Consider the following 41782-nt stretch of genomic DNA (forward strand, 5'->3'; position numbering starts at 1 on the left):
ATCCCGCCCAAGCGCAATCGAAAGCATCAGCGTCCCTACGACGCTGATCTCTACAAGGAGCGCAACATCATCGAGCGCTTCTTCAACAAACTCAAACAGTTCCGCCGCGTCGCAACTCGATATGACAAGCTGCTCGCCAACTTCATGGGCTTTGTCAAACTTGCCGCTATCGCTATCTGGCTCAGGTAGTTAAATCGTCACTACGCCCTAGCCGTGAGCCTGCATTGCGGGGGCTGGCGGATGAGCATACTGGCGACGATCAAGGACCACAGCGGCCGGATCTATCGCGGTATCCAGTCACTGCTTGTGATCAGCATCGGCGCAGCAGTGCTTGGGGCTTTCGACGTCTCGCGAAACCTGTCCGCCGGCAGTGCCTTCGCCATCTTGATCCTGGCCACGAGCCTCGCCTTGCTGGCATTGATGTACATGCGCAGCAGCGTCGTCCATCGCCTCCAGTCGGCCGCCGCCGCCGAGGCCGAGAAACATCATTTCCTCACCAGGGATGCGATGACCGGCGCGATGACGAGACGCTATTTCCTCGAGGCGCTGCACGAAAGCCTGGGCACCATGCGCGACAGGCGCGAGGCGGCCTTGCTCTTGATCGACCTCGACCATTTCAAGCAGTTGAACGACACGTTCGGACACCAATTCGGCGACCTCACGCTGACGCATCTGGTCAAGACCTCGGAACGCATCTTTGCCGGCGCCATGGTCGGACGCCTCGGCGGCGACGAATTCGGTATCATCATTCCGCATGGCGACCTGGCCGCCATCAACAAGGATGTCAGGCAACTGCTGGATGCCATGCGCGCCGGCAAATCGCATGAAGGCAAGACCATTCCGCTCTCCATCTCGGTCGGCGTGGCACTGGCGCCGGCCCATGCCTCGAACACGACGGAACTGATGCTGGTTGCCGATCTGGCGCTTTATGAAAGCAAGGCGGCGGGCCGAGGCCGCGTCACCGTCTTCGACGAGGAGATGCTGTCCGACAAGCGCTACCGTCGTCTGGTCGAACGGGAATTGCGCGCCGCGGTCTATCTGGGCGAACTCGAATTGCATTATCAGCCGATCGTCAGCCCGGATGGTTCCCGCCACGCGCTCGAGGGGCTGATCCGCTGGCGCCATCCGGTTCGCGGACTGATCGCACCGTCCGAGTTCATTGCGATCGCCGAACGCTCGACGCTGATCGACATGCTCGGCGAATGGGCGTTCAAGCGGGCCTGTGCCGATATCGGTCATTTCCCGGGCCACCGTATCTCGATCAACGTCTCCAGCGAGCAACTCAAGCGCGACGAGATCGTCACCATGTGCGACCGCGTGCTTAGGGAAGCCGGCCGGTCGGCGTCACAGTTCATCATCGAGATCACCGAGACCGTGGCGACCGCCGCCACGCCCGAGATTCTGCGGCGTCTCGAAGCGTTGCGCGGCCTCGGCTTTCACATCGCCCTCGATGATTTCGGCACCGGCCATTGCGGCTTCAACTATCTCAAGACCTTGCCCATCGACATCATCAAGATCGATCGCTCCTACATCCGCGCCCTCGCCCATGACCAGGTGGCACAGATCTTCGTCTCGGCGCTGGCGCAGATCGCGCGCATCCAGCACGTCACCATCGTGGCGGAGGGCGTGGAGACGGCGGAGGAATTCGCTCTCGCCAAGGCGGCCGGCTGCAACCGTTTCCAGGGCTATTTCTTCGGCAGGCCGGCGCCGCGCGACAAGCTCGCACTGCTTGCCGGCCGCTCGGTCGAACCGCTCGTGCTCAGCGCCTGAGCCGGCCAGCCGCGCGGCTTCCTATTTTTCTTGCCCTCCAGGCAAACAAGTGGGACGATAATCGGGGCAGGTCGAAACAGACCCGCCCGCGACGGTCGAACAGGCCGGCCGCCGCTCAGGACCGATTGACCTTGGCCTGAACCATGAATGCCAGTCGGTCCCCAGGAAAAACGCCTGAGTGGAGGTCAGTCATGGGTAATCGCGCCGGAGGACGACGCACGGGACCGAAATGCATTGCCATAGTCGGTCCCTTCGCAAGCGGTAAGACGACACTTCTCGAAGCCATTTTGGCCCGTACGGGCGCCATCCCCCGCCAGAACCCGGTTTCCTCCGGCAATACCGTTTCAGATCATTCGCCCGAGGCCCGCGCCCACGCCATGAGTGTCGAGGCGTCGATCGCCACCACCGAATTCATGGGCGAGCAGTTCACCTTCATCGACTGCCCCGGGTCGATCGAATTCTCCTTCGAGGCCGAACCGGTGCTGGCCGCCTGCGATGTCGCTGTGGTCGTGGCCGAGGCGGACGAAAAGAAGATCCCTGCCCTCCAGCTCATCATGCGCAAGCTCGACGATCTCGGCGTGCCGCGTATCCTGTTTCTCAACAAGGTCGACAAGGCGATCACTGGCGTGCGCGACACGCTGAAGATGCTGCAGCCGACAAGCGCGGCGCCGCTGCTTCTGCGTCAGATCCCGCTGCGCAAGGACGGCGTCGTCATCGGCTCGATCGATCTGGCGCTGGAGCGCGCCTACATCTACCGCGAATATGCCGAGAGCGAGGTGGCCGAGATACCGGGCGACGACAAGGCGCGCGAACTGGAGGCGCGCTTCTCCATGCTGGAGACGCTGGCCGATCATGACGACCAACTGATGGAGCAGTTGCTCGAGGAGATCGAACCGCCCAAGGACGCGATCTTCGACGATCTCGCCGCCGATCTGCGCGACGGCGCTGTGACGCCGGTGCTGATCGGCACCGCCGAGAAAGGCAATGGCGTGCTGCGCCTCTTGAAGACGATCCGCCACGACGCGCCCGACATCGAGGCCACCCGCAAGCGGCTCGGCGGCCCCCCGGACGGCAACGCGACGGTGGTCCAGGTGATGAAGACCATCCACACGCCGCATGGCGGCAAGCTGTCGGTGTCGCGCATCCTGTCGGGCCAGGTCGCCGACGGGTCGGAGCTGTGGCTGCCCGGCGGCGACACCGCCAAGGTTTCCGGCATCTACAGGATGCTGGGCAAGGACCAGGTCAAGCTGACCGGCGCCAGGATCGGCGACACCGTGGCGCTCGGCAAGCTGGACGCGGTCAAGACCGGCCAGACGCTCACTTCGGCCAAGGGCGGGACCAAACAGCTCTTCGATGTCGAGCCGCCGCAGCCGGTCTTCGCCTTCGCGCTGCGCCCCAAGGAGCGCAAGGACGAGGTCAAGATGTCGGCCGCCATCCAGCGCCTGGCCGAGGAAGACCCCTCGCTCAGCCTGCGCCACAACCAGGACTCGGCCGAGACCGTGCTGTCGGGTCATGGCGAGATGCATCTGCGCGTCGTGCGCGAGCGGCTTGAGGGCAAGAATCAGATCCCGGTCGAAGGTCATGCACCGGCGGTGCCCTATCGCGAGACGATCCGCAAACCGGTGCAGCAGCGTGGCCGTCACAAGAAACAGTCGGGCGGCCACGGCCAGTTCGGCGATGTGGTGATCGAGATCAAGCCGCTGCCGCGCGGCTCCGGCTTCCAGTTCACCGACACCATCACCGGTGGCGTCGTGCCCAAGACCTACATCCAGTCGGTCGAGACAGGCATACGCGATTACCTCAAGTCAGGCCCGCTCGGCTTCCCCGTTGTCGACGTCGCGGTCAACCTGTCGGACGGCTCCTACCATGCGGTCGATTCCTCCGACATGGCCTTCCAGATGGCGGCCAAGCTCGCCATGAAGGAAGGCATGGCCGCCTGCTCGCCGGTGCTTCTGGAGCCGGTGATGAAGGTCGAGATCGTCACTCCGTCGGACACGACGTCGAAGATCATCGCGCTGATCCCGCAGCGGCGCGGCCAGATCCTGGGCTATGACGCGCGGCCTGGCTGGCCTGGATGGGATGTCGTCGAGGCGACCATGCCGCAGGCCGAGATCGGTGATCTGATCATCGAGCTGCGGTCGGCCACGTCAGGCGTTGCCAGCTATCGCGCCGCTTTCGACCATATGGCCGAGCTGACTGGCCGTCTCGCCGACGAGGCGATGAACGCCAACGGCAAGGCCGCCTGATTTCGCCCGGTGGCCGATTTGGAATGCGTGTGAAGCGCCCCTCGAACGATCGAGGGGGCAAAAACCAAAAAACGACGCCCGGGGGGCCGGACGCCGTTTGTTTTGCGGACCGTTTTCTTGGGAGGAAAAACGGCAGGTCCGCCACATGTAAGGTCGCCGCGCTTCGACGGGAAAAGGTTCGGACGCGGTAGCCGCCTGAGCCCGGGTCGTCCGAGTGATGCCCCCATCTCCCGTCCGAACCACACCGCGTCCTATGATCCATTTAGCAGATGGAGGGTGTCCTTGTCATGTTACCAGAGGTTACATGACACGGTTACGCGGCAGTTCTGGTGAATTTTCCAGCCATCCCCGTGGCACGCAGGCAACAAAAAAGCCGGATCAACGAAGATCCGGCTGAGTTTGATTGGAAGTGCCTGTTAAGGCTAACCTCCAGAGGGGAACACTCGAGGACGCTAATGGGAGGAGAACGCGTCCAGGAGATGATCTATATATGTGCTCATCATGCCCAAGAAACAAGCATCTATTTTGCAACACACGCATGCAAAAAGGCACAGGCTGTGGTCCAACCCGCTCCAGGAGCCAATAGGACCAGCAGAATCGTGAAAATGAAGCGCGCTTTCGCGTCATTGTCGCCCCGAAAACGCCAATCCCGGCCGATTCTGCTCCCAAAATTCCGAAAACATTGATGATGTGTAATGAGGCAGCAGCGGTTTAATTCAAAGGCAGTCACGCGGGGATCAACCGATGCGTAGGTTTTCGGCGATTGCCGGCAGCGGCATTTTCCTGGTTGCGGCTCCCGGAGTGGTCGCCGGGCTGGTTCCCTGGCTGCTCAGCGATCGCTGGGGCCTGCCATGGTCGATGGTACCCGGCCTTGTCCTCGCCGGCGGCGTGCTCATCGTCGCCGCTGCCGCCGTGCTGCTGCATGCCTTCGCCCGCTTCGCGCTGGAAGGGCTGGGCACGCCCGCCCCCGTCGCACCGACCGAAAGGCTGGTGATCGGCGGCATTTACCGCCATGTCCGCAATCCCATGTATGTCGCCGTGCTGTCGATCATTCTCGGCCAGGCGCTGTTGTTCTCGAGCTGGTCGATCGCCGCCTATGCGGCAATCGCGGCGGCTGCCATGATCACCTTCGTCAAGCTCTATGAGGAGCCGACGCTCGCCGGCCGCTATGGCGCCGAATACGAAGCCTACCGCCGCAACGTGCCGGGCTGGCTGCCGCGGATTACGCCCTGGAAAGGATAGGCTCGCGGAGCTGACCTTGGATCAGAAGGACCAGCTTCTGGCCTTGGCGATGATGAAGTCGCGGAACACGTGCAGCTTGGCCTGGTTCTTCATCGCGTCGGGATAGGCGAAATAGGTGTCGAAGGACGGCACCTCGGTTTCCGGCAGCAGCTGTACCAGGCCGGAATCCTTGCTGATCACATAGTCCGGTAGCATGGCGATGCCGGCGCCGCCCTGCACGGCGCGCTTGATCGACAGGATGTCGTTGATCTGCAGTGTCGGCACGCGCCGGCCGCTCTCGAAATCACCGACCGTCTCCAGCCAGTTCAACTCCGACAAATGCGACGGCACAGGCAGGCCGAAGGTGACGATGCGATGGCTTCTCAACTCTGCGATCGAGCCGGGCTTGCCGTACTTGGCGACATAGGACGGGGCGGCGTAGAGGTGGAAATGCACGGTGAACAGGCGGCGCTGGATCAGGTCCGGCTGCTGCGGCTGGCGCAGCCGGATGGCGCAATCGGCCTGGCGCATGGTGAGGTCGAGCTCCTCATTGGCGAGGATCAGTTGCAGGCTGATTTCGGGATAGAGTTCGATGAACTCCTGCACCCGCTCGGTCAGCCAGCCGGCGCCGAGGCCGACGGTCGTCGTTACCCTGAGCACGCCGGACGGCCGGTCCTTGGTCTCGGTCAGCCGCGACTTGATGGTTTCCAGCTTCATCAGCACGTCATGGGCCGTGCGGAACAGCATCTCGCCCTGTTCGGTCAGCACCAGGCCGCGTGCATGGCGGTTGAACAGCGGCACGCCGACATCATGTTCAAGCGCGCTGACCTGCCTCGATATCGCCGATTGCGACAGATGCAGGGTCTCGGCCGCATGCGTAAACGATCCCGCTTCCGCCGCAGCGTGAAACACGCGTAGCTTGTCCCAGTCCAACGCCATGATTTCCCCTCGTTACGGTTGGCGTCTGAATGAAAAATCGGGCTTTTACACGGCGTTTCCAAGCCGTTTTTTCAACAGTCTTGCGAGCCGCCTATTCCGCTGCCTCGCGATGCACCTCGATGCCGGCCAGATACTTTTCCGCCTCGAGCGCGGCCATGCAGCCCAGCCCCGCCGCCGTCACCGCCTGGCGGTAGATATCGTCGGTAACGTCGCCGGCGGCGAACACGCCAGGCACGTCGGTGCGCGTCGAATCCGGCGCTGTCCACAGATAGCCGTTCGGCTTCTGCTTCAGCTTGCCGGCGAACAGCTCGACCGCGGGCGCATGGCCGATGGCCACGAAGACGCCGTCGATCTTGAGATGGCTCTCGGCGCCGGTCACGGCATGCCTGAGCTTCAGCCCTTCGACCGAAGGCGGCAGCGGTGCCTTGCCCGGACGCCCGGTGATCTCGTCGACGATCGTGTCCCAGATAACGCGGACATTGTCCTTCTTCAACAGCCGCTCGCGCAGGATGCGCTCGGCACGGAAGTCCGAGCGCCTGTGGATGACGGTGACACTCTTGGCGAGGTTGGACAGATAGAGCGCCTCCTCCACCGCCGAATTGCCGCCACCGACCACCGCGACATCCTTGCCGCGATAGAAGAAGCCGTCGCAGGTGGCGCAGGCGGAAACGCCGAAGCCCATGAAGTCCTGCTCGGTCGGAATGCCCAGCCACTTGGCCTGCGCGCCGGTGGCGATGATTAGCGCATCGGCCGTGTAGGTCGTGCCGGAATCGCCCTTGGCGCGGAATGGCCGCACATTGAGGTCGACTTCGGTAATGATGTCGTTGATGATGTCGGTGCCGACATGCTCGGCCTGCTTGAGCATCTGCTCCATCAGCCACGGCCCCTGGATCGGATCGGCGAAGCCGGGATAGTTTTCGACATCCGTGGTGATCATCAGCTGGCCGCCCTGCTGCAGGCCGGCGACGAGCATCGGCTTCAGCATCGCACGCGCGGCATAGACCGCCGCCGTATAGCCGGCCGGACCGGAACCGATGATGAGAACGGGCGCATGCTTGGTGATCATTTGGAGCCTCTGCGGGGCGGACAACGGTGTGCCATGGAGAAAGACGTGGAATTCCCGGTTAATGTAAGGGTTGCCAACCACGCCAGCAAGACGGACGGGCCGTCGTCCCCGGAAAGCTTCGGCCCATGCGGATATTCGCGCGGCGAGCGCTTTCGTTACCTCCCCTAAAATCGCGTCGACGAGGGCTGGCTTCGACACAAAAGTCGTTTAATTACAAAATCGCGAAAGATTCTTGCGCCACACTGATCATCGAGAACCCAATGCCCCTCAAGGCCGACCTCGACGCCATCGACTGGAAGATCCTGCGCGAGCTTCAGTCGGACGGGCGCATGACCAATGTCGAACTCTCGAACCGCGTCGGCATTTCGGCACCGCCCTGCCTGCGCCGGGTCAAGCGGCTGGAGGAGGCCGGCATCATCCGTGGCTATCGCGCGCTGCTCAACGCGCCGGCGCTCGGCCTCGATGTCGTCGCCTTTTGCCTGGTCGGGCTGCATCACCAGGCAGATGCCGAACTGCGCATCTTCGCCGAGCGCACGCGCGGCTGGCCGATCGTACGCGATGCCTGGATGGTGTCGGGCGAGTCCGACTTCCTGCTGCATTGCGTGGCAAGCGACCTCGGCGCCTTCCAGACCTTCGTCGTCGAGGAACTGACCTCGACGCCGAACGTCGATACCGTGCGCACCGCGCTCACCATTCGCCGGGTCAAGGACGAAGGGCTGGTCTCGTTCGAGCGCTCCTGAGTCTGGGTGAGCGCCCGTGCGCCGACGAATTCCCGACGTTCGCCACACCGGTGCCGCGTTGGTGTTCGAAAGACGCTGATATACAAGGCTGAACAGCTCTGCCGGATTTCACTGCTTGACTGGGCGCTTGACTGGTTTCTCAAGCAATTCCAGGAAAAATGTGTAACGGTTTTCCGCCCGGAATTGCTTGAGAACAGATGGCACGAGCAACATGAATTCCGGGAGAATCCGCCATGGGAAGGGGACCATGACCCGTTTTGCAAGCCCGGTCTCGGCGCTCATCATCTGCGTGAACGAAGCCGACATGATCGGCCCGTGCCTGGAAAGCATCGATTTCTGTGCCGAGATCATCGTCGTCGATTCCGGTTCGACGGATGGTACCGTCGAATGCGTTGAAAGCTATATCGCCAAGGGCTATCCGATAACGCTGCTGCACAATGACTGGCCGGGGTTCCCCCGCCAGCGGCAATTCGCGCTCGACCGTGCCAACCAGCCCTGGTGCCTCTCGATCGACCCGGACGAGCGTGTCGACGACCGGTTGCGGCAGTCGATCGTGGCCATCACCCAGGCGGCCGGCGGCAAGGCCAGCGGATGGTACATGCGCCGCCGCGACTGGCTGAAGGGCTACGGTTATGCCCATCGCTGGGTGCTGCACAACAGGCTGCTCAGGCTTTTCCGCCGCGAAGGCGCCGCCATGGATCTCACCGCGCGGGTCCATGAATCCGTTCGCGTGCCGGGCGAGACCGACACGATCGAAGAGGGTGTCTTGCTGCATCGCCGTGAAATATCGGTTGAGGAGGATCTTGCCCGGGCCAACGCCTATTCCAGCCTCAAGGCGGTGACGCTGGTCGAGAAAGGCAAGAAGCCCGGCCTGGTGCGGCTGGTGCTGTCGCCGTTCGGCAACTTCCTCAAATTCTACCTGGCCAAGCGCTACTTCCTGTGCGGCCGCCATGGCTTCGTCTACTCGATGTCGGTGATGATCTATTCCTTCGCCACCGAGGCCAAGCTCTACGAAGCCTCGGAGCGCAACGACCAGGCGTAAGCCCTACGATCCGAGTGCGTCGATGGCAGCGAGCAGGCCGCCGAGATCGTGGTCGTCATGCAAGCGCCTGATGGCGAAGCCGGGCTGACTTGCCGCCTCACCGTCGACCAGCCAGCCCTGTGCCAGGCCCGCGCGTTGGCCCGCCTGCATGTCGGCCAGCTTGTCGCCGACCATCAGGGAGCGCCGGAGATCGAGATCAAGACGCCTGCCCGCCTCGATCAGCATGCCCGGATTGGGCTTGCGCATCGGATGGTCCGCCATGGCGAGCGGCCCGACGCCCGCCTCGTGATAGGCGCAGGCCAGCACCATGTCGACGGACACCCCCTGCTCGCCCAGCAGCTCCAGCACGCGGGCGTTCACCTTGGCGAAAACATCCCAGCCGAAATAGCCGCGCGCGATGCCGGACTGATTGGTGATCACGACGACCGGAATTCCGGCCCGGTTGGCGGCGGCGATCGCCGGCAGCATCTGAGGCCTCAACTCGATCTCGGCCGGATCGCTGGGATAGTCGGTATCGACATTGATGGTGCCGTCGCGGTCCAGGAACAGCGCCGGTGAGCGCGCCGGGAAAACGCTGTCGCCGACCTCCTCCACCCACAGGCCCGGTTCGATCAGTGGGTGCGGCGTCCCGATCCTGTCAGCCATTCGACAGGCGCGCTTCGACCACTTCGCACAGATGGTGATAGAGGCACAGATGCCCCTGCTGGATGATCGGCGTCGAGGTCGAAGGCACGTTGAGCAGGATGTCGCAGAGCGGCTTGAGCTTGCCGCCAGTGTCGCCGGTCAGGCCGATCACGGTCATGTCCATCATGCGCGCATGTTCCGCGGCGGCCAGAATGCTCGGCGAATTGCCGCTGGTCGAGATCGCCAGCAGCACGCCGCCGGCCGAGCCATGCGCTTCGACCTGGCGCGAAAACACCGTGTCGAAACCATAATCATTGCCCCAGGCGGTCAGCACCGCAGCATTGGCCGGCAGCGCGATGACATTGTAGGCCTTGCGCTCCTTGAGGAAGCGGCCGACCAGTTCGCCGGCGATGTGAATGGCGTCGCTGGCCGAGCCGCCATTGCCGGCGATCAGGAAGGCCTTGCCCGACGAAAGCGCCGTCACGACAGCGCGCGCCGCCCGCTCCATCTCGCGGGTCAGGTCGCGCTCGACCATAGCTGATATGGCGGCCGCCGAGCGGACCAGATAATCGTTCAGTTCAGACATGAAACCCTCAATTGGTGCTGCCGCCCGCGCGCATTTTGCCGATGGTGCTGGTGGTGCTCTTGCCGGCGACGAGATCGACCAGCACGACGCGCCCGCCCGCCTTCTGCACCACATCGGCACCGACCACGGTGTCGATCGTGTAGTCGGCGCCCTTGACCAGTATGTCGGGCAGAAGCGCTTCGATCAGCGCCAGCGGCGTGTCCTCCTCGAACACCACCACGGCATCGACCGAGGCGAGCGCGGCGAGCACGCAGGCGCGGTCATGCTGGTCGTTGACCGGGCGGCCCGGCCCTTTCAGTCGGCGCACGGAAGCATCGCTGTTGAGGCCGAGCACCAGCCGGTCGCACTGGCTGCGCGCCGCGTGCAGCAGGCTGACATGGCCGGCATGCAGGATATCGAAGCAGCCATTGGTGAAGCCGACGCTCAGGCCTTCCGCCTTCCATGCCGACACCATGCGCGCGGCCGAGGCGGCGTCGAGGATGGCGTCCTTGTGCGCGGTCGGACCATGCGAGCGAAACAGCGCGCCGGTGAGTTCCTCGACGCTCAGCCGCGCGGTGCCGCGCTTGCCCACCACGACGCCGCCGGCGGCGTTGGCGATGGAGGCCGCGGCGACAGGATCGGCGCTGGCGGCAAGCGCCAGCGCGAAGGTCGCGATCACCGTGTCGCCGGCGCCCGAAACGTCGAACACCTCGCGCGCCTGGGTGGCGATATGGCGTGCCTCGTCGGGGCCGACCACGCTCATGCCCTTTTCGCTGCGTGTGGCGACGACGAAGTCGAAGCCGTGCGCCGAAATCAGTTCCCGCGCCGCCGCAACGATTTCGTCATCGGCGAACACCGCATGGCCGACGGCCTCGCCAAGCTCCTTGCGGTTGGGCGTGACGGCGGTCGCACCCGCATAGCGCGCGTAGTCGCGGCCCTTCGGGTCGACCAGCACCGACTTTCCCGCCTCGCGGCAGATGGCGATCAGTTCGGCGGCGACGCCGTCCAGCAATATGCCCTTGCCGTAATCGGACAAGATGACGATGTCCGCCTGGTTCAATGCGTCCCGGAAACGGCGGATCAGCTCCGCCCGTTCCGCCTCGCCGAGCGGCTTGATCTCTTCTTCGTCGAAACGCAGCACCTGCTGGTTGAGCGCGCTGAAGCGGCTCTTCGACGAGGTCATGCGGCCGCGCTGCTGCACAAGCCCAGCCGTGTCGGCGCCGAACTCGCCCAGCATCCGCGCCAGGCTGTCGCCGGCGGTATCGGCGCCGATCACCGAGACCGGAATGGCGCGCGCGCCAAGCGAGACGATGTTGGCCACGACATTGCCGGCGCCGCCCATCGCCGAAGTCTCGCCGCGCCCGTGCAGCACCGGGATCGGCGCTTCCGGCGAAATCCGCTCGATGACGCCATTGATGAAGCGGTCGAGGATGATGTCGCCGACCACCAGCACGGCAACGTCGCCGAAGCGCGCGATGGCGCGGTGCAGGGGCTCGGGAGAAGGCGGATTGTGATTGATCATGTCATCTGCCACGCGCGGGAAACGCCGATCTCAGATAGGTCGAAACACCAGATTTGCGAGGCCGGCCGGTCATGCCTGCCGATATACCGCAATTTGGCACAGCGCAACGCCGGGGTGGAGGCAAACCCTGACAGGTCAGGTTTTCTGCAGGGCGACGTGGACGCCGAGCCCGACCAGTACCGCGCCGCCGGCCCGCTGCATCAGGCGCTGCGCCCGGCTCGAACGCCGCAGCCGGCCGATCACCAGGCCGGCCAGGAACACGCAGACGATGTCGGCCGAGGAGAACATCAGGTTGACTGTCGTGCCCAACACCACGAACTGCAGCCAGACCGGCAAGGTCGCCGAGGCATCGATGAACTGCGGTAGGAACGCCATGAAGAAGATCGCGGTCTTGGGATTGAGCACCTCGACGGTGATGCTCTCGAAAAACGCCCGGCGGGCCGATTTGCGCTCGATCGCCGGCAGCGCCACGTCGCCCTCGACGCGCTTGCGAAACAGCGAAATGCCGAGCCAGATGAGGTAAAGCGCGCCGACCAGCTTGACCGCCATGTAGAGAGGCGGCACGGCATGGAACAGCACGGACAGGCCGGCGGCGGCGGCAAAGACATGCACATAGCCGCCGAGATGAATGCCGAGTGCCGCCGTCAGCCCCGACCAGCGCCCCCGCGCCATGGTCTGCGCGGCGGCGTAAAGCATGGCCGGACCTGGAATATAGGCGAAGATCGCCGTGGTGGCGAAGAACGCGATCAGCAGTTCGGTCGACGGCATTTTTTGTCCCCTTGTGATCCCGTCGGCGGCGAACCGACAAAAGCGGCAGCTTTGCGGCGCCACTGTGACGCCTGTCTCCCCGCCAGGCAATCGCTGAGATTTCGCTCCATCACCTTCTTACAGGCATTGGCGCTGCCCCTCATCGCCCTGCTGGGCGCTTCTCCCGTATAGTGACGGGCAGAGGATGCCGGCAGGCAGGTGAGGGGCGGCGCCAAGTTCGGTGCTCTACATCACGGCTATGCCACCTGCTTTGTCGACAGCCCGATCAGCCTCCCTTATAAGGACCGGAATCGCACGCAACCAGAGGCCTTCATGATCATCGTCACGGGCGGCGCCGGCATGATCGGCTCCAACATCGTCGCCGCGCTCAACGCCGAAGGCCATGACGACATCCTGGTCGTCGACGACCTCACCGACGGTCACAAGATCGCCAACTTGGCCGATTTGACGATAGCCGACTATCTCGACAAGGACGATTTCCTGGCCCGCATGGAAGCCGGCTCGCTCGGCCGCATCGAGGCGGTCTTCCACCAGGGCGCCTGCTCGACCACCACCGAGTGGAACGGCAGGTTCATGATGGAGGTGAATTACGCCTATTCGAAACGGCTGCTGCACGCCTGCCAGGCGCTGCGCGTGCCCTTCCTCTACGCCTCCTCCGCTTCGGTCTATGGCGGCGGCGCCGAATTTCGCGAGGAGCCGGCGCTGGAACGGCCGCTCAACGTCTACGCCTATTCCAAGAAACTCTTCGACGATTATGTCAGGCGCACGATCTTCGACAGCGATCATTCGCAGGTCGCGGGGCTGCGCTACTTCAATGTCTATGGCCCGCGCGAGGCGCATAAGGGGGCCATGGCCTCGGTCGCCTTCCATCTGTTCAACCAGGTCGAGCGCGGCGAAAATCCGAAACTGTTCGGCGCTTATGATGGTTTCGGGCCGGGCGAACAGAGCCGCGACTTCATCCATGTCGGCGACGTCGCCGACGTCAATCTATGGCTATGGAAGCGTGGCGCGAGCGGCATCTTCAACTGCGGCACCGGCCGCGCCCAGCCGTTCCGGGCCATCGCCGAAACGGTTATCGACACGCTAGGCAAGGGCGAGATCGAGTTCATACCCTTCCCCGACCATCTCAAGGGCAGCTACCAGAGTTTTACCCAGGCTGATATGTCCCGCTTGCGCGCGGCCGGCTATAACGGGCAATTCCGCACAGTAGAAACCGGCGTCAGAGACTATGTCGAATGGCTGAAAGCCCAACGATCCTCGTGATCGGCCCACGCTGGGTGGGCGATATGGTGATGGCGCAGTGCCTGTTCTCGGCGCTGAAGGAACTCCATCCAAACGCCGCGATCGATGTGCTGGCGCCGGCCTGGGCGGCACCGCTGGTCAAGCGCATGCCCGAAATCCGCCAGCAGATCGATTTTCCGCTGCAGCCCGGCGCGCTCGAATTCAGCCATCGCCGCCGCTTCGGCCGCCTGCTGCGCGGCCGCTACGACATGGCTTACATCCTGCCGGGCAGCTGGAAGTCGGCGCTGATCCCGTTCTTTGCCCGCATTCCGCGCCGTTTCGGCAATCTGCGCGAATTGCGCTATGGCCTTTTGACCGACATCGTGCCGCTGCCCGATGCCGTGAAACGGCGCACCGCTCAGGCCTATTTCGGGCTCGCCCAGGGCGGCAGTTTCCGCGCGCCCCGGCTGACCGTGGAGCAGAAAAACCAGGCCGCCCTGCTCGACCGCTTCGGTCTGGCGCCGCGGGAATTCGTGGCCCTCATGCCCGGCGCCGAGTTCGGCCCTGCCAAGCGCTGGCCAAGTGAAAGCTATGCCGGCCTTGCCCGCGAATTCATGGGCAAAGGCTTGAAGGTCGCCCTGTTCGGTTCGAAGAACGACCGCGATGTGACGGCGGAGATCGCAGCCCTTGCCCCGGGCGTCGTCGACCTCGCCGGCCAGACGCGGCTGGAGGATGCCATCGACCTGATCGCGGCGGCCAGGCTCGCGGTCTCCAACGACAGCGGCCTGATGCATGTCGCGGCCTCCGTCGGCACGCCGATCGTTGCCGTCTATGGCTCGACCTCGCCTGAAAACACGCCGCCGCTGGCGGAGCGGCGCGAACTGGTCTGGCTCGGCCTGTCCTGTTCGCCCTGCCACCGGAAAATCTGTCCGCTCGGCCACCTCAACTGCCTGAAGACATTGGAAGTCCGGCAGGTCGCCGCAGCGGCCAATCGGCTGCTGGAACTTCCGGCCGCTGCATGAAGGTGCTGATCGTCAAGACCTCGTCGATGGGCGATGTCATCCACACCTTTCCGGCACTCGAGGATGCCTGCCGCGCACGGCCCGATATCGCTTTCGACTGGTGCGTGGAGGAGGCGTTTGCCGGCATTGTCGCCCTGCATCCGGCGATCGGCACCATCCACACGGTGGCGATAAGGCGCTGGCGCAAGAACCTTTTCGACACATACACCTGGCGCGAGGCGGCGGCCTTGCGCCGAACCTTGCGCGAATGCCGCTACGATCTCGTCATCGATGCGCAAGGCCTGCTGAAGTCGGCCCTGGTGGCACGGCAGGCGCGTGCGCCGATCGCCGGATTCGACCGGCCGAGCGCGCGCGAACCCTCGGCCACGCTGTTCTACGACATCGCCTACGCCGTGCCGCGCAAGCTGCACGCCATCGAGCGGACAAGGCGGCTGTTCGGGCTGGCGCTCGGCTATCGGCCCGATCTTTCGACGCTCGACTCCGGCATCGTTGCGCCGGCGGGCACGATCGCGGCCATCGACGGCAAAACCGCCTTCCTGCTGCACGGCACCAGCCGTGAGGACAAGAAATGGCCGGTCGAGGACTGGATCGAAACCGCCCGCCTGCTGGTCGAGCGCGGCCTGACGCCGGTCACCACCTGGTCGAACGAACGGGAGAAGGCGGTGGCCGAAGCGATCGCCGGGGCCGTGCCGTCCACGGTCGTGCTGCCGAAATCGCCGCTGGCCGACGTCGCCGCCATCCTCGGCCACTCGACGCTGGTCATCGGCGCCGATACGGGATTGACCCACCTCGCCAGCGCCTTCGGCCTGCCGACGGTGGCGGTATTTTTAGCGACGGAGCCGGGTTTGACCGGGCCACGTGGGCAATATGCGTCGACGCTGCTGGCAGCGCCCGGCGCGCGCGTGACGCCGGCGGAGGCAATGGCGGAAGCGGAGAGGCTGATGGCTCTCAAAACCCAGGCTAAGATGTAGGATCTTCGCGGGGGCCAGATTGCGAGCGACGCGTCAGGAGGGTTTATGCCGAGGTTTCAGATGCAAATCGAGACTGCACATCCGATCCTCTTCCTCTCCGACTCCGCGCCGAATGTGTCGATTCCAGACAATGCGCGCCGGGCATTCGTCTCGGCAACGAGCGACTGCCTTTGCTTCGGCGTGTTATCCTTCGTCGATGGAGCGACCGTCGTAACCGTCACAGATCAGAACTGTGAGAGTGGCGGGACGAAACTGTTTAGCGGCTCGATCAATATCCCAAGCGGAGTGGCCACCTTGAGCGACAGCAGCTCATTTCGCTATGTGAACATACCGGTCCCGTCGGGACCGGTATCAATCGAAATTTGGGCTGACGACGACAAAAATCCGGATTGGGTCTGGGTCAAGCTTGGGGCAATCCGGAACTGTTGAGCAGCTTTCCTCTCGGAAGCTTACTGATCTACGTCCTAGATAAACTGCACCCGAACGATCTCGTACCCGCGTGCGCCGCCAGGCGCGTTGACCTCGATGGCGTCGCCGACTTCCTTGCCGATCAGCGCACGCGCGATCGGCGAAGAAATCGAGATGCGGCCGGATTTCACGTCGGCTTCCTGGTCGCCGACGATCTGGTAGGTCTTCTTTTCCTCGGTGTCCTCGTCGACCAGCACCACGGTGGCGCCGAACTTGACCTTGTCGCCGCTGAGCTTGGTGACGTCGATCACCTCGGCGCGCGCGATATAATCTTCGAGTTCGTTGACGCGGCCCTCATTGAGGCTCTGCGCCTCTTTCGCTGCATGATATTCGGCATTCTCGGACAGGTCGCCATGCGAGCGCGCCTCGGAGATCGCCTCGATGATGCGCGGCCGCTCTTCCTGCTGGCGCCAGCGCAGTTCTTCCTTCAATGACGCGAACCCCTCGCCTGTCATCGGGACCTTGTTCATAGTGCCTGACCTTTCCTGCCGCCGCCCCCGCGTTTCGGGGGAAGCCTTGTCGTTGGGTACAAAAAGAAAACGGTCCGGCAGCCTCGGGCTAACGGAACCGTTTCACCGCAATTTCCCTGAATATAGCAATCTTTGCGGGCTTTTCACGCTCAAAAATCGGTTTTGTTAAAATCATCCCTTCTTTTGTCAGCCAAGTGGCTGGCGAACAAAAAACGGCCACGATCGCTCGCGGCCGCTTCGAGAAACCATGGAGGCCCGATCAGCTTCTCATGAAATGTTCGATCTGCTCGGACAGCATGCCGTATTCGCGCGAACCCTTGCCGGCGCGCTTTTCGATCTCGGTCAGCTGCTGCTGGGCGCCGGCCAGGTCGCCGATCTGCAGATGTGCCTCGCCGAGATATTCGCGCACCAGCGTGTAATTCGGGTCGATGCGCAGCGCTTCCTCGTAATAGCCGAGGCCGACGGTGACGCGGCCGGAATGGCGGTGCGAGTAGCCGAGATAGTTGAGGATGCGCGGATCCTGCTTGTTGGCGGCAAGAACGAGAACCGAGATCGCCTCGTCATAGCGACCGGCCATCGCCAGCGCATGGCCCGCATCATAGATGCTGTCGTCGTCCAGCATGCCTTCCTTGGGCGGCACGCATTTCTGCTTCTTCTTGTCCCAGACCTCGCCCTTTTTGCACTGGGTGACAGTCTGGTCGCTGCCACCGCTGCTGCCGGCGGCAAACGCCGGCACGGCGAGGAACTGCAGGACGACAAGCGCGCTCGCCGCCTGGATCAGCACTCTTTTATGCATGGAAAACCTCCTGAGGGTGTGACAACGCAACACTAACGCCGAGCGGTCCGCGTTTCATCCCGGAAAAAGCAGGCGTGGAGAACATGAGGTGACGGATGCCGCAAATCCGGTATCATCGCCCTCGAATGAGACTGAGCCACGGAGAGGGCCCGTGCAGCGGCGGCTTGAAAAGGACTGGGATCTCACGATCGGCCCCGACACCGTGCGGCTGTTCATTCTCAAGGCCAAGGCGCTGAGTGCGGCCGTCAACGAGGACTATGCCGACGGCGCCGAACACGAGGTCGAGTTCGACGGCGACGGGCATGACAACCACCACCATGACGGCCTTGCCGAGGAAAGCTCGGAAAACCTCACCGAGGAAGAGCTGCGCGAGCTGATCAACGACCTCAATGTCGACGAGGCCGCGGAGCTGATCGCGCTGGCCTGGGTCGGCCGCGGCGACTACGACGCTTCGGAATGGGCCGAGGCGGTGACCGCGGCGCGCGAGCGCGCCAACAAGCGCACGGCTAAATACCTGCTCGGCATGCCGCTGCTCGCCGACCTGCTGGAAGAGGGACTGGAAGCGATCGGCGCGTAACGCAGAGGTAACCGATTGTGATCGGGTCGAAGCGCCGGTCCAGGCAACTTCAGCCGACCAGCGCCGTTTTGTGGCTGATGGCAAAGCTGAGCTTTTCCCGTATGTCCAGGATCGCATTGGCCGTGGCCGTCACTGCTCTGCTGGTCATGCCGGCCGACGCCAAACATCGTTACAAACACCACAAGCCGCTAAGCCCGCGCGTGGAGCAGCCGCTGACACAGCGGGCCGATCAGCCGCTGAAACCGCGAGGCAAGCGGCAGTTGAGAGCGCGGGCCGGGCAGCATCTGCCAAATCCGGCACCGCGGAAAACGCAGGATGCCCGGCCATCCGCCGATGTTCCGGTGCCCGAGCCGCGTCCGGCCGCCACTCCAAAGGTAGACGCTCCAAAGCCGCAAGATCAGAACACTGAAGGCCCAAAGAGCGGCGGAGCGCCCAATCTGCCCAAGGACGAAGAGGCCCATCGGAAAAGCCTGACACCACCCGAACCACCAGCCGAAACGGAAAGCGAGCCGGAGCCGCCAGCCGTGGTGCCAATACCGACGCCAAAGCCCGGCACCACGACGCCCGAGCCTCAGCCGCCGGCCGTCGCCCCGCAGCCGACGCCAAAGCCGGCGGACGCGGGCGACGAGGAGAAGATGCTGCCCGATCCACGCTCGGCCGATGTTCCCGCCGACAAGATGCCGGCCGAGGAAGTCGCCTGCCGCGAGCGCCTGAAGACGCTCGGGGTCGAATTCGAGGAGCACAAAGCCGAAAGCAACCCCGAAATCGGCTGCTCGATCCCCTATCCCATCGTGCTGAAGTCGCTTGGCAAGTCGATCGCCATTTCCCCCGGTGCCGAGCTCAACTGCCCGATGGCCGAGGCGGTGGCGCGTTTTGCCACCGACGTCGTCCAGCCGGCGGCGAAAGCCGAATTCGGCACCAACCTGAAATCGATCGGCCAGGCATCGGCCTTCGTCTGCCGGCCGCGCAACGGCACGCGCAAACTGTCCGAACATGCTTTCGGCAACGCGCTCGACATTGCCAGCTTCACGCTGTCCGACGGCAAGACAATCGAGGTCGGGCTGGCGCCGCCGGAAAAGGACGCCAAATTCCTCGATGCCGTGCGCAAGGCCGCCTGCGGCCCGTTCAAGACCGTGCTCGGCCCCGGCGCCGACGCCGACCACGCGATGCATTTTCATCTCGACCTGGAGCGTCGCCGGCATGACGGCACGTTCTGCCAATAAACACGGTTGTTGCGGGGCGCTGCCGCAATTCAGCCGCAGGCGTGAACGCGGGCGCTGAGTTTTCCTTTACCCTTGATCGTTAAAATGCCGGATATCCAGAATTGGGATTTCCGCCAATGGCCGGCACATTTCGCGCCGTTTTCCTCGCCGCCACGCACAATTTGAAACCTGCTGCATTGCTGGCCACAGGCCTTGCACTGGCCACGGTTTCGGCCTGCAACACCGGCAGCGTGCTGTCCTTGCAGCCTGCTGTCGATGTCGGCTCGCAAACCGCGGCCGTGCCGCAATATACGGGCTTGCAGAGGCTTGTTCCATCCAATCCCTATATGACGCAGGCCGCCTATCCGCGCATGGATGAGCCGATGTCGCCGCTCGAGCAGATGCCGGCCAGCGAAACCGATTGCCGCCAGCAGCTGAAGCGCCTCGATGTCGCCTACACCGACCTGGCGCCGATACATGAGGGCCAGTGCGGCATCGACTATCCGGTCAAGGTCTCGGCCATCGGCAGCGTCCAGATGAAACCCGCAGCGACGCTGACCTGCGACATGGCGGCCACCTTCGCCGCCTGGACGGAGAACGAACTCGTTCCCTCAGCCCGCTGGCGGTACTTCTCCGGCGTCAAGACCATCCACCAGGGCTCGAGTTACTCCTGCCGTAACATCGCCGGTGAAGGCGTGCTGTCCGAGCACGGCAAGGGCGACGCGCTCGACGTCATGAGCATCGAACTCAACAATGGCGACGACATCGACGTGCGCAAGCCCGGCCTGTTCGCCTTCCGCACCCGGGGCTTCCTCAACAATGTGCGCGCCGATGGCTGCCAGTATTTCACCACCGTGCTCGGCCCAGGCTACAATTACGATCACCGCAACCATTTCCACTTCGACATCAAGAACCGCAAGAGCGGTTATCGCGCCTGCCGCTGATCGCACAGCCGAACTTCGTAATCACAGGTCTTCGCCCCTGCGTGATGACGAAGACATGGTCACCGGTCATAAGAAAGACACCTGGCTCTACCCATAGGACTCTGGCCCCACCGGCGGAATCTGCTTAGACCCTGACGACATGGGGAGCAAATGAGCCAACGAAGCCTTCGACGACGCCTGACGATATGGCTTGCCGCGCTATTGGCCGCCTATGTGGCGCTCGCCTATGTCGCCGCGCCGGAATTCTGGACATTCCGTGACCGCGGCTTTCGCGACCAGCGCTTCGAGATGGTCACCCACACGCGGCAAGGCATTCCCGGCGACCCCATCAATGTCGGCCTGGTCGGTACGGAGAAGGAGTTGGTGCACGCTTTCGCTGTCGCCGGCTGGGACACCGCGGACGCCATCACATTGAGGACCGCCATCGATATCGGCGAGAGCGTTCTGTTTTCCCGCCCCTATCCCGACGCACCGATGAGCCGCCTGCTGTTCGAGGGCCGCGCCCAGGAACTCGCTTTCGAAAAGCCGGTCGGCGACAGCGCCGACCGGCGCCATCACGTCCGCTTCTGGCAGACGGATACGGTCGGCGACGACGGAAGGCCGCTCTGGCTGGGTGCTGCCAGCTTCGATCGCGGCGTCGGCTTGAGCCATGACACGGGCGCCATCACCCATCATATCGGTCCCGACATCGATGCCGAGCGCGACTTCATGATCGGCGATCTGAGTGCCTCCGGCCTGTTGCTCTCGACCGGCGACCTGGCGGGCATTGGCCCCACCAAGACCGGCCGCAATGGTGGCGGCGACCCTTATTTCACCGATGGCAAGGCGATCGTCGGCGTGCTGAAGCAATTGCCATGACCGGAGATCAGGTCGTGGCGATAACGATCTTGCCGAACGGCCCCTTCTCCAGATGCTCGAAGGCGCGCGGCACTTCGTCGAAACCAAAGACCTTGTCGATGACCGGCTTGATCTCCAGCGCCTCGATCGCTTGGTTCATCCGCTCGAAGGCGCGGCGGTGGCCGACCGAAATGCCTTGCACGACAATCCGGTTGCGCAGGAAGGGCACGATCGGAAAGCAGAGTTCCATGCTGCCCAACAGGCCGATGACCGACAGCCTGCCGTCGGCGGCCAGCGCGTCAAGCGAGCGCCGCGCATTGTCGCCGCCGACCATTTCGAGGACATGGTTGACGCCGGCGCCACCTGTCAGCTCGCGCGCCGCTTCGTCCCATGCCGGCCTTGTGCGATAGTTGATCACTTGCCAGGCGCCGAGCGTCCTTGCCCGCTCGAGCTTGCCGTCGCTGCTTGACGTGACGATGGCGCGCAGGCCGAAGGTGTGGGCGAATTGCAGCGCAAACAGGGAGACGCCGCCCGTGCCCTGGATCAGAATGGTCTGGCCAGGCACCGGTCTTGTCGCCTCGGCCATCGCGAACCAGGCCGTCAGCGCCGCGATCGGCAGCGTGGAAGCCTCGGCATCGCTGAGCGACGGCGGCGCCAGCACGGCGGCGTCCTCATGCAGGAGCAGGTAGTCGCTCAAAGTGCCGGGCAGCGACGATCCCAGCGTGTGCTGGTGCAGCACCGGCGGCGCATCGCCATCGGGCCAATCGGCAATCACCTGCCCCAGCACGCGCTGGCCGGTCTTGAAGCGGCTAACAGCGCCGCCGACTGCCACCACTTCGCCCACGGCATCCGATGTCGGGACGAACGGAAAGGCTAGATCGGGGATCAGCACGCCATCGACGATCATCCTGTCCTTGTAGTTCAGCGATATGGCCTTGATCCGCACCAGCAGGTCATGCGGCCCGGGCTCGGGAATCCTCCCTTCGGCCAATTCCAGCCTGGGCAGGCCAAAGCCGGTCATCCGCCAGGATCTGTTGATGTCGCTGCTCATTGCGTCTGCTCCCGATTGCATGGCTGGCGGGATATTTACGCTGTTTCACTATGGAAAAAAGCGCTTCCATGATCCATAATCGGAAACGAATTGGTGAGCAGATTTCTACAATAGGAATAGATCGATGGAATCCGCGGATCTGCAAGGCGTCGTCGCCTTCGTTCAAACGATTGAGGCAGGAAGCTTCACCGGCGCCGGAGAGCGGCTGCGGGTGACGAAATCGGCGGTCGGCAAATCGGTCGCGCAGCTTGAACAGCGGCTTGGCATCCGCTTGCTCAACCGCACGACGCGCAGCCTCAGCCCGACGAACGAAGGCCTGTGCTACTATGAAGCCTGCGTCAGGGCGCTATCCGAGATCGAAGCCGCCCAGGCGCTGCTCGCCTCGCGCCGCCAGGTGCCCTCGGGCCGGCTTCGGGTCGACCTGCCGTCGGCCTTCGGCCACCGCTGCGTGGCTCCCGTGCTGTTCGACATTTCCAGGCGATTTCCCGATCTGGCCATGGAGATTTCCTTCAACGACCGCCGCGTCGACCTCATCGAGGAAGGCATCGACCTTGCGATCCGCATGGGCGACCTCGACGACAGCCTGTCGCTGGCCGCACGCCGGCTCTATACCCAGCGCTCTGCCATATGCGCCGCCCCCGCCTATCTCGACAGAAACGGCAGGCCGCGAACGATCGAGGATCTCGCCGGCCATGACCTGATCGGCTACACCCGCAACGGCGTCGCCCACGCGTGGAGCATCAGGCAGGCCGATGGCCATGTCGCGAAGTTCACGCCGCGGGCAAGGCTGGTGCTCGACAATGGCGAGCCGATGCTGGGCGCGGTCCTTGCCGGTTGCGGCATCACCTTCCTGCCGACCTGGCTGGTGGCGGACAGTCTCAAGAGCGGCGCGCTGGAAATGGTGCTGATGGACACGCTGGTCGAAAACATTTCCGTCCATGCCATCTGGCCGGTGACACGCGCCTTGACGCCCAAGGTGCGGGTCGTTGTCGACGCGCTGGTCGCGCATTTCTCGTCGCCGCCCTGGGATGCCGCCTGATCGACCCGCATTTGCCGTCATCTTTCTAAAATGGTCGCCGACTATTTTCGAAAGCCGTGCGGCAATGCTATTGAGCCCTCATGCTATACGTTGAAATCGCCACCGTGGTCGTCCTCATCTGCGTGAACGGCCTTCTGTCGATGTCCGAACTCGCCATCGTCTCATCGCGGCCGGCTCGCCTGAAGGCGATGATCGACCGCAACGTCAAAGGCGCCGGCCGCGCTTTGGCGCTTGGCTCCAATCCCGGCAAATTCCTGTCCTCCGTGCAGATCGGCATCACGCTGGTCGGCGTGCTCTCGGGCGCCTTTTCCGGCGCCACGCTCGGCCAGAGGCTGGCGCAATCCCTGGCTTCGACAGGCGTCCGCGAGAACATCGCCGATCCGCTCGGCGTCGGCATCGTCGTGGCCATCATCACCTATGCCTCGCTGATCATCGGCGAACTGGTGCCCAAGCAGATCGCGCTGCGCGATCCCGAGCGGGTCGCGGTGCGCGCGGCGCCGGCAATGACCATCCTCGCCACCGTCTCGGCCCCTCTGGTCTTCCTGCTCGATATTTCGGGCCGTGCCCTGCTCTGGCTGCTCGGCCAGCACGGCGAAAGCGAGGAAAAGGTCACCGACGAGGAGATCAGGATGCTGGTCGCCGAGGCCGAGCATCACGGTACCATCGAATCCGACGAGCGGCGCATGATCGCCGGCGTCATGCGGCTTGGCGACCGCGCCGTGCGCGCCGTCATGTCGCCGCGCACCGATGTCGACTGGATCAACCTGCAGTCCGATGAAACCACGATCCGCAAGCTTCTGATGGACACCCAGCATTCGCGCCTGCCCGCCGGCGACGGCGGGGTGGACGCCATGATCGGCGTCATCCAGACGCGCGACGTGCTGGCCGCGCTGCTCGGTGGCCGCGCACTCGACCCGCGCAAGTATGTGCGCGCGGCTCCCATCGTGCACGACCAGGCCGATGCGCTCGATGTGCTGCAGAAGCTGAAGGACAGCGACGTGCCGATGGCGCTGGTGCATGACGAATACGGCCACTTCGAGGGCATCGTCACCCCCGCCGACATTCTGGAAGCCATCACCGGCGTCTTCCGCTCGGACCTCGAGGCCGGCGAGGAAGAAAACGCCGTTCAGCGCGACGACGGCTCATGGCTGCTTGCCGGCTACATGCAGGCCGACGAGATGGCCGAGGTGCTGGGCATCGACCTGCCGGAAAACCGCGACTACGAGACCGTCGCCGGCTATGTGCTGTCGCACATGCACCATCTGCCGGCGACCGGCGAATGCGTCGATGCTCAGGGCTGGCGCTTCGAGGTGGTCGACCTCGACGGCCGCCGCATCGACAAGCTGATCGCCACCCGCCTGCCCAGCGGCCACCGCGAGGTGGCGCGCTGACGGTTCAAGTGTCCAAGGAGATCTACTGCTCCGCGAAAGCGCGCGCGAATGAATCGAGCATCGGCCGCGCGAGATATTCCAGGAAAGTCCGGTCGCCGGTGCTGATGAACGCCTCGACCGGCGTCCCGGGATAAAGTTGATCGCGCCTCACGCCGGGCGGCAGGTCGGCGGCAATCGTCAGCTTGGCGCGGAAATAGGGTTCACGCGAGGTCTGGTCGATGAGCCGATCCGCCGAAATCCGTGTCACGGTGGCTGAAACCTCTGGCGTGAGCCGCGAATTCAAGGCGGACAATCGCAGTTTCGCCGGCTGACCGACGCGGACCTGATCGATGTCCTTCGGCCGCAGTCTCGCGTCGACGACAAGGCCCGACGCGGTGGGCAGGATCTCCATGATCTTTTCGCCGGGGGCAATCACACTGCCCTTGGAATTGTAGGTCGACGACACCACGATGCCCGCTGCCGGCGCCTTGATGGTGGTTCGCCGCACCACCGCCTCCGCCGCCCTGGTCTGTTCCTCGACGTCGGCCAGATTGGAGCGAACGTCGTCGAGTTTCGTCAGCGCCTCCTCGACGCGTTGCGTGGTCAGGCGCTCGGTCTGCTCCTGGGCTTCGACGATCTGGGTGTTGGCCGTCGCGAGATTGGCCTCCAGCGCCCCGGCCTGCCCGACGAGATCGGCCTCGCTGCGCAATAGCTGAGAGTATTCGGTCCGGTTGGTAAGGCCCCTGTCCAGCAAACTGGTCTTGATGCCGAGTTCCTTCTTGACGACTTCGGCTTGTTGCTGAATGGCCTGTTTCTGGGCCTGCAATCCCGTTACCGACTGCCGGTGCATGGCGGCCCGTTGTGCCAGGATCGATTTTTCCGACCGGAACCGGGCGAGCCTGGCGTCGAATTCCTTCTGCTGCTCTCGAATCAGGATTTCGAAATCGTGCTGGAAAGGCGCGGGCGCCGCTTCGGCGATTGGCGCCAGCCTGTCCAACCCGTCGCGTTCCGCCTCCAGCCGCGCCGCGCTCGCCCTAAGCGCGATCGACTGTCTCGTCAGCCGGTTAAGCTCGGCCTGCGCGGCCGTTGGATCCAGCACGATCAGATCCTGGCCCAGTTGCACGCGATCGCCTTCATGGACCAGCAACGCCTGGACGATACCGCCCTCGCGATGCTGGATCTGGATGTTGCCGCCGGTTGCCGAGATCGTGCCTTGCGTGATCACCGCTCCCGACAAGGGCGCGCTGACGGCCCAATAGCCGAAGCCGCCCACCAGCAGCGCTACGGCGGCATAGCCGGTGAGTGCCACGCGTCTTATGTCGGTGCGAGGCTGGTTATCCCAGGCGATGCTCTGTGTCGTCATCTTCAGGATCCGAAGCTGCCATGCGCGCGGATCGTCGGGGCGAACGACCCGGTCACCACCGTGCTCTGCTGGACGCCCTTGCCGACGACCGACCGCCGCAGCATCTCAGTGCTTGGGCCGAAGGCTTCGATCATGCCACCGCGCAAGAGCATCACGCGGTCGCAAGCAGCCGCGATCGAAGGCTGATGGGTGATCACGACGACCGTGACGCCGGCCGTCCGCGCCGCCGAAAGCACCGCCTCGAGCGCGGCCTCGCCGCTGCCGTCGAGATGGGAACTGGGCTCGTCGAGCACCAGGATCCGCGGATTGCCGTAGAAGGCGCGCGCCAGCCCGATACGCTGGCGCTCGCCGCCCGACAGCGCCCTGTCCGACGGGCCGATCATGGTCTGGTAGCCATCGCGCTGCGCCAGGATCAACTCATGCACCTGGGCACGCCTTGCCGCATCGACGATCGCTCCGTCATCCGCCTCCGGGTCGAAGCGGGCGACGTTTTGCGCGATCGATCCTGGAAAGAGCTCGACCTCCTGCGCGAGGTATCCGACATGCTTTCCGAGCTGGCTTTCGTCCCATGTCCCGATGTCGGCGCCGTCGATCCTGATTGAGCCGCCGGTCGGCTGTGCGGCACCCACGAGCAGCCGCGCCAGCGTCGATTTGCCGGCGCCGCTCGGGCCGACGATGGCCAACGCTTCGCCAGCGCCGATCGCAAAGGTAAGCCGCTTGAGGATAGGCTCGGTACCGGGCCGGGCATTCGGCGGCATGAAGAAAACGTCCTGCGCGCAAATCGCGCCGGCCGGATCGGGCAGGATCAGTTTTCGCGCCTCGGCCGGACGTGCCGCAAGCGCCTTTTCCAGCCGTGTCCACGCCCGCCGGGCGTCGGCGATCTGGCGCCAGGCGCCGATCAGTTGGTCGAGCGGCTGCAGCGCGCGCGACGACACCAGCGACGAGGCGAAGATCATGCCGGCCGTCATCTGCCCCTGAAGCACCAGCCATGCGCCGGCGCCGAGGATCGCCAGTTGCAGCATCATGCGCAACGCCCGCGAGGCGCCGCTGAAGATCGCATTGGCGCTCGAAGAACGGTCGTGGAAGGCGAGCGCAGCCGCTACATGCCGTGCCCAGACCCGCGAGGCGTTCTCCACCATGCCCATGGCGCGCAGCGTCTCCGCATTGCGGGCGAAGGCCTGTTCCGCCTGGCTGGCCAAGGCCGAACGCTCCGTGGACAAGGCGTCGTTCCTGCCAATGGCAAGCTGGTTGGCCGCGACCAGGAAAAGCAGAAGCACCGCGCCGGCGACCGTCACCCAGAACAGCACCGGATGGATCAGATAGAGCAAGGCGAGGAAGACAGGCGCAAAGGGCAGGTCGAACAGCACCGCCACGCCGCGCGACCTGATGAAGGCACAGACCGAGGCGAGGTCGCGCAGCGGCGACAGACCGGCATATTTTGCGCCGAGCGAAATGGCGAAGGTGCTGGCACCCAGCTTCCGGTCGACCGTCGCCGCGACGCGCTGCGTGTAGACGGCGCGGATCGCATCCAGCAGCCCGAGGAAGGCGAGCGCGAGAACCGCGATGCCCGAAAGATAGACGAGCGTCTCGACGCTGGAGGACGGCAGCACACGGTCATAGACCTGCAGCAGGTAGAGCGGGATCACCAGCAGCAGGATGTTGATCAGCAACGAGAAGACGCCGACATCGGCGATGGCGCGCATGAAGACCGGACGCAGGCCCGACGGTCCGGTCATTTCCGCTTTCCCCACCGCTGCATGACCCCGGGACCTTACGCGTGGCCTCCGAATTCCGAGCCGTTGTGCAGCGTGCTGCTGGCGATGCTGTGCGTGGCGCTGCTGCTGGTGATGTGCAGAGCGCTCGCCGGCGCGTTGTCCAACGTATAGGCGCGGATGTAGTCGATCTTCATCTCGGCTGGCGTCGCCAGATGATCGGGCGGAGAGCCGGCGAAACCGCCGACCGCGAGATTGACCAGCATGTACATGGGCTTGTTCATGTCGGATGGCGTCGCCGCTTCCGCGACCTGAACACCATCATAAGTCCAGACGAGCTTCTCCGGCGTCCACAGCACGCCATAGGTGTGGAAGCCGGCGGTGTCCATGGTATTCACCGTCGACGTCACCTTGGTGTGCGTTCCCGTTTCATTTGAGTGCGCCGTCATGATCAACGAGTTCGGCTCCTGTCCGCGCGTCTCCACCACATCCAGTTCCGGCGGCCACGAGCCGTCTTCCGGCAGCAGCCAGAAGGCTGGCCAGGCGCCGGCGTTCTCGGGCAGGTCGGCCCGCATTTCGAAATAGCCATAGGTCTGCGAGAACGAGTCATGCGTCGTCAGGACGCCGGACGTGTATTCGTAATTGTTGATGAGAGGCTTGATGTCTGCCGGCGCCTGAGCCGCGGTGATGGTGAGCACGCCGTTATCGACGCTGAACGGGTGGACCGAACTCGTCGGTGCGTAATTGGCGTTGATGTACCACTGCAATTCGGCATTGTCGCTCAAAGTGCTGCCGTTCGGCGCTCCCCATGAGAAATTGGTGTCCCACGTGCCGCCCTGGGCATTGTGAAGATTGAGCGTGTTGAAATCGTCGCTGAAGGACAGCTTCATTGCGGACATGTCGATCGGCAATTCGAACTGGCCGGGCTGCAGCTTGTCGACGGTCGTGTCCTTGAACTCGAGGATCTCGCCGGATCCGAGGTTCAACAACACGTTCGATCCCGCCTGGACCATGTTCGAGTGGATGGCGTCGAACGAAGTGAACCCATAGCCATTGAGGCGTACGGTATCGGTGGCGGCAAAATTCGCGATCAGATCGCTTCCGTGGCCTTTCGAGACGATGAACGTGTCGTAACCGCCACCGCCGTCGATCAGCACATCGTTTCCCGCGCCGCCGTCCAGCGTCTGGTGCCCGGCCTTGGCGGTGATGATGTTGTCCAACCCATTTCCGAAGGCGTAGTTATTGGGGTTTGTGACGATGAGGTTCTCGACATTGTCGGGGAGCTTGTAGTTCATCCATGTGCTGATCGTGTCGATGCCTGCCCCGGCGGCCTCGGCAACCTTGTTGCCCGCCCCATAGAGGTAATAGATGTCATCGCCTGTGCCACCATGCATCGTGACGTTGACATTGCCTGCTCCGTAGAGCGAGTCGTTTCCCGCACTGCCGTACAAGTCCGGGCCGGCCCCTGGCGCCGAGAACCAATGGTTGGAGGCGCCGCTATAGGGAAGAGGAACACCCACGGCGTTGACGAAGAAGCTCATCGGACAAATCCTCCTCGTGATGCCTGGCCAGCTTGTGTCGTTCGATTCCAGGCGACCGCACCCGGACCAACGTTGCCATGCGAGATATCGTTCCAGGAACTTGCCATATAGTCTGCCATTGCATCGATCATTCGGTGACATTCTCTGAGCGGACAGCACAACAGACCAACAATTGGTCGATAGATCGTAATCAGGCGGGCGAAATATTTAATAAAAATTTCACGATACCGGCCGATCTACTTGCGGTCATGCCTGTTTCAGGTCACCCGGAGCGCTCTCTGCTGTCTGGCTAGGCCGTGCAATTGCCGCTCCGGGAAATAACGCGTTGCCGCACCGGCTGACGATCGAGATCGTCGACCTCGACAAACTGATCGCCACCCACCAGCCCAGCGGCCACCGCGAAGTGATGCGCTGACTGTCGTGGCGTGCGACCTGTCCTCAGACAGCGGCCTCGATCGGCTCGGCAAGCCTGGGATTGGAACGCGCCGCGATCAGGCAACTGGCCACGATAAGGCCGGCTCCCGCCAGCGTGGTCCAGGTCACCGCCTCGTCGAAGAAGAGGAAGCCAAGCGCGATCGCCCAGATGAAGGCCGAGTACTCCGTCGGGATCAGATATTGCGCTTCGGCACGCGCGTAGGCCCAGCTCATCAGGAACTGGCCGGCGAGCGACAGCGCCGTTACCCCGGCGAGCGGAAGCCAGAGCTCGCGCGGCAGGGCAATGGCGAGCCAGGGTGCCGCGAGACCGACGATGACCGCCACGCAAAGATTCTGGAACAGCATGATCTCGATCGGTTTGGCCACCAGTGCCTGCTGCCGCGCAAGGATCAGATTGTAGGCGTAGAACACCGTCGATACCAGCACCGCCGCCGTGCCGAGCAAGGCATCCCTGGCATGGTTCGCCTGCCCGAACTGGCCACCCACGATGATTGCGACGCCCGCTATGCCGGCCAATGAAGCCCAGATCGCCCGCCGCTGTATTCTTTCGCCGAGCAGCAGCGCGGCCAGCAGCAGGGCAAACAGCGGCGCGACGAAGCTGAGTCCGATCGCCTCCGCCAGCGGCAGCCTGGCGAGCCCCCAGAAGAAGGACAGCAAGACGACGCCGACAACGGCGGCGCGCAGCGCATGCAGCCTGAGCACGGAAGGCGTGGGCAGCCTGCGTGGCCCAATCGACCAGCCAGTAGCCGCGACCACGGTCGCCAGCATGCTGCGCCACAGCACCGTGTTGTAGACGCCGACCGCGATGACCAGCACCTTCATGGCCGCGTCCATCCCCGACAGCAGGAAGATGCCGAGCGCGCAGACAAGCACCGGGACCATGGGAGAAACGACGCCTGCCAGGCTGGATGACTTCACGAGGCCCCCTCATGTGGTGGATCGCAGCCGGATATATCAGGACCAATCGGCGGGGCCAGATGGCAGCCCAGCCGATATGGCGGTCCACATTGCTGCTGTGATCTGGGACCTGAACTTTTTTGCCACGCCTGTCGATTCCGCCATTGCCCGTTCGTCATATGATTGAACCAACCCAACCAAGGAGAAGACCATGCGGTTCATGATGCTGATGATCCCCGGCGGCTACGCGGACGCCGCACCCGATGTCATGCCTAGCGCCGAGGCGGTGGAAGGGATGATGAAGTACAATCACGGACTGAAGAAAGCCGGCGTGCTTCTGGCGCTCGACGGCCTGCATCCGCCGTCCGCCGGGGCGCGGGTCAGCTACAAGGGCGGCAAGCCTGTGGTCGTCGACGGCCCCTTCGCCGAGGTCAAGGAAGTGCTGGGCGGCTATTGGGTGATCGACGTGCGCTCGCGCGATGAGGCCATCGAATGGGCCCGTCGCTGCCCCGCCGGCGAGAACGACGTGATCGAAATCCGCCAAGTCTTTGAAATGAGCGAATTTCCCGAGGACGTTCAGAAGGTGGCGGAAGGTTTTGACGAGCTGAAGGGTTGACCGCCAACGCAACCATCGAGGCCGTCTGGCGGATCGAGCAGCCGAAGCTCACCGCCAGATTGGCGCGCACCCTCAGGGATGTCGGGCTGGCCGAGGAAATCGCGCAGGACGCCTTCCTGCTGGCGCTGGAGCGCTGGCCTCGCGACGGCATCCCGCGCAACCCGGCCGCCTGGTTGACGCAGGTCGCCAGGAACCGCGCGCTCGACCGGCTGCGCCGCACCACCATGATCGACGGCAAGCATCGCGAACTCGCCATCGACCTCGCCGAACTGGAGCGCGAGATGCCTGACATCGGGGCGGCGCGCGACGAGGATATCGACGACGACCTCCTGCGGCTGATCTTCACCGCTTGCCATCCCGTCTTGCCCGCCGAGCAGCGCGCCGCACTGGCCTTGCGGCTCTTGGGCGGGCTGTCGACGCCGCAGATCGCCCGCGCCTTCCTGGTGCCCGAAGCCACAGCCGCCCAGCGCATCGTGCGCGCCAAGCGAACCCTTCGCGATGCCGCCATCCCGTTCGAGACGCCACGCGCGGAAGAGCGGCGCGATCGCCTCGCCGCGGTGCTGGAGGTGGTTTACCTCATCTTCAACGAGGGCTATGTGGCCACCACTGGACCGGACTGGTTGCGCACCGATCTATGCGCCGAGGCGCTGCGCCTCGGCCGCTCATTGGCGGCGCTGATGCCTGACGAGCCCGAGGTGCGGGGGCTGGTGTCGCTGATGGAGTTCAACGCCTCGCGCTTCGCGGCCCGCACCGGCGCAACGGGCGACCCGATCCTGCTGCTCGACCAGGACCGCGGCCGGTGGAACTGGTCGCTCATCCGGAGCGGCCTCGACGGCCTGAATCGCGCCATGGCCCTGACATCAGCGCCCGGCCCCTATCTGCTGCAGGCGATGATCGCGGCCTGCCATGCCCGCGCGGTCACCGCCGCCGACACTGACTGGATCGCGATATCGGCCTACTACCAGGCGCTTGCGCTCTCGGCTCCCTCGCCGATCGTCGAGATCAACCGCGCCGTGGCGGTCGGCATGGCGTTCGGCCCGGCGCAAGGCCTCGCCATCGTCGAGGCGCTGAAGGACGAGCCGCGCCTGAAGGACTCGCATCTCCTGCCCACGGTGCGCGGCGATCTCCTGGAGAAGCTCGGCCATCGGGCGGAAGCCAGCGCCGCGTTCCGCCAGGCCGCCCAATTGACCGGCAATGACAGGGAACGCGCCCTGCTGCTCGCCCGCGCCACGGCAGCCGCCGATCGCGACCTTTAGCTGGCCGTTCGCCGCCGCGCCAAGCGGTTTGGTAGGCGTGGCGTTTCAAGCTAACTTTCAGGCGCGCCGCAACTTCTTCGCAAGAACCCCGACGAAAAAAGGGCGGCGCAAGCGCCGCCCCGTATCCTTGGGAGGACAATCCGATCCGGCGGATCAGGCCGCCTGGGCTTCCCCGGCGACGGCATCGGCGGCACGAGCGGCCTTCAGCACCTTGGCCCACCAGGCGACGTCGTTGACCAGCGCGGTGGCGGCCTGATTCAGGTGCTCGAGCTCCTCGAGCTTCTTCTCGCCCTGACGGACGGCGAGGAAATCGCCCCAGGCGATATGGACGGCGGACTTGACCGGCGCCATCTGCAATTCGACGGCGTGGAGACGAAGCTGTTCGACGGCGCGCGAGCCACCGACACTGCCATAGCCGACGAAGCCGGCCGGCTTCTTGTTCCACTCATTGGCGGCGTAGTCGATGGCGTTCTTCAGCACCGCCGTCGGGCCGTGATTGTATTCGGCGGCGGTGAAGATGAAGCCGTCGAATCCGGCGACCTTCTTCTGCCAGCGCTGTGCGACTTCGTTCTGCGACGGCGCCCAGGCGGAAGACGCGACCTCATCGAAAAAGGGCAGCGGAAAGTCGCGCAGGTCGACGATTTCGACATCGATATCGGCATGTGCCTTGGCGATCTTGGCGATCCACTGCGTCGGCACGTCGGCGAAGCGGGCGGCGCGCGTCGAACCGATGACAATGGCGATTTTGGGCTTGGACATAAGGGGCTCTCCTTGCGGGAATTTTTGGTATCGTTTGGATACCGGCGCTATATGTGATACTGTCAAACTGGCGCGCAAGGAGGCACGTTTTTGTTACTGAGGCACCCGCATAACACCGAGGACTGCCGGGCCGTGTCGGAGATCCTGCAGCGCGTCGGCGACAAATGGACCGTGCTCGTGGTCGGCAAGCTTGGCGGTGGACCGCTGCGTTTCAACGAGCTGCGCGCGGCTGTCGGCGGCATCTCGCAGAAGATGCTGACCACCACCTTGCGCGGCCTGGAGCGCGACGGTTTCGTCACCCGCAAGGTGTTTCCAACCATCCCGCCACGCGTCGATTACGAGCTGACCGAGCTCGGCCACGAGTTGCTGGTCCCGGTCGGCGCGCTTGGGGATTGGGCACGCAAGAACACCCAGCGCGTCCAGTCGGCGCGCGCCAGATTTGACGAGATGCAAGCCTGAAGTCCTTGCGCGGCAAGGAGTCCGGAGTTTCGCACTGAGCGGCGCTTCGTGTTTGCAGGCGAAGTCATCGTTCCCTGAACGAGGGGGCTTGGTTCGCCGAAGAGATCCGGGAATCTTGTGCATGGCGGTCGAGGTGAGCTCACCCCGCCGTGACGCTGACCGCATTCCAAAGGCAGCCGGTCAGACTGTTCGCGCCATGGCCCCGCAAGGCGTCGGGCTGCCGATCGTGCACGTCGCTGTCCGCTCCTTCACACCAGTCGTGTCATGCACACCTGTTTGACTTCGGCATAAGCGGTTATGGCAAGCAGACAGGCGAGCGCGGCGAGAGCCGCCGCAAGCCAGCCGTTCAATAGGTGTTGACGCATTGTCTTCCTCCGACGCCCGCAGAATTGGCCGTGGAGGCAACGGCAGGATGTCGCTGAACGCATCGCTCCGCTCGGGCGATGTTACAAATGTCCGGGATTGGCAGAATCAGCTCTCGGGTGGAACGGCCTTCGGCCTGCCCTCCCCGTCGAGCGCCACCATGATGAAATCGGCGTGCGTCACCTTTTCCATCAGGTCGGAGAGATAACGTTGTGCCCAGGCCTCGACCTTGAGCGTCATTGAGGTGCGGCCGACGCGTTCGACATGGGTGTAGATGCACAGCGTGTCGCCGATCTTCATCGGCTTGGCGAAGGACATCTCCTTGACCGCCGCCGTCACCACCCTGCCCCTGGCGCGCTCCGCGGCGCGGATGCCGCAGGCAAGGTCCATCTGCGCCATCACCCAGCCGCCGAAAATGTCGCCGGCGGCATTGGCGTCCGAAGGCATGGCCAGCGTGCGTAGCGTCAGGTCTCCGATCGGCCGTCCGTCCGCGTACTGCACCATGGGCCGAATCCTTGCGAGGTGATGATCATAGATCCCGTATCGCCGCTGCAGGAACAGGTCAACGCGCCGCAGTTGCTGTTTCCTCGCCTCCATGGGGCCATTGGCTAACCTTGGCATTCGCCCGGTTGTGCCTGATTTTCAGCGGCTTCGGGTTTTGGAACGGGCTTCCCCCACTCCGTCGCTGCTTCGCAGCGCCACCTCTCCCCCCTCCGGAGGGAGAGGAAGGCGCCAGCCCCGCCAAGCTCGCGCCCTTCCTCTCCCCCGTCGAACGGGGGAGAGGTGGCGAGCGAAGCTCGACGGAGTGGGGGTCGACTGCGCGGCGTAAGACCAGGCGCTAGCTGAGAGGCGCACCTCTCAAAAATAACCTGCAAGGTTCGAACGGATGCGGTCGAGAACAGTGTCGCCGGAAAGGTCGGGCACGAATGCCTTGCCGGTGATCGCCTCGTAAGCCTGGGCATAGACGCTGGAGGCCTGTTCGACGATCTCGTCCGGAATCCTCGGGATCGGGTCCTTGTAGGGATCGCAGCGCGCCGTCACCCATGAGCGGATGAAATCCTTGTCGAAGCTCTCCGGCCGCGCACCATCAGCCAGCGCCTGTTCGTAGCTCGCTGCGATCCAGTAGCGGCTGCTGTCGGGCGTGTGGATTTCGTCGGCGAGGATGATCGTCCCGTCCTTGTCGGTGCCGAATTCGTATTTGGTGTCGGCCAGGATCAGGCCACGCTCGGCGGCGCGCGCCTGACCGCGGGCGAAGAGCCGCAGGGCGTAATCGGAGACGGTCTCCCATTGCGCCGGCGTAAGCAGGCCCTGCTCCAGGATCTCGGCCCTGGACAGCGGCTCGTCATGGCCGCCGTCCGCGGCCTTGCTGGTCGGCGTGATGACCGGCTCGGCCAGCTTCTCGTTGTCGCGCAAGCCGCCAGGCAGGCGCATCCCGTACATCTCCCGCTCGCCGCGCCGGTAACGGGTCAGGATCGAGGTGCTGGTGGTCCCGGCCAGATAGCCGCGCACGACGATCTCGACCGGCAGGATGTCGAGCCTCGTGCCGACGACGACGTTGGGATCGGGATATTCCCGCACATGGTTCGGACAGATATCGGCCGTTTCCTCGAACCAGTACCGCGCCGTCTGCGTCAGGATTTCTCCCTTGAACGGGATCGAGGTCAAGATGATGTCGAAGGCGCTGAGACGGTCGGTCGCGATGATGATGCGCCTGCCGTCGGCCAGGTCGTAATTCTCGCGGACCTTGCCTTTGTAATAGCCCGGCAGTTCGGGAATGAAAGCATCCGACAGGACACGCATGGGCTCTCCTGCCTTTGCGCAGAGTGGCGATGCCCTCGCATAGTCCGTCGACCCCATGCATATCAAGCGCGATTGTCGGTATTCCCCGCGACGTAGCTGGATATACCAGTCGCTTTTTTCACAACCGATGCCGGAAGGCGCGGCGACGCGGCGGGCCCGCCGCGCCTAGGTTGGTGCCACATTCAGGAGCCACCGACGTCCACCATGCAGACCTACGATTTCATCATTGTCGGCTCCGGCTCGGCCGGCTCGGTTCTGGCCGACAAATTGTCGGCCTCGGGCCGCTTCTCGGTCCTGGTGCTGGAGGCAGGGGGCAGCGACCGCCGCTTTTACGTGCAGATGCCGCTCGGCTACGGCAAGACCTTCTTCGATCCCACCGTCAATTGGAACTACAAGACCGAGCCGGACCCCGGCCTCGGCGGCAATGTCGACCACTGGCCGCGCGGCAAGCTGCTCGGCGGGTCGAGTTCGATCAACGCCATGGTCTGGATCAGAGGCGCGCGCGAGGATTTCGACGACTGGCGTGCCGCCGGCAATCCCGGCTGGGGCTATGACGACCTGCTGCCGGCCTTCAAGGCGCTCGAGGACAATGAGGCCGGCGCCGACCAATGGCGCGGCACCGGCGGCCCGCTGCACATCAGCGACACAACTGATGCAGTCCACCCGCTGACCAAACGCTATCTCGCCGCCGGCCAGCAGGCCGGGCTGCCGCTCAATCCCGATTTCAACGGTGCTGCCCAGCAGGGCGTCGGCATCTACCAGATCTCGACCAAAAACGGCCGTCGCATGTCGACGGCACGCGCCTTCCTGCGCCCGGCGATGAAGCGCGCCAATGTCCGCGTCGAGACCAACGCGCTGGCCAGCCGCATCCTGTTCGAAGGCAAGCGCGCGGTCGGCGTCGAGTATCGGCAGAACGGTCAGACGAAAACGGCCCGCGCCGGCCGCGAGGTGATCCTGTCCTCGGGCTCGATCAACTCGCCGCAGCTCATGCAGCTCTCCGGCGTCGGCCCTGCTGCATTGCTCAAAGGATTGGGCATCCCGGTGGCTCATGCCAACGAGAATGTCGGCGCCAATCTGCAGGACCACGTCGGCATCAACTACACCTTCAAGGGCAAGCTGCCGACGCTCAACCAGATCCTGCGCCCGTGGTGGGGCAAGCTTTTGGTCGGCATGCAGTATATCCTGACCCGCTCCGGCCCGCTGTCGCTGTCGATGAACCATGGCGGCGGCTTCTTCCGCACCGACCCGGCCTTCTCGCGGCCCAACATGCAGCTTTATTTCCAGGCCTTCTCGACCCTCATCCCGAAGAATGGCGAGCGCCCGATCCTGACGCCGGATCCGTGGCCCGGCTTCTCCATCGGCCTGTCCAACTGCCGTCCGTCGAGCCGCGGCGAGATCATGATCCGCTCCAGCAATCCGCTGGATTATCCCAAGATCGTCGCCAACGCCTACTCGACCAATGCCGATGTCGACGAGATGCTGGCGGCGGTGAAATTCGTTCGCAAGATCGCCTCGATGCCGGCCATGGCCGAGATAATCGCCGAAGAGGTGTTGCCCGGACCGTCGATCCAGTCCGACGCCGACCTGATCACCGATTTCAGGAAGCGCTCCGGTACCGTCTATCACCCGGTTTCGACCTGCCGCATGGGTCCCGACCCCTCGCGTTCCGTCGTCGATCCGCGCCTCAAGGTGCACGGGCTCGAAGGCTTGCGCGTCATCGACGCCTCGATCTTTCCCGACAACATCACCGGCAACACCAACGCCGCCTCGGTCATGACCGGGTGGAAGGGCGCCGAACTGGTTCTGGAGGACCATAAATGAAAATCACCGACGTCAAGACCTGGGTTGTCGGCAATCCGCCGCCTGGCATCGGCGGCAAGTATTTCATCTTCGTCAAGCTCACCACCGATGGCGGTGTGGTCGGTTATGGCGAGGCCTACAACGCTACCTTCTCCGCGCACATCACGGCGAAGATGATCGAGGACATGGCCGAGCGATACCTCGTCGGCCGCGATCCGCACGACATCGAGAATTTCTTCCGCCGCGCCTATTCTTCCGGCTTCACCCAGCGCCCCGACGTTTCCGGCATGGGTTGTTTTTCCGCACTCGAAATGGCCTGCTGGGACATCGTCGGCAAGGAGGCCAACAAGCCGGTCTACAAACTGCTCGGCGGCCAGGTGCACGAGACGCTGCGCTCCTACACCTATCTTTATCCGCACACCGGCAGTGTCCATTCGGAGGACGCGCCGGACGGAAGGAACGTCTACAACGATCCGGAGATGGCCGCGGCCTGCGCGCTCGAATATGTCGAGCAGGGGTTCAACGCCGTCAAGCTCGACCCGGCCGGCCCCTACACCGCCTTCGACGGCCACCAGCCCCGCCTCGTCGACATCGATGTCTCGACCCGCATGATCAAGGCAATCCGCGAGGCGGTCGGCACCCGCGCCGACATCCTCTTCGGCACGCATGGCCAGTTCACCGCATCGGGCGCGCTGCGCCTGGCGCGCGCCATCGAGCCCTATGATCCCTTGTGGTTCGAGGAGCCGGTGCCGCCTGACATGCCCGAAGTGATGGCGCAGGTGGCGCGTGCGACTTCGATCCCGATCGCCACCGGTGAGCGGCTGACGACGAAATCCGAATTCGCCCGCGTCATCGAGAACCGCGCCGCGACCATCCTGCAGCCTGACCTCGGCCGCTCCGGCGGCATTCTGGAGACCAAGAAGATCGCCGCCATGGCCGAGGCCTATCACATCCAGGTCGCGCCGCATTGCTATTGCGGCCCGATCGTCGGTGCCGCCAACATCCAGCTCGCGGTGACGCTGCCGAACTTCCTCATCCTGGAATCGCTGAAGCAGTGGGACGGTTTCCACGCCACGCTCCTGAAGAAGAAGATCGAATGGCAGGACGGCAATGTCATCCCGTCGAAGGAGCCGGGGCTCGGCGTCGAGCTCAACGAGGCGGTCTGCGACGCCCATCCCTACACTGGCAAGGACCTGCATCTGCAGATGATGCAGACGCCGTTGATGCCGTGAGCGAGAGCTACGCCTTCATCGGCCTTGGCCATCTCGGCGGCAACCTTGCCGCCAGCCTGATCCGCAACGGCTTTGCCGTCACCGTTGTCGACCGCGACCCCGCCGCCGTCGAGCGCCTTGTCGCGCTCGGCGCGACCTCTGCCGGCACCCCGGCCGAGGCCGCCGCTCGCGCCGGCAATGCCATAAGCTGCCTGCCCTCACCAAAAGTCAGCGAAGCGGTGCTGGCTGGCCCGGGCGGGCTGCTGGAAGGTCTCTCCAAGGGCGGCACCTGGATCGAGATGTCGACCAACGGCCGCGACGAGATTTTGCGGCTTGCCGCCCTCGCCTCGGCCCGAGGCGTCGAGACGCTGGAGTGCCCGGTCACCGGCGGCGTGCATCTGGCGGCGGTCGGCAAAATCACCGCGCTGGTCGGCGGCGATGCCACCCTCTACGAGCGTCACCGCCCGGCCATCGAAGCGATGTGCGCGAAGTCGTTCCTGATGGGCCCGATCGGCTCGGCGGCCGTGATCAAGGTGATCACCAACATGCTGGCCTTCATCCATCTGGTCGCCGCCGGCGAGGCGCTGATGCTGGCCAAGCAAGGCGGGCTCGACCTCGCCCAGTCCTACCACGCCATCGTTGCCTCCTCCGGCAACAGCTTCGTCCACGAGACTGAAAGCCAGTTGGTGCTGAACGGCTCCTACGACATCGGCTTCACCATGGACCTGGCATTGAAGGACCTAGGCTTCGCACTCGCCATGGCCGAACAATCCGGCGTCCCGCTCGATCTGGCATCGCGCGTCAACGCTATCTTCGAGCAGGGCAAGGCCGCGTATGGCGGCGGCGCCTGGTCGACCCAGATCGTCAAGCTGCTGGAGGATACAGTCGGCACCGATCTGCGCGCGCCGGGCTTTCCGGCCAAGTTGGAAATCTGAGCAACATGAGCCAGCAAATGAAATCAACGCGTTGGGCAAGAATCTAGACCCATAGCCGCAACAACTTGAATCAGAGCTGCAACATCACGACTGGTTTCCTGAACGAGAGTTTCGATCGGATCGTATACCTCGGCGATTGACGGAACCACCCTTCCCTTCGTCATCCTCGGGCTTGACCCGAGGATCCATGCCGTAACATCAAGGCGTTGCAATGGTGCTGTTCCGGCCAAGGTCGCGGCATGGATCCCAGGTCTGCGCGACGGAGCTTCGCTCCTGCTTCGCCCAGGGATGACGACGTTGTGGGACGCTGTCCCCGGCAACATCTCGTTTCAATACCTCAGCGTCAACGCCCCAGGCAGGATCTCGAAGGTCGCCGGTATGCGCCCGGGCGACTCGCCGTCTATGTCGACCAGCGCGCCGTTCTTTTCCACATCGCCGAGCGGTTCGACCACCACTTTCCTGCCGCGCAAAATGGTGATGGCGGGATGGTCGCGGTGCCTACCGCCATAGAGCAGCCTGATATCCCAGATCAGCTTCAGCTTGCCGGCCGCGCGCAGGATGACGATGTCGAACTGTCCGTCGGTCAGTTCCGCATCGGGCGCGATCATCATGCCGCCGCCGAAGAATTTGCCGTTGGCCACCGCCACCAGCGCCATGCGCGCCTCGACCGGGTCGCCGTCGTCGACGGTGATCCGTACGTCCTGAAAGCGGTAGCGGATGAACTCGACCACTGTGCGCCACAGGAACAGCGCCTTGGCCGACATCCTGCCCTTGCGCTTGTCGGCATTGACGGCGCGGTCGGTGGCGCCCGACAGGCCAAGGCTGGCGATATTGATGAAGTGGCGGCTGGCCAGCGCGCCATGCTCGTCGATGTAGCAGATACGGCCGGCATCGACCGCCCTTGCCTTGGCTTCGGCCATCCGTTTCAGCGTCGCGTCGATCGCCGTCGGCAGGCCGAGGCCGCGCGCGAAATCGATGCCGGCGCCGCAAGGCAGCAGGCCGAGTTCGGTCGTCCTGCCGCCCTCCTCGCGAGCCTGCAGCAAGCCGTCGGCCACTTCGCTCGCCGTGCCGTCGCCACCCGCCGCGATCACCAGGTCGAAACCGTTTGCCGCGAGATCGAGCGCCAGCCGCTCGGCGTCGCCCTCGGCCTGTGTTTCGCGCAGTTCGAAATCGCCGAAGTGCTTTTTCAGCGCTGCGGCGACATCGGGCCAATGCCGTTTCAGCCGGCCGCCACCGGCAATCGGATTGAGCACCACCCCGACCTTCACTGTGCATCCTCCCCCGGAAGGCGCCGGACATGCCGCGCCCAAATCTTTTGCCGGTATTGAAACCCGCGCCTGTCGACAGGGCAAGGGGCACCTTCGGTTCGTTCGCCGAAAAAGCGGGGCAGGCTGTCTAAGGCGTTCGCGCCTGAATTTCCTTGGCTTCTGGCATCGGTCCCCGATAACCCCGCTATCCACAGGGGCGCGGCCATTCCCCAAACCCCTTACCCGGCGTAAGTTCAACCCATCTCAGGCGGCTACCGATCATCAAGCCGAAAGGCGAAGTGAAAGGCGGATTTCCTGAGGCCCGTACGGCCCGGAGCGAAAAGCAGGCTTGCCTGTTCGAGGGACGGAAGCCGAGACCTACGGGGCCGCGGAAAGCGTGCCAACGCCGACGGCGGACCGATGCTGCCATGAAGGACGGCAAAAACCTTCGATGGCGCGCAGGGCAAAGCCCGCAAGGGCCAAGACCGGCGTGGTCTGGAACGGATGCTGCCTTCGGGCGGCCTCTGGCAGGACCGTCAAAATCAAGGCCGGCATGGCGCGACGACTTTACGGAAGTTGCTGCCGCGACCGTGTCCTGATCTGACAGGGAGGCGCTGGGAGAAATCCCGGCGCCGACTGTCCTTTTTAACCCTCACAAGCACATTCCTTGCGAAGTTGCGGGCGCCGCTTCACCGCGCGCTGAAATCGGCTAGTATCGAGCAGATAGAGTCCGTTCGATACGCTCTCAGAGACTGTTTCGAAAGGTGCTCTGGCGAGTCATATGGTGGTGATTTCGAGAACCGGAGCGCAGCGGACATGAGTCCGTGTTGGGGTGGACGCCCCCCGACGGCATCGCAATGTGCCAGAATGAGGTCGTTGCAGATCTCAACAAGGGAGACCGTCCGTGGATAAACTTA

At 64.1% G+C, this 41782-nt stretch carries 39 protein-coding genes; 22 read left to right on the plus strand and 17 right to left on the minus strand.

The window, feature by feature from the left end; all coding sequences use genetic code 11:
- From LB543_RS29795 to LB543_RS29810, 4 genes are all read left to right on the plus strand, one after another.
- The coding region (locus tag LB543_RS29795) for a transposase (RefSeq protein ID WP_224616674.1) at window positions 1-189 on the plus strand (189 nt) is incomplete at its 5' end.
- 51 nt (window positions 190-240) lie between these two features.
- Window positions 241-1770 carry a putative bifunctional diguanylate cyclase/phosphodiesterase gene (locus LB543_RS29800; protein WP_224616675.1) on the plus strand — a complete coding sequence of 510 codons (1530 nt, stop codon included), beginning with the start codon at window positions 241-243 and terminating at the stop codon, window positions 1768-1770.
- A gap of 191 nt (window positions 1771-1961) precedes the next feature.
- On the plus strand, window positions 1962-4016 hold the full coding sequence (locus tag LB543_RS29805; RefSeq protein ID WP_140759518.1) for an elongation factor G: 2055 nt from the start codon (window positions 1962-1964) through the stop codon (window positions 4014-4016).
- Between the two features lie 744 nt (window positions 4017-4760).
- Window positions 4761-5258: a methyltransferase family protein gene (locus LB543_RS29810; RefSeq protein ID WP_224616676.1), complete on the plus strand. Its 498-nt coding sequence runs from the start codon at window positions 4761-4763 to the stop codon at window positions 5256-5258.
- A 21-nt stretch (window positions 5259-5279) separates the two neighbouring features.
- Here LB543_RS29810 and LB543_RS29815 read toward each other — a convergent pair whose 3' ends face one another.
- Both LB543_RS29815 and trxB read right to left on the minus strand, forming a co-directional pair.
- Entirely contained in the window at window positions 5280-6176 is an 897-nt protein-coding gene (locus tag LB543_RS29815; protein WP_127873461.1) for a LysR family transcriptional regulator, read from the minus strand.
- A 91-nt stretch (window positions 6177-6267) separates the two neighbouring features.
- On the minus strand, window positions 6268-7242 hold the full coding sequence (gene trxB / locus LB543_RS29820) for a thioredoxin-disulfide reductase (protein ID WP_140759512.1): 975 nt from the start codon (window positions 7240-7242) through the stop codon (window positions 6268-6270).
- Window positions 7243-7502: 260 nt separating this feature from the next.
- Between trxB and LB543_RS29825 the strand changes: the two genes are divergently transcribed.
- On the plus strand, window positions 7503-7982 hold the full coding sequence (locus LB543_RS29825) for an Lrp/AsnC family transcriptional regulator (RefSeq protein ID WP_224616677.1): 480 nt from the start codon (window positions 7503-7505) through the stop codon (window positions 7980-7982).
- 247 nt (window positions 7983-8229) lie between these two features.
- A complete protein-coding gene (locus LB543_RS29830) occupies window positions 8230-9024 on the plus strand; it encodes a glycosyltransferase family 2 protein (RefSeq protein ID WP_140759509.1) in 795 nt (264 codons plus the stop codon).
- A 3-nt stretch (window positions 9025-9027) separates the two neighbouring features.
- On the opposite strand, the gene gmhB is transcribed toward LB543_RS29830, so the two are convergent.
- From gmhB to LB543_RS29850, 4 genes are all read right to left on the minus strand, one after another.
- Window positions 9028-9669 carry a D-glycero-beta-D-manno-heptose 1,7-bisphosphate 7-phosphatase gene (gene gmhB / locus LB543_RS29835; RefSeq protein WP_224616678.1) on the minus strand — a complete coding sequence of 214 codons (642 nt, stop codon included), beginning with the start codon at window positions 9667-9669 and terminating at the stop codon, window positions 9028-9030.
- Window positions 9662-10234 carry an SIS domain-containing protein gene (locus LB543_RS29840; RefSeq protein ID WP_224616679.1) on the minus strand — a complete coding sequence of 191 codons (573 nt, stop codon included), beginning with the start codon at window positions 10232-10234 and terminating at the stop codon, window positions 9662-9664. The genes gmhB and LB543_RS29840 overlap by 8 nt, the downstream gene beginning before the upstream one ends.
- Before the next feature lie 7 nt (window positions 10235-10241).
- Window positions 10242-11735 carry a D-glycero-beta-D-manno-heptose-7-phosphate kinase gene (gene rfaE1 / locus LB543_RS29845; RefSeq protein ID WP_224616680.1) on the minus strand — a complete coding sequence of 498 codons (1494 nt, stop codon included), beginning with the start codon at window positions 11733-11735 and terminating at the stop codon, window positions 10242-10244.
- A gap of 135 nt (window positions 11736-11870) precedes the next feature.
- Window positions 11871-12503 carry a LysE family translocator gene (locus LB543_RS29850; RefSeq protein WP_140759498.1) on the minus strand — a complete coding sequence of 211 codons (633 nt, stop codon included), beginning with the start codon at window positions 12501-12503 and terminating at the stop codon, window positions 11871-11873.
- A 312-nt stretch (window positions 12504-12815) separates the two neighbouring features.
- Between LB543_RS29850 and rfaD the strand changes: the two genes are divergently transcribed.
- Genes rfaD through LB543_RS29870 form a run of 4 tightly spaced genes read left to right on the plus strand, consistent with a single transcriptional unit; the run spans window position 12816 to window position 16146 of the window.
- A complete protein-coding gene (gene rfaD / locus LB543_RS29855; protein ID WP_140759495.1) occupies window positions 12816-13766 on the plus strand; it encodes an ADP-glyceromanno-heptose 6-epimerase in 951 nt (316 codons plus the stop codon).
- Window positions 13739-14746, plus strand: a complete 1008-nt coding sequence (waaF, locus tag LB543_RS29860; RefSeq protein ID WP_140810325.1) for a lipopolysaccharide heptosyltransferase II — start codon at window positions 13739-13741, stop codon at window positions 14744-14746. Before rfaD ends, waaF begins: the two co-directional genes overlap by 28 nt.
- The gene (waaC, locus tag LB543_RS29865) at window positions 14743-15717 is read left to right on the plus strand and encodes a lipopolysaccharide heptosyltransferase I (RefSeq protein WP_224616681.1); all 975 of its coding nucleotides are present in this window, start codon (window positions 14743-14745) and stop codon (window positions 15715-15717) included. Before waaF ends, waaC begins: the two co-directional genes overlap by 4 nt.
- A 60-nt stretch (window positions 15718-15777) precedes the next feature.
- Complete coding sequence (locus tag LB543_RS29870) at window positions 15778-16146, plus strand: hypothetical protein (RefSeq protein ID WP_224616682.1); 369 nt, start codon at window positions 15778-15780, stop codon at window positions 16144-16146.
- Between the two features lie 35 nt (window positions 16147-16181).
- Here the strand turns inward: LB543_RS29870 and greA are convergent, their stop codons facing one another.
- Window positions 16182-16655 (minus strand): transcription elongation factor GreA, encoded by a 474-nt coding sequence (greA, locus tag LB543_RS29875; RefSeq protein WP_140759483.1) that lies wholly within the window; start codon window positions 16653-16655, stop codon window positions 16182-16184.
- A 259-nt stretch (window positions 16656-16914) separates the two neighbouring features.
- A complete protein-coding gene (locus LB543_RS29880; RefSeq protein WP_224616683.1) occupies window positions 16915-17451 on the minus strand; it encodes a tetratricopeptide repeat protein in 537 nt (178 codons plus the stop codon).
- Window positions 17452-17602: 151 nt separating this feature from the next.
- On the opposite strand from LB543_RS29880, the gene LB543_RS29885 reads away from it, so the two are divergent.
- The 4 genes from LB543_RS29885 (at window position 17603) to LB543_RS29900 (ending at window position 21032) form a co-directional block, all read left to right on the plus strand.
- Window positions 17603-18028: a DUF3775 domain-containing protein gene (locus tag LB543_RS29885; protein ID WP_140759477.1), complete on the plus strand. Its 426-nt coding sequence runs from the start codon at window positions 17603-17605 to the stop codon at window positions 18026-18028.
- Between the two features lie 524 nt (window positions 18029-18552).
- The gene (locus LB543_RS29890; RefSeq protein WP_411908799.1) at window positions 18553-19251 is read left to right on the plus strand and encodes an extensin family protein; all 699 of its coding nucleotides are present in this window, start codon (window positions 18553-18555) and stop codon (window positions 19249-19251) included.
- A gap of 116 nt (window positions 19252-19367) precedes the next feature.
- Window positions 19368-20174 (plus strand): extensin family protein, encoded by an 807-nt coding sequence (locus LB543_RS29895; RefSeq protein ID WP_224616684.1) that lies wholly within the window; start codon window positions 19368-19370, stop codon window positions 20172-20174.
- A gap of 150 nt (window positions 20175-20324) precedes the next feature.
- Window positions 20325-21032: an LssY C-terminal domain-containing protein gene (locus LB543_RS29900; RefSeq protein ID WP_224616685.1), complete on the plus strand. Its 708-nt coding sequence runs from the start codon at window positions 20325-20327 to the stop codon at window positions 21030-21032.
- Between the two features lie 7 nt (window positions 21033-21039).
- On the opposite strand, the gene LB543_RS29905 is transcribed toward LB543_RS29900, so the two are convergent.
- A complete protein-coding gene (locus LB543_RS29905; RefSeq protein ID WP_224616686.1) occupies window positions 21040-22062 on the minus strand; it encodes a zinc-dependent alcohol dehydrogenase family protein in 1023 nt (340 codons plus the stop codon).
- 124 nt (window positions 22063-22186) lie between these two features.
- Between LB543_RS29905 and LB543_RS29910 the strand changes: the two genes are divergently transcribed.
- Both LB543_RS29910 and LB543_RS29915 read left to right on the plus strand, forming a co-directional pair.
- Window positions 22187-23101, plus strand: coding sequence for a LysR family transcriptional regulator (locus LB543_RS29910; protein WP_140810332.1), 915 nt, complete (start codon window positions 22187-22189; stop codon window positions 23099-23101).
- A gap of 80 nt (window positions 23102-23181) precedes the next feature.
- Window positions 23182-24492 carry a hemolysin family protein gene (locus tag LB543_RS29915; RefSeq protein WP_224616687.1) on the plus strand — a complete coding sequence of 437 codons (1311 nt, stop codon included), beginning with the start codon at window positions 23182-23184 and terminating at the stop codon, window positions 24490-24492.
- Between the two features lie 22 nt (window positions 24493-24514).
- On the opposite strand, the gene LB543_RS29920 is transcribed toward LB543_RS29915, so the two are convergent.
- The 4 genes from LB543_RS29920 to LB543_RS29935 all read right to left on the minus strand — a co-directional run bounded on the left by LB543_RS29920 (window position 24515) and on the right by LB543_RS29935 (window position 30404).
- Window positions 24515-25834, minus strand: a complete 1320-nt coding sequence (locus LB543_RS29920; protein ID WP_224616688.1) for an HlyD family type I secretion periplasmic adaptor subunit — start codon at window positions 25832-25834, stop codon at window positions 24515-24517.
- A gap of 2 nt (window positions 25835-25836) precedes the next feature.
- The gene (locus LB543_RS29925) at window positions 25837-27570 is read right to left on the minus strand and encodes a type I secretion system permease/ATPase (protein WP_224616689.1); all 1734 of its coding nucleotides are present in this window, start codon (window positions 27568-27570) and stop codon (window positions 25837-25839) included.
- A gap of 35 nt (window positions 27571-27605) precedes the next feature.
- The gene (locus LB543_RS29930) at window positions 27606-29087 is read right to left on the minus strand and encodes a family 16 glycosylhydrolase (RefSeq protein WP_224616690.1); all 1482 of its coding nucleotides are present in this window, start codon (window positions 29085-29087) and stop codon (window positions 27606-27608) included.
- Window positions 29088-29525: 438 nt separating this feature from the next.
- Window positions 29526-30404, minus strand: a complete 879-nt coding sequence (locus LB543_RS29935) for a DMT family transporter (protein ID WP_224616698.1) — start codon at window positions 30402-30404, stop codon at window positions 29526-29528.
- A gap of 226 nt (window positions 30405-30630) precedes the next feature.
- On the opposite strand from LB543_RS29935, the gene LB543_RS29940 reads away from it, so the two are divergent.
- A complete protein-coding gene (locus LB543_RS29940; RefSeq protein ID WP_224616691.1) occupies window positions 30631-31035 on the plus strand; it encodes a YciI family protein in 405 nt (134 codons plus the stop codon).
- Window positions 31032-32291, plus strand: a complete 1260-nt coding sequence (locus tag LB543_RS29945) for an RNA polymerase sigma factor (protein WP_224616692.1) — start codon at window positions 31032-31034, stop codon at window positions 32289-32291. Before LB543_RS29940 ends, LB543_RS29945 begins: the two co-directional genes overlap by 4 nt.
- A 153-nt stretch (window positions 32292-32444) precedes the next feature.
- Here LB543_RS29945 and LB543_RS29950 read toward each other — a convergent pair whose 3' ends face one another.
- The gene (locus LB543_RS29950) at window positions 32445-33050 is read right to left on the minus strand and encodes an NADPH-dependent FMN reductase (protein ID WP_224595820.1); all 606 of its coding nucleotides are present in this window, start codon (window positions 33048-33050) and stop codon (window positions 32445-32447) included.
- Between the two features lie 90 nt (window positions 33051-33140).
- On the opposite strand from LB543_RS29950, the gene LB543_RS29955 reads away from it, so the two are divergent.
- Window positions 33141-33509, plus strand: a complete 369-nt coding sequence (locus LB543_RS29955; RefSeq protein WP_140759442.1) for a winged helix-turn-helix transcriptional regulator — start codon at window positions 33141-33143, stop codon at window positions 33507-33509.
- Window positions 33510-33980: 471 nt separating this feature from the next.
- On the opposite strand, the gene LB543_RS29960 is transcribed toward LB543_RS29955, so the two are convergent.
- Together LB543_RS29960 and LB543_RS29965 are read right to left on the minus strand one after the other, a co-directional pair.
- Complete coding sequence (locus tag LB543_RS29960) at window positions 33981-34376, minus strand: acyl-CoA thioesterase (RefSeq protein WP_224616693.1); 396 nt, start codon at window positions 34374-34376, stop codon at window positions 33981-33983.
- 354 nt (window positions 34377-34730) lie between these two features.
- The gene (locus LB543_RS29965) at window positions 34731-35672 is read right to left on the minus strand and encodes a phosphoribosylaminoimidazolesuccinocarboxamide synthase (RefSeq protein ID WP_224616694.1); all 942 of its coding nucleotides are present in this window, start codon (window positions 35670-35672) and stop codon (window positions 34731-34733) included.
- Window positions 35673-35876: 204 nt separating this feature from the next.
- Here LB543_RS29965 and LB543_RS29970 point away from each other — a divergent pair, with 204 nt between their 5' ends.
- The 3 genes from LB543_RS29970 to LB543_RS29980 are packed head-to-tail and all read left to right on the plus strand — an operon-like array spanning window position 35877 to window position 39618.
- Entirely contained in the window at window positions 35877-37493 is a 1617-nt protein-coding gene (locus tag LB543_RS29970; RefSeq protein ID WP_224616695.1) for a GMC family oxidoreductase, read from the plus strand.
- The gene (locus LB543_RS29975; RefSeq protein ID WP_140810344.1) at window positions 37490-38704 is read left to right on the plus strand and encodes a mandelate racemase/muconate lactonizing enzyme family protein; all 1215 of its coding nucleotides are present in this window, start codon (window positions 37490-37492) and stop codon (window positions 38702-38704) included. The genes LB543_RS29970 and LB543_RS29975 overlap by 4 nt, the downstream gene beginning before the upstream one ends.
- Complete coding sequence (locus tag LB543_RS29980) at window positions 38701-39618, plus strand: NAD(P)-dependent oxidoreductase (protein ID WP_224616696.1); 918 nt, start codon at window positions 38701-38703, stop codon at window positions 39616-39618. Before LB543_RS29975 ends, LB543_RS29980 begins: the two co-directional genes overlap by 4 nt.
- A 329-nt stretch (window positions 39619-39947) precedes the next feature.
- Here LB543_RS29980 and LB543_RS29985 read toward each other — a convergent pair whose 3' ends face one another.
- Window positions 39948-40886, minus strand: coding sequence for a diacylglycerol/lipid kinase family protein (locus tag LB543_RS29985; RefSeq protein WP_140810346.1), 939 nt, complete (start codon window positions 40884-40886; stop codon window positions 39948-39950).
- Window positions 40887-41782: the final 896 nt, after the last annotated feature.

The sequence above is a fragment of the Mesorhizobium sp. ESP7-2 genome (assembly GCF_020164715.1).
In the GTDB taxonomy this organism is placed as follows: Bacteria; Pseudomonadota; Alphaproteobacteria; order Rhizobiales; family Rhizobiaceae; genus Mesorhizobium.

Excerpts from the sequence above, each read along its gene's own strand:
- LB543_RS29800 (WP_224616675.1), top strand. The coding sequence starts at position 241 with ATGAGCATACTGGCGACGATCAAGGACCACAGCGGCCGGATCTATCGC.
- LB543_RS29805 (WP_140759518.1), top strand. The coding sequence starts at position 1,962 with ATGGGTAATCGCGCCGGAGGACGACGCACGGGACCGAAATGCATTGCC.
- LB543_RS29810 (WP_224616676.1), top strand. The coding sequence starts at position 4,761 with ATGCGTAGGTTTTCGGCGATTGCCGGCAGCGGCATTTTCCTGGTTGCG.
- LB543_RS29815 (WP_127873461.1), bottom strand. The coding sequence starts at position 6,176 with ATGGCGTTGGACTGGGACAAGCTACGCGTGTTTCACGCTGCGGCGGAA.
- trxB (WP_140759512.1), bottom strand. The coding sequence starts at position 7,242 with ATGATCACCAAGCATGCGCCCGTTCTCATCATCGGTTCCGGTCCGGCC.
- LB543_RS29825 (WP_224616677.1), top strand. The coding sequence starts at position 7,503 with ATGCCCCTCAAGGCCGACCTCGACGCCATCGACTGGAAGATCCTGCGC.
- LB543_RS29830 (WP_140759509.1), top strand. The coding sequence starts at position 8,230 with ATGACCCGTTTTGCAAGCCCGGTCTCGGCGCTCATCATCTGCGTGAAC.
- gmhB (WP_224616678.1), bottom strand. The coding sequence starts at position 9,669 with ATGGCTGACAGGATCGGGACGCCGCACCCACTGATCGAACCGGGCCTG.
- LB543_RS29840 (WP_224616679.1), bottom strand. The coding sequence starts at position 10,234 with ATGTCTGAACTGAACGATTATCTGGTCCGCTCGGCGGCCGCCATATCA.
- rfaE1 (WP_224616680.1), bottom strand. The coding sequence starts at position 11,735 with ATGATCAATCACAATCCGCCTTCTCCCGAGCCCCTGCACCGCGCCATC.
- LB543_RS29850 (WP_140759498.1), bottom strand. The coding sequence starts at position 12,503 with ATGCCGTCGACCGAACTGCTGATCGCGTTCTTCGCCACCACGGCGATC.
- rfaD (WP_140759495.1), top strand. The coding sequence starts at position 12,816 with ATGATCATCGTCACGGGCGGCGCCGGCATGATCGGCTCCAACATCGTC.
- waaF (WP_140810325.1), top strand. The coding sequence starts at position 13,739 with ATGGCTGAAAGCCCAACGATCCTCGTGATCGGCCCACGCTGGGTGGGC.
- waaC (WP_224616681.1), top strand. The coding sequence starts at position 14,743 with ATGAAGGTGCTGATCGTCAAGACCTCGTCGATGGGCGATGTCATCCAC.
- LB543_RS29870 (WP_224616682.1), top strand. The coding sequence starts at position 15,778 with ATGCAAATCGAGACTGCACATCCGATCCTCTTCCTCTCCGACTCCGCG.
- greA (WP_140759483.1), bottom strand. The coding sequence starts at position 16,655 with ATGAACAAGGTCCCGATGACAGGCGAGGGGTTCGCGTCATTGAAGGAA.
- LB543_RS29880 (WP_224616683.1), bottom strand. The coding sequence starts at position 17,451 with ATGCATAAAAGAGTGCTGATCCAGGCGGCGAGCGCGCTTGTCGTCCTG.
- LB543_RS29895 (WP_224616684.1), top strand. The coding sequence starts at position 19,368 with ATGGCCGGCACATTTCGCGCCGTTTTCCTCGCCGCCACGCACAATTTG.
- LB543_RS29900 (WP_224616685.1), top strand. The coding sequence starts at position 20,325 with ATGAGCCAACGAAGCCTTCGACGACGCCTGACGATATGGCTTGCCGCG.
- LB543_RS29905 (WP_224616686.1), bottom strand. The coding sequence starts at position 22,062 with ATGAGCAGCGACATCAACAGATCCTGGCGGATGACCGGCTTTGGCCTG.
- LB543_RS29910 (WP_140810332.1), top strand. The coding sequence starts at position 22,187 with ATGGAATCCGCGGATCTGCAAGGCGTCGTCGCCTTCGTTCAAACGATT.
- LB543_RS29915 (WP_224616687.1), top strand. The coding sequence starts at position 23,182 with ATGCTATACGTTGAAATCGCCACCGTGGTCGTCCTCATCTGCGTGAAC.
- LB543_RS29920 (WP_224616688.1), bottom strand. The coding sequence starts at position 25,834 with ATGACGACACAGAGCATCGCCTGGGATAACCAGCCTCGCACCGACATA.
- LB543_RS29925 (WP_224616689.1), bottom strand. The coding sequence starts at position 27,570 with ATGACCGGACCGTCGGGCCTGCGTCCGGTCTTCATGCGCGCCATCGCC.
- LB543_RS29930 (WP_224616690.1), bottom strand. The coding sequence starts at position 29,087 with ATGAGCTTCTTCGTCAACGCCGTGGGTGTTCCTCTTCCCTATAGCGGC.
- LB543_RS29935 (WP_224616698.1), bottom strand. The coding sequence starts at position 30,404 with ATGGTCCCGGTGCTTGTCTGCGCGCTCGGCATCTTCCTGCTGTCGGGG.
- LB543_RS29940 (WP_224616691.1), top strand. The coding sequence starts at position 30,631 with ATGCGGTTCATGATGCTGATGATCCCCGGCGGCTACGCGGACGCCGCA.
- LB543_RS29950 (WP_224595820.1), bottom strand. The coding sequence starts at position 33,050 with ATGTCCAAGCCCAAAATCGCCATTGTCATCGGTTCGACGCGCGCCGCC.
- LB543_RS29960 (WP_224616693.1), bottom strand. The coding sequence starts at position 34,376 with ATGGTGCAGTACGCGGACGGACGGCCGATCGGAGACCTGACGCTACGC.
- LB543_RS29965 (WP_224616694.1), bottom strand. The coding sequence starts at position 35,672 with ATGCGTGTCCTGTCGGATGCTTTCATTCCCGAACTGCCGGGCTATTAC.
- LB543_RS29970 (WP_224616695.1), top strand. The coding sequence starts at position 35,877 with ATGCAGACCTACGATTTCATCATTGTCGGCTCCGGCTCGGCCGGCTCG.
- LB543_RS29975 (WP_140810344.1), top strand. The coding sequence starts at position 37,490 with ATGAAAATCACCGACGTCAAGACCTGGGTTGTCGGCAATCCGCCGCCT.